The 55,484-nt window shown below is 68.6% G+C and carries 58 protein-coding genes and 2 pseudogenes (2 of these 60 running past the window's edge); 40 read left to right on the top strand and 20 right to left on the bottom strand.

Annotated features, from left to right (window positions below; all coding sequences use genetic code 11):
* Positions 1-275: the 5' end (the start) of an SMI1/KNR4 family protein gene (locus EV644_RS03620; RefSeq protein WP_132186967.1), read on the bottom strand. It extends 898 nt beyond the left edge of the window; only the first 275 of its 1,173 coding nucleotides appear in the window; its start codon is at positions 273-275; its stop codon lies off the left edge, out of view.
* 66 nt (positions 276-341) lie between these two features.
* Here EV644_RS03620 and EV644_RS03615 point away from each other — a divergent pair, with 66 nt between their 5' ends.
* A complete protein-coding gene (locus EV644_RS03615) occupies positions 342-1,052 on the top strand; it encodes a maleylpyruvate isomerase N-terminal domain-containing protein (protein WP_132186968.1) in 711 nt (236 codons plus the stop codon).
* 49 nt (positions 1,053-1,101) lie between these two features.
* Positions 1,102-1,866, top strand: a complete 765-nt coding sequence (locus tag EV644_RS03610; protein ID WP_132186969.1) for an HpcH/HpaI aldolase family protein — start codon at positions 1,102-1,104, stop codon at positions 1,864-1,866.
* Between the two features lie 4 nt (positions 1,867-1,870).
* Here EV644_RS03610 and EV644_RS03605 read toward each other — a convergent pair whose 3' ends face one another.
* Positions 1,871-2,944: a CobW family GTP-binding protein gene (locus tag EV644_RS03605; protein ID WP_132186970.1), complete on the bottom strand. Its 1,074-nt coding sequence runs from the start codon at positions 2,942-2,944 to the stop codon at positions 1,871-1,873.
* A gap of 164 nt (positions 2,945-3,108) precedes the next feature.
* Between EV644_RS03605 and EV644_RS03600 the strand changes: the two genes are divergently transcribed.
* The 7 genes and pseudogenes from EV644_RS03600 to EV644_RS03570 all read left to right on the top strand — a co-directional run bounded on the left by EV644_RS03600 (position 3,109) and on the right by EV644_RS03570 (position 8,825).
* Positions 3,109-3,390: a hypothetical protein gene (locus EV644_RS03600; protein ID WP_241997767.1), complete on the top strand. Its 282-nt coding sequence runs from the start codon at positions 3,109-3,111 to the stop codon at positions 3,388-3,390.
* On the top strand, positions 3,387-4,601 hold the full coding sequence (locus EV644_RS03595; RefSeq protein ID WP_132186971.1) for a GNAT family N-acetyltransferase: 1,215 nt from the start codon (positions 3,387-3,389) through the stop codon (positions 4,599-4,601). Before EV644_RS03600 ends, EV644_RS03595 begins: the two co-directional genes overlap by 4 nt.
* Before the next feature lie 25 nt (positions 4,602-4,626).
* On the top strand, positions 4,627-5,442 hold the full coding sequence (locus EV644_RS03590) for a DUF4129 domain-containing protein (protein WP_132186972.1): 816 nt from the start codon (positions 4,627-4,629) through the stop codon (positions 5,440-5,442).
* Positions 5,439-5,951, top strand: coding sequence for a hypothetical protein (locus tag EV644_RS03585; protein WP_132186973.1), 513 nt, complete (start codon positions 5,439-5,441; stop codon positions 5,949-5,951). Before EV644_RS03590 ends, EV644_RS03585 begins: the two co-directional genes overlap by 4 nt.
* 6 nt (positions 5,952-5,957) lie before the next feature.
* Positions 5,958-6,935 (top strand): annotated as a pseudogene (locus EV644_RS48145) (AAA family ATPase); the annotation flags it as partial.
* Positions 6,936-7,449: 514 nt separating this feature from the next.
* Entirely contained in the window at positions 7,450-8,280 is an 831-nt protein-coding gene (locus tag EV644_RS45985) for a DUF58 domain-containing protein (protein WP_241997770.1), read from the top strand.
* Positions 8,277-8,825, top strand: a complete 549-nt coding sequence (locus EV644_RS03570) for a hypothetical protein (RefSeq protein WP_132186975.1) — start codon at positions 8,277-8,279, stop codon at positions 8,823-8,825. Before EV644_RS45985 ends, EV644_RS03570 begins: the two co-directional genes overlap by 4 nt.
* 29 nt (positions 8,826-8,854) lie before the next feature.
* Here the strand turns inward: EV644_RS03570 and EV644_RS03565 are convergent, their stop codons facing one another.
* The gene (locus EV644_RS03565) at positions 8,855-9,421 is read right to left on the bottom strand and encodes a TetR/AcrR family transcriptional regulator (RefSeq protein WP_132186976.1); all 567 of its coding nucleotides are present in this window, start codon (positions 9,419-9,421) and stop codon (positions 8,855-8,857) included.
* Between the two features lie 95 nt (positions 9,422-9,516).
* Here EV644_RS03565 and EV644_RS03560 point away from each other — a divergent pair, with 95 nt between their 5' ends.
* Positions 9,517-10,944, top strand: coding sequence for an MFS transporter (locus EV644_RS03560; protein ID WP_132186977.1), 1,428 nt, complete (start codon positions 9,517-9,519; stop codon positions 10,942-10,944).
* Between the two features lie 131 nt (positions 10,945-11,075).
* Positions 11,076-11,429: an MmcQ/YjbR family DNA-binding protein gene (locus tag EV644_RS03555; protein WP_241997772.1), complete on the top strand. Its 354-nt coding sequence runs from the start codon at positions 11,076-11,078 to the stop codon at positions 11,427-11,429.
* Here EV644_RS03555 and EV644_RS47660 read toward each other — a convergent pair.
* Together EV644_RS47660 and EV644_RS03545 are read right to left on the bottom strand one after the other, a co-directional pair.
* On the bottom strand, positions 11,404-12,609 hold the full coding sequence (locus tag EV644_RS47660) for a Maf family nucleotide pyrophosphatase (protein WP_132186978.1): 1,206 nt from the start codon (positions 12,607-12,609) through the stop codon (positions 11,404-11,406). The two genes, EV644_RS03555 and EV644_RS47660, sit on opposite strands and share 26 nt — an antisense overlap.
* Positions 12,606-14,297, bottom strand: coding sequence for a DUF885 domain-containing protein (locus EV644_RS03545; protein ID WP_241997774.1), 1,692 nt, complete (start codon positions 14,295-14,297; stop codon positions 12,606-12,608). The genes EV644_RS47660 and EV644_RS03545 overlap by 4 nt, the downstream gene beginning before the upstream one ends.
* Before the next feature lie 112 nt (positions 14,298-14,409).
* Here EV644_RS03545 and EV644_RS03540 point away from each other — a divergent pair, with 112 nt between their 5' ends.
* Positions 14,410-15,720, top strand: coding sequence for a neutral zinc metallopeptidase (locus EV644_RS03540; protein WP_158292734.1), 1,311 nt, complete (start codon positions 14,410-14,412; stop codon positions 15,718-15,720).
* A gap of 3 nt (positions 15,721-15,723) precedes the next feature.
* Here EV644_RS03540 and EV644_RS03535 read toward each other — a convergent pair whose 3' ends face one another.
* The 4 genes from EV644_RS03535 to EV644_RS03520 form a co-directional block, all read right to left on the bottom strand.
* Positions 15,724-16,095 carry a hypothetical protein gene (locus EV644_RS03535; RefSeq protein WP_132186981.1) on the bottom strand — a complete coding sequence of 124 codons (372 nt, stop codon included), beginning with the start codon at positions 16,093-16,095 and terminating at the stop codon, positions 15,724-15,726.
* A 10-nt stretch (positions 16,096-16,105) separates the two neighbouring features.
* Positions 16,106-16,339: an acyl-CoA carboxylase subunit epsilon gene (locus tag EV644_RS03530; protein WP_132186982.1), complete on the bottom strand. Its 234-nt coding sequence runs from the start codon at positions 16,337-16,339 to the stop codon at positions 16,106-16,108.
* 28 nt (positions 16,340-16,367) lie between these two features.
* Positions 16,368-17,957, bottom strand: a complete 1,590-nt coding sequence (locus EV644_RS03525) for an acyl-CoA carboxylase subunit beta (protein WP_132186983.1) — start codon at positions 17,955-17,957, stop codon at positions 16,368-16,370.
* Positions 17,958-18,040: 83 nt separating this feature from the next.
* Positions 18,041-18,358, bottom strand: coding sequence for an SCP2 sterol-binding domain-containing protein (locus tag EV644_RS03520; RefSeq protein ID WP_158292733.1), 318 nt, complete (start codon positions 18,356-18,358; stop codon positions 18,041-18,043).
* Positions 18,359-18,447: 89 nt separating this feature from the next.
* On the opposite strand from EV644_RS03520, the gene EV644_RS03515 reads away from it, so the two are divergent.
* From EV644_RS03515 to EV644_RS03505, 3 genes are all read left to right on the top strand, one after another.
* On the top strand, positions 18,448-19,086 hold the full coding sequence (locus EV644_RS03515) for a TetR/AcrR family transcriptional regulator (protein ID WP_132186985.1): 639 nt from the start codon (positions 18,448-18,450) through the stop codon (positions 19,084-19,086).
* A 127-nt stretch (positions 19,087-19,213) separates the two neighbouring features.
* Complete coding sequence (locus EV644_RS03510) at positions 19,214-21,853, top strand: phosphoenolpyruvate carboxylase (RefSeq protein ID WP_132186986.1); 2,640 nt, start codon at positions 19,214-19,216, stop codon at positions 21,851-21,853.
* Entirely contained in the window at positions 21,853-22,662 is an 810-nt protein-coding gene (locus EV644_RS03505; RefSeq protein WP_132186987.1) for a biotin--[acetyl-CoA-carboxylase] ligase, read from the top strand. Before EV644_RS03510 ends, EV644_RS03505 begins: the two co-directional genes overlap by 1 nt.
* Here EV644_RS03505 and EV644_RS48140 read toward each other — a convergent pair.
* Positions 22,652-22,759, bottom strand: coding sequence for an MFS transporter small subunit (locus EV644_RS48140; protein WP_417498489.1), 108 nt, complete (start codon positions 22,757-22,759; stop codon positions 22,652-22,654). The genes EV644_RS03505 and EV644_RS48140 overlap by 11 nt on opposite strands.
* Entirely contained in the window at positions 22,756-24,153 is a 1,398-nt protein-coding gene (locus EV644_RS03500; RefSeq protein ID WP_132186988.1) for an OFA family MFS transporter, read from the bottom strand. Before EV644_RS03500 ends, EV644_RS48140 begins: the two co-directional genes overlap by 4 nt.
* Positions 24,154-24,346: 193 nt before the next feature.
* Here EV644_RS03500 and EV644_RS03495 point away from each other — a divergent pair, with 193 nt between their 5' ends.
* Complete coding sequence (locus EV644_RS03495; RefSeq protein WP_132186989.1) at positions 24,347-24,967, top strand: PH domain-containing protein; 621 nt, start codon at positions 24,347-24,349, stop codon at positions 24,965-24,967.
* A 40-nt stretch (positions 24,968-25,007) separates the two neighbouring features.
* Positions 25,008-25,463 (top strand): PaaI family thioesterase, encoded by a 456-nt coding sequence (locus tag EV644_RS03490; protein ID WP_132186990.1) that lies wholly within the window; start codon positions 25,008-25,010, stop codon positions 25,461-25,463.
* 8 nt (positions 25,464-25,471) lie between these two features.
* Here EV644_RS03490 and EV644_RS03485 read toward each other — a convergent pair whose 3' ends face one another.
* Positions 25,472-26,032, bottom strand: a complete 561-nt coding sequence (locus EV644_RS03485) for a GtrA family protein (RefSeq protein ID WP_132186991.1) — start codon at positions 26,030-26,032, stop codon at positions 25,472-25,474.
* Positions 26,033-26,176: 144 nt separating this feature from the next.
* On the opposite strand from EV644_RS03485, the gene EV644_RS03480 reads away from it, so the two are divergent.
* From EV644_RS03480 to EV644_RS03470, 3 genes are all read left to right on the top strand, one after another.
* Entirely contained in the window at positions 26,177-27,349 is a 1,173-nt protein-coding gene (locus tag EV644_RS03480; protein WP_132186992.1) for a 5-(carboxyamino)imidazole ribonucleotide synthase, read from the top strand.
* Positions 27,350-27,377: 28 nt separating this feature from the next.
* Positions 27,378-27,881: a 5-(carboxyamino)imidazole ribonucleotide mutase gene (gene purE, locus EV644_RS03475; RefSeq protein WP_132186993.1), complete on the top strand. Its 504-nt coding sequence runs from the start codon at positions 27,378-27,380 to the stop codon at positions 27,879-27,881.
* Between the two features lie 73 nt (positions 27,882-27,954).
* The gene (locus tag EV644_RS03470) at positions 27,955-29,175 is read left to right on the top strand and encodes an MFS transporter (protein ID WP_132186994.1); all 1,221 of its coding nucleotides are present in this window, start codon (positions 27,955-27,957) and stop codon (positions 29,173-29,175) included.
* Positions 29,176-29,227: 52 nt separating this feature from the next.
* On the opposite strand, the gene EV644_RS03465 is transcribed toward EV644_RS03470, so the two are convergent.
* The gene (locus EV644_RS03465) at positions 29,228-30,574 is read right to left on the bottom strand and encodes a UDP-glucose dehydrogenase family protein (RefSeq protein WP_132186995.1); all 1,347 of its coding nucleotides are present in this window, start codon (positions 30,572-30,574) and stop codon (positions 29,228-29,230) included.
* A 135-nt stretch (positions 30,575-30,709) separates the two neighbouring features.
* On the opposite strand from EV644_RS03465, the gene EV644_RS03460 reads away from it, so the two are divergent.
* The 3 genes and pseudogenes from EV644_RS03460 (at position 30,710) to EV644_RS03450 (ending at position 33,805) form a co-directional block, all read left to right on the top strand.
* A complete protein-coding gene (locus EV644_RS03460; protein ID WP_132186996.1) occupies positions 30,710-31,873 on the top strand; it encodes an acyl-CoA dehydrogenase family protein in 1,164 nt (387 codons plus the stop codon).
* A gap of 817 nt (positions 31,874-32,690) precedes the next feature.
* Positions 32,691-32,897 (top strand): annotated as a pseudogene (locus EV644_RS47655) (hypothetical protein); the annotation flags it as partial.
* The gene (locus EV644_RS03450; protein WP_132187611.1) at positions 32,882-33,805 is read left to right on the top strand and encodes a toprim domain-containing protein; all 924 of its coding nucleotides are present in this window, start codon (positions 32,882-32,884) and stop codon (positions 33,803-33,805) included. The pseudogene EV644_RS47655 and the gene EV644_RS03450, both read left to right, overlap by 16 nt.
* On the opposite strand, the gene EV644_RS03445 is transcribed toward EV644_RS03450, so the two are convergent.
* Positions 33,768-34,439, bottom strand: a complete 672-nt coding sequence (locus tag EV644_RS03445) for a TetR/AcrR family transcriptional regulator (RefSeq protein ID WP_132186998.1) — start codon at positions 34,437-34,439, stop codon at positions 33,768-33,770. The two genes, EV644_RS03450 and EV644_RS03445, sit on opposite strands and share 38 nt — an antisense overlap.
* Positions 34,440-34,543: 104 nt before the next feature.
* On the opposite strand from EV644_RS03445, the gene EV644_RS03440 reads away from it, so the two are divergent.
* The 5 genes from EV644_RS03440 (at position 34,544) to EV644_RS03415 (ending at position 38,908) form a co-directional block, all read left to right on the top strand.
* On the top strand, positions 34,544-34,900 hold the full coding sequence (locus EV644_RS03440; protein WP_132186999.1) for a nuclear transport factor 2 family protein: 357 nt from the start codon (positions 34,544-34,546) through the stop codon (positions 34,898-34,900).
* An 873-nt stretch (positions 34,901-35,773) separates the two neighbouring features.
* Positions 35,774-36,637 (top strand): NAD(P)H-binding protein, encoded by an 864-nt coding sequence (locus tag EV644_RS03430; RefSeq protein WP_132187000.1) that lies wholly within the window; start codon positions 35,774-35,776, stop codon positions 36,635-36,637.
* Positions 36,634-37,578, top strand: a complete 945-nt coding sequence (locus EV644_RS03425; protein ID WP_199239617.1) for a haloalkane dehalogenase — start codon at positions 36,634-36,636, stop codon at positions 37,576-37,578. Before EV644_RS03430 ends, EV644_RS03425 begins: the two co-directional genes overlap by 4 nt.
* Before the next feature lie 5 nt (positions 37,579-37,583).
* Positions 37,584-38,111, top strand: coding sequence for an anthrone oxygenase family protein (locus EV644_RS03420; RefSeq protein WP_241997776.1), 528 nt, complete (start codon positions 37,584-37,586; stop codon positions 38,109-38,111).
* A gap of 299 nt (positions 38,112-38,410) precedes the next feature.
* On the top strand, positions 38,411-38,908 hold the full coding sequence (locus tag EV644_RS03415; RefSeq protein WP_132187001.1) for a MarR family transcriptional regulator: 498 nt from the start codon (positions 38,411-38,413) through the stop codon (positions 38,906-38,908).
* Positions 38,909-39,165: 257 nt separating this feature from the next.
* Here EV644_RS03415 and EV644_RS03410 read toward each other — a convergent pair whose 3' ends face one another.
* The 4 genes from EV644_RS03410 to EV644_RS03395 form a co-directional block, all read right to left on the bottom strand.
* The gene (locus EV644_RS03410; protein ID WP_199239616.1) at positions 39,166-39,744 is read right to left on the bottom strand and encodes an NAD(P)-dependent oxidoreductase; all 579 of its coding nucleotides are present in this window, start codon (positions 39,742-39,744) and stop codon (positions 39,166-39,168) included.
* 313 nt (positions 39,745-40,057) lie between these two features.
* The gene (locus EV644_RS03405; protein ID WP_199239615.1) at positions 40,058-40,750 is read right to left on the bottom strand and encodes a hemerythrin domain-containing protein; all 693 of its coding nucleotides are present in this window, start codon (positions 40,748-40,750) and stop codon (positions 40,058-40,060) included.
* Positions 40,714-41,589: an NAD(P)H-binding protein gene (locus tag EV644_RS03400; protein WP_199239614.1), complete on the bottom strand. Its 876-nt coding sequence runs from the start codon at positions 41,587-41,589 to the stop codon at positions 40,714-40,716. Before EV644_RS03400 ends, EV644_RS03405 begins: the two co-directional genes overlap by 37 nt.
* A gap of 260 nt (positions 41,590-41,849) precedes the next feature.
* Entirely contained in the window at positions 41,850-43,391 is a 1,542-nt protein-coding gene (locus EV644_RS03395) for an aldehyde dehydrogenase family protein (RefSeq protein WP_241997778.1), read from the bottom strand.
* 101 nt (positions 43,392-43,492) lie between these two features.
* Here EV644_RS03395 and EV644_RS03390 point away from each other — a divergent pair, with 101 nt between their 5' ends.
* Positions 43,493-44,422 carry a LysR family transcriptional regulator gene (locus EV644_RS03390; protein ID WP_132187002.1) on the top strand — a complete coding sequence of 310 codons (930 nt, stop codon included), beginning with the start codon at positions 43,493-43,495 and terminating at the stop codon, positions 44,420-44,422.
* Here the strand turns inward: EV644_RS03390 and EV644_RS03385 are convergent.
* Positions 44,404-45,393: an Lrp/AsnC family transcriptional regulator gene (locus tag EV644_RS03385; RefSeq protein ID WP_199239613.1), complete on the bottom strand. Its 990-nt coding sequence runs from the start codon at positions 45,391-45,393 to the stop codon at positions 44,404-44,406. The genes EV644_RS03390 and EV644_RS03385 overlap by 19 nt on opposite strands.
* Before the next feature lie 131 nt (positions 45,394-45,524).
* On the opposite strand from EV644_RS03385, the gene EV644_RS03380 reads away from it, so the two are divergent.
* From EV644_RS03380 to EV644_RS03360, 5 genes are all read left to right on the top strand, one after another.
* Positions 45,525-46,601, top strand: a complete 1,077-nt coding sequence (locus EV644_RS03380; RefSeq protein WP_199239612.1) for an alkene reductase — start codon at positions 45,525-45,527, stop codon at positions 46,599-46,601.
* Positions 46,602-46,857: 256 nt separating this feature from the next.
* Positions 46,858-47,313, top strand: a complete 456-nt coding sequence (locus tag EV644_RS03375) for a nuclear transport factor 2 family protein (protein ID WP_132187004.1) — start codon at positions 46,858-46,860, stop codon at positions 47,311-47,313.
* Positions 47,310-48,017 carry a class I SAM-dependent methyltransferase gene (locus tag EV644_RS03370; protein WP_132187005.1) on the top strand — a complete coding sequence of 236 codons (708 nt, stop codon included), beginning with the start codon at positions 47,310-47,312 and terminating at the stop codon, positions 48,015-48,017. Before EV644_RS03375 ends, EV644_RS03370 begins: the two co-directional genes overlap by 4 nt.
* Positions 48,014-48,757 carry a DUF6081 family protein gene (locus EV644_RS03365; protein ID WP_132187006.1) on the top strand — a complete coding sequence of 248 codons (744 nt, stop codon included), beginning with the start codon at positions 48,014-48,016 and terminating at the stop codon, positions 48,755-48,757. Before EV644_RS03370 ends, EV644_RS03365 begins: the two co-directional genes overlap by 4 nt.
* A 37-nt stretch (positions 48,758-48,794) precedes the next feature.
* Positions 48,795-49,556 (top strand): glucose 1-dehydrogenase, encoded by a 762-nt coding sequence (locus EV644_RS03360; RefSeq protein WP_132187007.1) that lies wholly within the window; start codon positions 48,795-48,797, stop codon positions 49,554-49,556.
* 102 nt (positions 49,557-49,658) lie between these two features.
* Here EV644_RS03360 and EV644_RS03355 read toward each other — a convergent pair whose 3' ends face one another.
* Entirely contained in the window at positions 49,659-50,681 is a 1,023-nt protein-coding gene (locus EV644_RS03355) for a cupin domain-containing protein (protein ID WP_132187008.1), read from the bottom strand.
* Between the two features lie 315 nt (positions 50,682-50,996).
* On the opposite strand from EV644_RS03355, the gene EV644_RS03350 reads away from it, so the two are divergent.
* The 6 genes from EV644_RS03350 to dapA form a co-directional block, all read left to right on the top strand.
* The gene (locus EV644_RS03350) at positions 50,997-51,740 is read left to right on the top strand and encodes a hypothetical protein (protein WP_132187009.1); all 744 of its coding nucleotides are present in this window, start codon (positions 50,997-50,999) and stop codon (positions 51,738-51,740) included.
* On the top strand, positions 51,740-52,309 hold the full coding sequence (locus EV644_RS03345; RefSeq protein WP_132187010.1) for a cupin domain-containing protein: 570 nt from the start codon (positions 51,740-51,742) through the stop codon (positions 52,307-52,309). The genes EV644_RS03350 and EV644_RS03345 overlap by 1 nt, the downstream gene beginning before the upstream one ends.
* Before the next feature lie 36 nt (positions 52,310-52,345).
* The gene (locus tag EV644_RS03340) at positions 52,346-52,546 is read left to right on the top strand and encodes a ferredoxin (protein ID WP_158292732.1); all 201 of its coding nucleotides are present in this window, start codon (positions 52,346-52,348) and stop codon (positions 52,544-52,546) included.
* 26 nt (positions 52,547-52,572) lie between these two features.
* Complete coding sequence (locus EV644_RS03335; protein WP_132187012.1) at positions 52,573-53,781, top strand: NAD(P)/FAD-dependent oxidoreductase; 1,209 nt, start codon at positions 52,573-52,575, stop codon at positions 53,779-53,781.
* Positions 53,782-53,870: 89 nt separating this feature from the next.
* The gene (locus tag EV644_RS03330) at positions 53,871-55,013 is read left to right on the top strand and encodes an AraC family ligand binding domain-containing protein (protein WP_132187013.1); all 1,143 of its coding nucleotides are present in this window, start codon (positions 53,871-53,873) and stop codon (positions 55,011-55,013) included.
* On the top strand, positions 55,010-55,484 hold the 5' portion of the coding sequence (gene dapA / locus EV644_RS03325; RefSeq protein WP_132187014.1) for a 4-hydroxy-tetrahydrodipicolinate synthase. It continues 449 nt past the right edge of the window; 475 of the gene's 924 nt are visible here — the first part of the coding sequence; the start codon lies at positions 55,010-55,012; its stop codon lies off the right edge, out of view. The genes EV644_RS03330 and dapA overlap by 4 nt, the downstream gene beginning before the upstream one ends.

Here is a 55,484-nt window from a genome sequence, read left to right as displayed (position 1 = left end):
TCGGGGTGGAAGAGCAGCGGCGCGTACGGCGGGAGCTTCCGCGCCGAACTCCGGCAGCGGCGATGCGTGTCCTTCAGCCAGACCCCGTAGTCGAACCTCCCCGCCTGTACGCAGGGAACGTGCAGCCAGAGGTACTCCCCGACATCGAGCGGCCCGTACTCCGACGCGAAGGCGCGGTAGTCGGTGGGGAGGCGTAGCCCGAGCCAGGACTCGACGGCCTCCCAGTCGGTCGGGATTCCGGCGGCACCCGGCTGCACGGTGAAGGGCGGCTTCATGGGTCCGCATGATGGCACGGATGGGCGTGGCCGGAGTTATGTTCATTCAAGACCGAGGGAGACTCGATGAGGGCACCGGAGCTAGGGGCGTTGCCATTGGGGTTGGCGGCGACGCTCGGGCGGACGTACGGGCGGCTGACCGAGGTCGCGCAGGGCCTGACGGATGCGGACTTCGCGCGGAACACGCGGTGCGCCGGGATGGCGGTCGGACCGCTGCTCGTCCATCTCCTGTACGACGCCGAGCGGGCGCTGATGGGGTTCGCCACGCCCACGGTGGCTGAGACGGACCGGGACTTCGTCAGCTACTGGCGGGACTTCCCGCACGGGGACGAGGGAGTTCCCGAGCCGGACACGAGCTTCGTGCGGACGGTCGCGTCGGCGTACCGGCATCCGTCCGAGAAGCTGGTCGATCACTGGCGCGGCGTGTCCGAGGCGGCGGTGCGGGCGGGCGCGGTCGCGCTGGCCGAGAAGGGCCGCAGGATCGAGACGCAGGGACACGTGCTCCGAGCGACGGATTTCGCCGCCACGCTCGTGGTCGAGGCGATCGTGCATCACCTCGACCTGATCGTGGAGTTGCCCGACGCGCCCGAGCCCGATCCGGAGGGACTGCAGGTGACTGCCCGCACCTTGGACGGGCTGTTCGGCCCGGAGGCCTGGGATGTGATCGGGTGGGACACGACCACCTACGTGCTGAAGGCAACGGGGCGGGTGCCGCTCGACGAGGACGACCTGGACATGCTGGGACCCTCCGCGGTCCGGCTCCCGTTGCTCGGCTGAACCGCCGTCGCCCGGCTCACCTGTCCGTGGCGCGGCTGAAAGAGGATCGATGAGCTCACAGGACTTCGCCGACCGCCTCAGGGCCCGCCGGCCCGCGGTCGGCTACTGGGTCATTCTGGACGCGCCCGCCGCCACGGAGCGGATCGCGGGCGTCGGGTACGACTACGTGGTGCTCGACGCGCAGCACGGCCTGCTCAGCACCCGCGGGATTCTCGACGGGCTGATCGCGATCGACGCGGCGGACGGCGCGACGGTCGGGATGGTGCGGGTCGAGGCGAACAACGCGACGCCGATCGGGAGGGCGCTCGACGCCGGCGCGGCCGGGGTGATCGTCCCGCTGATCGACACCGCGGAGGACGCGGCGCAGGCGGTCCGGGCGGCGCGGTACCCACCGTCGGGGATCCGGTCGTACGGGCCGACGCGGTCCGGGCTGCGGATCGGGCCGACGCCGGCGGAGGCGAACGCCGCCACCGTGGTGCTCGCGATGATCGAGACGCGTGCCGGGCTGGACAACGTCGCCGAGATCTGCGCGACGCCCGGGCTGGACGGGATCTATGTCGGCCCGTCGGATCTGTGCCTGGCGGTGGGTGGCAAGTTCCCCGGGGATCCGGACGTGGCCGAGCGGTTCGACGAGGCGATCGCGCTGATCGCCCGAGTCGCGGCGGACGCCGGAGTTGCCGCGGGCATCCACACGCAGAGCGGTGAGATGGCGCGGCAACGACTGGCCGAGGGGTACACGTACGCGACCGTCTCCTCCGACCTCGACCACCTACGAGGAGTCGCCGCCGCCCACCTCGCCACCGTCCGCGAGTAGGCGTTCAGAAGACGCCGGCGAAGGGGTCTTCGAGGGCTTGCCAGTCGAGGGTGGCTAGCTCGGACTCGGTCAGCAGGCAGGCGTCGAGGATCGCCTGCAGGCGGGCCGGGTCCAGCCCCACGCCGGTGGCGACGACCGAGCACTCGGCGAGGTGTTCGCTGTCGGACCACTCACCGAGTGTGCCGAGGGAGGCGCTGAAGCCGGCCGACTCCCAGCGCACCCGCTGCGTCGGCCGGTTGGCGAGCCACACCACGCCCCGGCTGCGAACCACGCCGTCCACGATGTCCTCGAGCGCGTCGTTCAGCCGCGTGGGGTGCAACGGCCGCGTCGACCGCCACAACACGGTGGTGACCCCGTCGCCGCTGGGCTGCAGGCGATCCTCCGCGGCCAGATCGCCCGCCCACGCCTCAGCCGCCGCGAAGTCGAACAACCCGGTCCGCGCGACAGGCCCGGCCGGTACTCCGGCGGGGTCGGCGTCCACGACCGTAGCACGGGGGTTCAGATGCGTCAGGAGGTTGTGCAGACGCTCGGGAGCCGCGCTGCGATGGGCGTTCGCGAGCACGCAGACATCCGCGTACTCGATCTGCCGTGCGGTGAGTTCGGCGACGTTGCGCCGGTCAGGTGGTCCGAGCGCGAGGCCGCGTTCATCGAGTAGTTCGTCGCCGGACAGTTGCTCGACCAGCAGCACCGCGTCGACCACGCAGGTGACCGTGTCGACCCGTACGTCGGGCAACGTCGCCACCAATGCGTTCACCAAGGGCCGCGCCTCCATCGCCGGCGGAGCAGCCAGTACTACGTGTTGCCAGTGTCCGCGCGCGACCAGTGCCTCAAGCAACGGCAGCAGCGACTCGATCAACTGGCAGGCGCCGCAATCGTCGCCCACGGCAAACTCACCGGCCTCGATCGCGCCGGAGCCGTCGAACACCCGCCAGGACAGCACTCCGCGGCCAGGCAACTCATCCTGCTCCACCACCACCGCCACCGTGGCGGCGTCCAGCATGGCATCGAGCACAGGGTCGCGAAGCGTCGTCGAGAGCCCGACGAGCAGGGTCAGCGGAGTCTTCATCTGGGCGGCCATCCCCCCACTATATGAAAACGGTTTTCAACAGTCCAGGGTCGGGGGTCCACCACATTTCCCGCCCTGCCTCCAGTTTTCCTCAATATGCCGGGAAATTCTCCTGTTCTCCGCACGTCGCACGGCTCGTCACTCACGGCTCTGTGCGGCGACGGATGAGTTAACAGTTGAGGCTGGAGCAGGTTCCGTGCGGGCAGTGGCCTGGCAAGGGCGTCAGCGGGCTCACCGCGGACACCGGCTACTCGTTCACCGTCCAGGCGAAAGATGCTGCAGGCAACAAGTCGGTGGCGAGCCGGGCCGTGACGGCGCGGACCCGGCCGGGTGGTCCCGGTGGTGGCAGGACGTTCGCCAACGGCGCCGACTACCCGATCCGCAACTTCCAGACGGCGGTCAGCCCGACCCGAAAAGGCGAGCGGGGGATCGGGGGGTCTGGTAGGGAGGGGGTATGACGATTGAGATCGGGCGGTTCGAGGGTGAGTGGACCGAGTTGCTGGGGCTGCTGAACCTGTCGTTCGCGGCGCCTTGGAGTGACGTGCAGCTCGAGCTGGAGCGGGACGTCTGGGAGAAGGAGCGGAGCATCGTCGCGACCGACGGGAAGGAGCTCGTCGGGCACACGTCGGCCTTCTCGTTGCGGATGACGGCTCCGGGCGCGGAGGTGCCGGTCGCGGGGGTCACGTTGGTGGGCGTCAGCCCGACGCATCGGCGGCGCGGGATCCTGCGCGACCTGATGCGCAAGCAACTCACCGAGGTGTACGAGAGTGGCGTCGAGCCGGTCGCCGCATTGACGGCCAGTGAGCCGGTGATCTACGGACGGTTCGGCTACGGGCTGGCCTCGGATCATCAGCACGTCACCATCGAGAGGAAGTCCCGGGAGCTCCGCAAGGTCGCCGGTGTCGAGGACGTGCGGGTCCGGTTCGCCGATCCGGCCGAGTCGCTCGAGCGGTGCACCGAGTTCCACAACGCCGAGGCGGTCACCCGGCCGGGGATGATCCAGCACAGCACGGAGGCGTGGCGGCAGTACGTCATCGGCGAGAACGTGGTCACCGACACTCAGGGTGCTTCGCCGCTGCGGTGTGTGCTGGCCGAGCGGGACGGTGAGCTCGCCGGCTACGCGTACTACCGGAGCCGGCGTACCGACAAGGGGTTCATCGACGTCTCCCGGGTGCACTCGAACGACCTGGCGGCGCATGTCGCGCTCTGGCAGTTCCTGCTGGATCCGGACCTGCTGCGCGAGACGACGTACGAGGGGCTGCCGTCGGACGACCCGCTGCTGTCGCTGCTGCTCGACCCCAGGGCGGCCAGGGCGAGGACCAGCGACGGGGTGTGGGTCCGCCCGGCTGATGTCGGTCGGGCGCTCGCTGCGCGGACCTACGCGACCGACATCGACGTCGTCGTGGGCATCGAGGACGACTTCCTCCCGTGGAACACCGGCTCCTGGCAGCTCGCCGGTGGACCCGGTGGTGCGACTTGCGAGAAGACCGACCGCCAGCCGGACCTGGTCCTCGGCGTACGGGAGCTCGGCGCGGTATACCTCGGCAAGCCGTCGCTCGGACTGCTGCACGCGGCCGGTCTGGTCGAGGAGCGCACGCCGGGAGCCGTGGCAGCGATGTCCCGCGCGTTCCTGGGGGATCGCGTTCCGTGGCTGGACACAGGCTTCTGATCTGAGCCCGGTATACGCTTCCCGAATGCAGCCGAGCCGTCGTAGCGCGCTCGTCGCGGCTGTTGTGCTGATGCTCGGGGTGGCCACGGTCGCGCTGGTGGTGCTGGCCTCGGCCGGCGGCTCGGTGCGGCCGGCCAGCGAGAGCACGCTCTCGTCGTCCCCCCGGCCGCTGCCGACCCAGGCGCCGACTGATTCGGTGAGTGCGCCGACACCTATCGCCCCGCCGAGCACGCGGCAGGTCAAGCCGGTCGAGATGCCCGAGTGGCTCAAGGCTCTTTGGCAGACGCTCGTCTATGCGCTCGGCGCCCTCATCGTGCTGTTCCTTCTGCGGGCGCTCTATCGAGTGGTCCGGAAGGTTCAGTTGCCGGAGGTCGAGCCCGACGACGCCGACTGGGAACGGATCAAGGCCGAGCGGCTGGCCGAAGCAGTCGAGTCGGGCCTGGCAGCAGTCGACTCCGGTACTGCGACCGACGCGGTGATCGCGTGCTGGGTGGCTCTCGAGGACGCGGCGGCCTCCGCCGGCGTAGCGCGGGAGCCGTCCGAGACGCCGGCCGAGTTCACCGTCCGAGTGCTCGGCGTCGGTGGGATCTCCGAGCCCGAGCTGCTCCGGCTGGCCCAGCTGTACCGCGAGGCGCGGTACTCCACTCACGGCTCGAGCGAGGATGCTCGTGCCGAGGCACGCGCCGCTCTCCTCCGGCTCCGGGACGACCTCGCCGTGGCAGCCACCGCGAGGAGATCTGCTGCGCAGACGGCCCGCGCAGAGGAAGTGGAGGCGGAGGATGTGGACAAGGCCGGCGCGAGAACCACCACCCGGCCGAAGCCGAACAGGTGGGAAGAATGAACAAGGTCCTACTCCAGCATCTGCTGATCTCCGTGGTCGGTGGTCTGCTGCTGGTCGCCGCGTTCAGCCTGGCCGGCACCCAGCCGCGGCCGGTGTGGTTCGTCGCGATGGCCCTGGCGCTCGGCTTCGGCTCGGTCGCGCTGCGGCTGATCTTCCCGCAGCTCCTGGAGACGTCCTGGCCCTCGCGGCACGATGAGAAATGGGCCGCGCTGCGCAGCCGGAGCAACGACACCCGGACCCAGTTCCTGGCCACCTGGGTGCAGGAGTCGTCCCGGGAGCGCCGGGCTGGCGAGGGGTCGCAGACGTTCGTCCGCAGGATCCGTCCGTTGCTGCTGGAGCTCACCCGGGACCGGCTGGTGCACCGGCACGGCATCGACCCGGAGCTCGAGCCGGAGCGGGCCCGGGAGGTGACCGGCGACCAGCTGTGGAACCTGATCACCGGCACGGAGGAAGGCACCGCGTCGTTCGCGGAGATCGAGTTGGCAGTCCAGACCATCGAGAAGCTGTGAGGAACCGTGACTGATCGGGAACTGGAGCTCGCCGAGGTGTCGACGCTGAGCAAGCAGGTGCTCGAGCGCGTCGGCCAGGCCGTGGTCGGCAAGGGCGAGGCGCTCGAGCTGGTGCTCGCGGGCATCCTGGCCGGCGGCCACGTGCTGCTGGAGGACTACCCGGGGCTGGCGAAGACGCTGGCCGCGCGGTCGTTCGCGCAGGCGCTCGGGCTGGAGTTCCGCCGGGTGCAGTTCACCCCTGACCTGCTGCCGTCGGACGTGACCGGCGCCTTCGTCTACGACCAGCGGGACTCGGAGTTCGTCTTCCGGCCGGGCCCGATCTTCACCGGGCTGCTGCTCGCGGACGAGATCAACCGGACGCCGCCGAAGACCCAGGCCGCGCTGCTGGAGTCGATGCAGGAGCACCAGGTCACGGTCGAGGGCCAGACCTTCCCGCTGCCGGTGCCGTTCCACGTGCTGGCGACGGCGAACCCGGTGGAGTACGAGGGCACCTACCCGTTGCCCGAGGCCCAGCTCGACCGGTTCATGCTGCGGATCGGCTTCGGCTACCCGACCGCCGCCGAGGAGTGGGAGGTGCTCCAGCGCCGGATGATCCGCCGCTCGGAGGACCAGTTCGTCGAGCCTGTCACCGATGCGGCCGGGTTGCTCGCCGCGCAGAAGGCGATCGAGACCGTGACGGTCGACGACACGGTCGGCCGGTACTGCGTCGAGCTCGCCGCGGCGACCCGGCGGGACTCCCAGGTGCTCGTCGGCGCGTCCCCTCGCGGCTCGCTCGCATTGCTCCTGACGGCTCGCTCGTACGCCGTGATCCAGGGCCGGGACTACGTCGTACCGGAGGACGTCAAGGCGGTCGCGATCCCCGCGCTGGCGCACCGGATCACCGTGCGGCCGGAGTTGTGGCTGCACGAAGTGACCGGGGCGACCGTCGTACGGGCGGTGCTCGGTGTGGTCCCCGCCCCGCCGACCGTCGTCGGCGCCCGGCAGCGAGCCGAAAACTGGTCCAGAGGCAGGCAGGGAGGAGGCGGCGGTGAGTTGGCGGCCGACGCATGCGCAGGTCCGAGCGGTCAGCCTGGCCGGTGTGCTGCTGTTGATCGCCGTGCTCGCGCGTCGCCCGGATGCTGCCGTGTTCGGCCTCCCGCTGGCGTTTCTCGCCGCCTGGGGACGGTACTTCCGCCCGACCGAGCAGCCCGAGGTCCACACCGAGCTCGACGCCGATGTCCTCTTCGAAGGACAGGCCACGACGTACCGGGTGGCTGTGTCCGGGACGCTCGACCCGGACATCGACCTGATCGTCATGGCGCTCGCGCGCACGCAGTGGTTCCGGTACGACCCGGCGCAGGCCGCGATCGCCGAGCCGGTCACCGACGGCCACGTCACGCTCGAGGTCGGCCTGCGCTCCGAACGCTGGGGCCTGCGGCAACTGGCCCACCCGCACGTCATCGCGACCTCGGTCCTCGGTGCGTACCGCGTGCCGGTGACGTCCGGAGGTGCCCTTGCCGTGAGCACCTTGCCGCTGCGCGAGGGCTTCGAGGCAGTCGATTCCGTACCGCGTCCGGCCGGGCTGGTGGGGCTCCACCGGTCGAGGCGGCCGGGTGAGGGGACCGAGCTCGCCGGGGTCAGGCCGTTCCGCACCGGCGACCGGTTGCGCCGGATCAACTGGGCCGTGTCCGCGCGGACCCGCGAGCTGCATGTCACCTCGACCTGGTCCGACCGGGACACCGAGGTCGTCATCCTGCTGGACACCGGTGGCGAGGTCGGTATCAGTGAAGGCATCGACGGCCGGTCGAGCAGCCTGGACACCGCCGTCCGGGCGGCCGCGTCGGTCGCCGAGCACTACCTGCGGCACGGCGACCGGGTCCGCCTGATCGACACCGGGACAGCGGTCCGCGGAGTGCGGGCGGGCAGCGGGCGAGCGCACCTGCGGAGGATCCTCGACGTCCTGGTGCACGCCGACCGCAAGGGTCGTCAGCAGGACGAGAGCCAGCTCGCCCGGCGACACCGGATCCGGGCCGACAGTCTGGTGATCGTGCTCAGCCCGCTGCTGCGCCGGACGATGCTCGGCTACATCGTCACGCTGGTGCACTCGGGCTGCACGGTGATCGCGGTCGACACCCTGCCGCCCGACGTGGGAGACATGATCGACCTGGAACACCACGACGCGAAGGCCTGGCCGCTGGCCTGGCGGATCCGCCTGCTGGAGCGCCGCGGCGAACTCGACCGGCTCGGCGACCTCGGCGTACCGACCGTCCGCTGGCGTGGCGCGGGCACCCTCGACGAAGTACTGCGGGACGCGTCCAGGTTGTCCGCGGCCCCGAGGATCCGCTCATGACGGCCGCGGAGAGGATCACCCGGTTGCTGGCCGAACTCCGCGGCGCCAGTCAGGCGTCGTGGATCGCCCGGGTGGCGATCGCGGTGGCCGGAGCGGTCGCGCTGGTCGTGCCGGCCCTGCAGTCGTGGGACCAGATGCCGCTGGTCCCCATCGTCGGTACTGCGATGCTGCTGGTGGCCGTGGTGTTGCCGGACTCGGCGGCCGCGTTGGTGTTCCTGGCCGTGGTCGCCGGCGGCTGGGTGGTCAGGGCACCCGCTGACCTCACCTGGGCGCTGGTGGTGACCGCGATCGCGTTGCTGGTGGTGCATCTGGCGACCGCCTTCGCCGGGCAGCTCCCGTCGTACGGTCGGGCCGGCCGGCGTGCGCTCCGGCGTTGGGTGCTGCCGGCAACTATCGCGGCGCTGCTCGCGCCGGTGGTCGCGATCGCCGCCGCGCTGGTGCGTGGCGCCGACGTACCGGGGTCGTTGCTGGTGACGGTCGGCGCGCTGATCGGTGCGACGGCGGCGGTCTGGTTCGCGTCGGGGCAGTCGCTCACCGAGCGCTGAGCAGGCCCGGCCTACTACGCGCCGGCTGGTCAGCCGGCGTCGGCATCGGGCCCGTATTCGTCGCCCAGGGTGGCGAGCAGGTCGGCCGCCCAGGCGCAGCGGACCGGGTCGGGGCCGGTGACCTGCATCGCGGCCATCACGGTGAGCAGCATGCCGGTGGCCATGAACTCGCGGACCTCCTCGGGCGAGGCGCCGGTCACGTCGCGGACCAGTCGCACGATGTTGCCGAACCTCTTCCGGACGGTCTCGCCGATCGCCGGGTCGGCACTGGCGGCGAACCCGTGCAGGAGGACGACCAGCAGGTCCCGCTCGTCGAGGAGTTCGTGGTAGGCCTCGCCGAGGCTGGCCAGGTCCGCCTGCTGCTTGGCAGCCTTGCGGAACGCCTCCTCGATCCGGTCGCAGGCCCGGTTGGTGGTGGCCAGGAACAGCTGCTGCTTGGTGCCGAACAGCCTGATCACGTAAGGCTGGGACACGCCGGCCAGGCGGGCGATCTCGTCGGTCTTGGTACCGGCGTAGCCGGAGGCGCCGAAGGCCTGCACGGCCGCCTGCAGGACCTCCTCGCTGCGCTCGGCGGCGGTCAGACGGATCCTCGTCATGGTTGTCCTCTCGTGAAGTCCCTTGACATGTTATCAGTCGATGCATACTTTGTGAGGAGACGTAGTTATCAGTCGATAACAACAAGGAGATTCCGATGACATCGACCGCCCTCGAGCCCGACGACCTGGTGCCGGTGGACCCGGCCGCCGGCGAGCCCGCCGTCCGCCGCTCACTGGGGACCGTGCTGGCCGTCGTGGGCATTCCGACGTTCATGGTCACGCTGGACAACCTGGTGGTGACCAACGCGCTGCCGGTGATCAAGACCGAGATCGGCGCCTCGCTGACGGACCTGCAGTGGTTCATCAACGCGTACACACTGTCCTTCGCGGCGCTGCTGCTGACCGCCTCCGCGATCGGCGACCGGCTGGGCCGGCGGCGGATCTTCCTGCTCGGGATCACGCTGTTCACGCTCGCCTCGGCCGCCTGTGCACTGGCCACCGAGCCGTGGATGCTGATCGGGGCCCGCGCGATCCAGGGCGTCGGCGCCGCCGCCGTGATGCCCTTGTCGCTGACCCTGCTGGCGGCCGCCGTACCGGCTCATCAGCGGAGCGCGGCGATCGGCATCTGGGGCGGGATCTCCGGCCTCGGTGTCGCGGTCGGCCCGGTGGTCGGTGGAGCGGTGGTCGACGGCATCAACTGGCAGTGGATCTTCTGGCTGAACGTGCCGGTCGGGCTGATCGCCGTACCGCTGGCCGCTCGGGTGCTGAAGGAGTCCCGCGGTGGCAGCAAGCGGCTCGATCCGATCGGCCTGGTGCTGTCCGCGGCGAGCGTGCTGTCCATCGTGTGGGGTGTCGTGCACGGCGCCGATGACGGCTGGTCCTCCGGGCGGATCCTGACCGCGCTGATCGGTGGCGGAGTACTGCTGATCGCGTTCCTGGTCTGGGAGCACCGCACGCCCTCGCCGATGCTGCCGCTGCGGCTGTTCTCGGTGCGCGCCTTCAGCGCCGCCAACGCGATCGCCTTCACCTTCTCGCTCGGCGTCTTCGGTTCGGTGTTCCTGCTGGCGCAGTTCTTCCAGGTGGTGCAGGGCTACACGCCGCTGCAGTCGGGGATCCGGACGCTGCCGTGGACGATGGCGCCGATGGTGATCGCGCCGCTGGCCGGGCTGGTCGTGGACCGGGTCGGCGCGCGGACCCTGATCGGTACTGGTCAGGTGTTCCTCGCCGGCGCACTCGCCTGGATCGCGGCCGTCACCACGGTCGACGTCAGCTACAGCTCGTACGTCGCTCCGTTCGTGCTCGCCGGAGTCGGCATGGGGCTCACCTTCGCGCCGTCCGCCAGCGTCGTGATGGCGAGCTTCTCCGACGCGGACCGCGGGGTCGCCTCGGGCACGAACAACACGATCCGCGAGGTCGGGGTCGCGATGGGCGTCGCCGTACTGGCCTCGGTCTTCGCCTCCGCCGGTTCGTACGCCAGCCCCGACCAGTACGTCGACGGCCTGGTCCCGGCGGTCTGGGTCGGAGCGGCCGCCGTCGCCGTCGGCGCGGTCCTCGCGCTACTACTGCCGGGGCGGCGTCGCTGATCCGGGGATCCCCAGGCCATCAATGCAGCGAAGAACGGCTCCCGTCGAGCGTGCTTGGCGGGAGCCGGTCGCCGTTGTGATGGGGTGGCCGTCCGGTGTAGGAGCATGGGGTACCCGCTCTCCGAAAGGCAGTGACCTTGCTCGACGCCGACGATGTCCGCCGCATCGCGTTGTCCTTCCCGCAGACCGAGGAGAAGCAGCGCTGGAACCACCCGACCTTCGACGTCGCCGGGCGGATGTTCGTCACCGTGCCCGACGACCAGACCTCGTTCGCGGTCCGCTGCCCGCGCCTCGAACGCGACGAGCTGATCGCCGCCGAACCCCAGAAGTTCTGGGTCCCACCCCACGAGGCCGCCTCCAGCTGGGTCCGCGCCCGCCTGTCCGCCCTGGAGGACGCCGACGAACTCCGCGACATCCTCCTCGACTCCTGGCACCAGGCCGCCCCGGAGTCGATCCAGCTCAGCGGCCCGAGCGGCGGAATCTGATCAAGGGGTAGACGGGGGTGGTGCCGCCGCCGCGGGCCTGGTTGTGGCCGGCGAAGGTGGTGGCGCCGTCGAGGACGAGGCCGTGGGCGGCGGCGCGGGCGACCAGCAGGGTCAGGGCGTCCTGGGCGCGTTGGTCGTTCGGGCCGCGGCCGCCGGCGTAGCGGGTGGCTTCGGACTTCTCCGTGGTGGTGATGAAGACGCCGTCGGGGCGCAGGATGCGGGCGACCTCGGCGAGCACCGGGTCGCTGTCGTCGAGCAGGTGCAGGAGCCAGATGGCGACCACCGCGTCGCACCGGCGATCGGCGAGCGGCAGCCGGTTGGCATCACCCACGGCGAGATGGCCGGGAAGCCGGATCCGCGCGTGCCGGAGCATCGCCGGGGACAGGTCGACGCCGTGTACGAGATTGCCGAGGGCAACTAGTTCGGCGCCGACGATGCCGGTGCCGACCGCGAGCTCGAGCACCCGGCCGCCCTTGGGGAGCAGCTCGTGGACCGCCTCAGCCGCGGCGCGGGCCCGCTCCGGGCCACCCCGCGACTCATCGTACCGCGCGGCTTCGGCTTCGTCGTACTCGAACTTCGAGGGGGTCTTCCACAACGCGGGCCAGGGAATGCCGACCTCGGCGAGCATCCGGCGGACCAGTGGCAGGGAGATGCCGACGACATTGTGGTAGTCGCCCTCGATCCCTGTCACGAACGGGCCGCCGAGGCCGTCGACGGTGAACGAGCCGGCCACCACGAGAGGTTCGCCGGTCTCCACGTACGCGTCGATCTCGTCGTCGGTGAGGTCGGCGAAGTAGACCGTGGTGGAGGCGAGCTCGCGGATCTCGTGCCGGCTCGTGGTGTCGAACAGGCAGTGCCCGGTGTGCAGGATCCCCGAGCGGCCACGCATGGTCCGGAGCCGCTCGCGCGCGACCTCCGGCGTACCGGGTTTGCCGTAGGAGACACCGTCGATCTCCAGCACGGAGTCGCAGCCGAGCACGGTCGCGTGGTCGTTCAGCGTCGAGACGACCGCGCGAGCCTTGAGCGTCGCCAGTGCGCGAGCGAGCTCACCCGGGCTCTCGGCGGTGACGTTGTCCTCGTCGACGCCCGAGACGATCACCTCGGGCTCGACCCCGGCGTCGCGCAGCGTCTTCAGCCGCGCCGGGGAGGCGGAGGCGAGGACGAACCTGGGCCGGTTCACAGCTTGGCGAGGGCGCGGCGGAGCGGGTCCAGACCGATCGAGCCCAGGTTGAGCGCGTCCCGGTGGAAGGCCCGCAGGTCGAACGCGGAGCCCTTGCGCTGCCTGGCCTCCTCGCGTGCCTGCAGCCAGATCCGCTCGCCCACCTTGTACGACGGCGCCTGCCCGGGCCAGCCGAGGTACCGGTTCAGCTCCGCCCTGAGGAACTCCGTCTCCATCCGGCAGTGCGCGCGGAGGAACTCGAAGCCCAGCTCCGCGTTCCACGTCTCGCCCGGGTGGAAGCCGAACGGGTTGTCGCGCGGGATCTCCAGCTCCAGGTGCATGCCGATGTCGACGATCACCCGGGCCGAGCGGAACGCCTGCGCGTCGAGCATGCCGAGGCGGGCGCCGGGCTCCTCGAGGTACCCGAGGTCCTCCATCAGCCGTTCGGCGTACAGGGCCCAGCCCTCGCCGTGGCCGGAGACCCAGCAGCCCATCCGCTGCCAGCGGTTCAGCAGGTCGGTGCGGAGCATCGTCTGGGCGACCTGGAGGTGATGCCCGGGCACGCCCTCGTGGTACACGGTGGTGACCTCGCGCCAGGTGGCGAAGTCCTCGACGCCGGTCGGCACGGCCCACCACATCCGGCCCGGCCGGGTGGTCAGGTCCTCACTCGGGCCGGTGTAGTAGATCGAGCCGTCGGAGGTCGGCGCGATCATGCACTCGATCCGCTTGATCTCGTCCGGGATGTCGAAATGGGTGCCGGCCAGCTCCTCGACCGCGGCGTCGGCGAGCCGCTGCATCCAGTCGCGGAACGCCTCCTTGCCGTGGATCTTGCGGGCCGGGTCGTTGTCCAGCAGCTCGGCGACCGCCGCGATGCTGCGGTCACCGCCGTTCAGCGACGCGGCGATGTTCTCCATCTCGCCCTCGATCCGGGCGAGCTCCTCCCAGCCCCAGGCGTAGGTCTCGTCGAGGTCGACGGCCGCGCCGAGGAAGTCCCGCGAGGCCAGCTCGTACACCTCGCGGCCGCAGGCGTCCCGGCTCGGCGCCTGCGGGGCGAGGTCGGTGGTCAGCCACTGGCCGAACTGGTCGTACGCCTTGCGCGCGGCGGCCGCCGCGGCCTCGACCTCGGACTTCACCGCGCTGTCAGGAGCCTGGGCAGCGAGCCCGGCGAAGAAGTCGTCGCCGTCGGCGCCGGTCCAGCTCGCGATGCGCGACGCCAGATCGTTCACCTGCCGTACGGCGGAGACGCGTCCCGCCGCGGCCTGCTTGACCAGGGACTCGCGGAAGCCGTCCAGCGTCGTACCGACCTGGTTCAGGCGGATCGCGATGGTCTCCCAGTCGTCGTCGCTCGCGGTCGGCATCAGGTCGAACACCTGACGGACCTCGGCCGGGACGGAGGTGAGCGCGTTCAGCTGGTGCTGCGGCACGCTCGCCTCGTAGCTCTCGAGCTCCAGCCCGAGCCGCTCCAGCAGGGCGTCCTTGGCGACCTCCTCGCGCGGGCTGCCCGGCTGGATCGCGGTCGCCTCGGCGATGGTCCGGCGGTTCAGCTCGATCCGCGCGTCGAAACCGGCGGGCGAGTAGTCCGGCAGCTGGTGGTCGTGGCCCTCGATGCCCATGAACGTGGCCGAGGTCGGCACGAGTTCGATGTAGTCCTCGAGGAACCGGTCGGAGACCTGGTCGATCGGGCTGTTCGGTGTGGTCGCGTCCGTCACCTGGCCGACACTACCGCGCGACTGATCCACGAGGCCGGTACTGTGTCGCTCTTGCCAGTAGGTCAGTTCGTCCCTGGAGGCCGCTCGCCAGGGTCAGTGAAAGGTCACCGGGTTGTCGCAGCCGCCACACGGTCAGCAGCCGAGCGGACCGTATCCGCCGAATCAGCCGCCCTACCCGGGTCCGTCGCAGTACCAGTCCCCGCAGTACCAGTCCCCCCAGTACCAGTCCCCGCAGCAGCCGTCCCCGCAGCAGCCGGCGCCGCCGTACCAGTCGCAGCAGCCGCCGCAGCCGCAGTACCAGCCGTCGTCGTACCAGCGGCCGCAGTACCGCTACGGGCCGCCGTCGGTCGCGCCGCACCAGGGGCAGGGGTTCGGCTGGGGGCCGCGGTTCGCGCCGCCGTCCGGGCCTGGAGGTCCGGGAGGGTTCCAGCCGGGCTGGCAGCCGCAGTTGCCGCGGAAGAAGCGCTCCAAGGGGCCGCTGATCGCGATCCTGAGCTGCTGCGTGCTGGCCGTCGTCGGCCTGTGGATGTTCGGCGTGATCCGGAACAACGCGAACGACACCCCCTACACGCAGCCCACCTACAACGTGCCGACGAACGGGCCGACGTCTTCTGAGCCGACGTCGCAGCCCACCGACGAGCCGAGCGAGCCGCAGCCGACGACGACCACGACGAAGCCGGCCACGCCGCCGCCGTCGCCCCTGTCGATCGTCGCGAACAACAAGCTGTACAGGACCGGCGTCCAGCGCACGGTCAACTGCAAGGAAGCCGGCGTTCGGCCGAACAACGCCAGGAACGCGGCGGCCTACTGGGCGCGGATCAAGCCCTGCCTCGACCGGGCCTGGGCAGCGCCTGTGGCCAAGGCGGGGTACCGGTTCAAGGCGCCGGCGATGTCGTACTGGGCGGGCACCAGCGTGAGCACGCCGTGCGGCGGTGGAGCGGTCTCCGTGCCGTTCTACTGCCCGACGAACCAGATGATGTACATGAAGGTCGACGTGTTCGTGAAGTCGTACAACCAGTACCCCGACGCGGACTCCAAGGCCTACGCGCGAATGTGGTACGCCCGCTCGATCGCCCACGAGTACGGGCATCACGTGCAGAACCTGACCGGCATCCTGCAGGCGGAGACGCGGCTGTCGTACGAGTCGAACGGCTACGCCGCCGAACTGCTGCTGTCACGGCGTACCGAACTGCAGGCGAACTGTTTCGCCGGGGTCTTCCTGGCCGCGAACAAGCGCAGCTACCCGATCAACGGGGCGTTGCTCAAGGCATGGAACAAGTGGGTCGTCACGGCCGGAGACGAGCCGGGCAAGGGCACCCACGGCAGCCCGGCGAGCCAGAAGCGCTTCATGGGCCGCTCGTTCGTCACCGGCAATCCCGCCAGCTGCAACACCTACAAGGCCTCGCCGGCCAGCGTGAGTTAGTCCTCAGCTACCGGAGGACGGCTCCAGGCCGGATTTGGCGTCGAGCTGCTGCAGCAGGTCATGTGCGGCCAGCTCGACATCCTTGTGCCGCCACTCGGCGGCGCGGTACACGCAGGCGATCAGCCCGCTCCGGTGCACCCGCCGGAAGTCCCCGTACACAAAGGCATGCCGCGCCTTCGTCTCGTCGTTGGGCCCGACGGTCAACCCCAGATGCCACAGCGCGTACTGCTCCCACCCGTGCTTGTCCAGGAACGCGTTCTGCGCCTCGGCGTCGGGCTGCACCTCGCCCCAGTCGCTGTCCAGCACGTACTGCCGGGCCTCGATCAAGCCCCGCGCAGCCTCCACCGCCGCCTTGTTGACCTCGTACTTGGCCATAGCGCCAGTGTCACGGATGAGCGCTGGCTCGCCAACGACCTGGGCCGTGTTGGAGGGGACGGCGTACGTTGCGCCAGTACGACGCCCAGTCGCTCGCGTGGTCCGGCAACCGAGTAGGCGCGGGCGCAGCGGCGGCTCGGGCGGAGATGACGGCCACCAGGGCGGCCAGTTCCTCAGGGGTCGGGTTGCCCTTGACGACCTGGATCAGTGGCTGGCCGGCTGGGGTCTCGGTCGAGTCGGTCATCGAGTTCCTCCCGTCGGGTGCGGGGTGATCACAGCGGGATGTTCCCGTGCTTCTTGGGCGGGAGGGTGTCGCGCTTGGTGCGGAGCAGGCGCAGTGCGCGGATGATCTCCGCGCGGGTCTCGCTGGGCATGATCACGGCGTCGATGTAGCCGCGTTCGGCCGCGATGTAGGGGTTGGCCAGGGTGTCTTCGTACTCGGTGATCAACTGCTGGCGGGTGGCCTCGGTGTCGTCGCCGGCTTCCGTTGCGGCGGCGAGTTCGCGGCGGTGCAGGATGTTGACCGCACCCTGGGCGCCCATGACGGCGATCTGCGCGGTCGGCCAGGCGATGTTCATGTCGGCGCCGAGGTGCTTGGACCCCATCACGTCGTAGGCGCCGCCGTAGGCCTTGCGGGTGATCACGGTGATCATCGGGACGGTGGCTTCGGCGTACGCGTAGATCAGTTTGGCGCCGCGGCGGATGATGCCGTTCCACTCCTGGTCGGTGCCGGGCAGGAAGCCCGGCACGTCCACGAAGGTCAGGATCGGCACGTTGAACGCGTCGCAGGTCCGGACGAACCGGGCCGCTTTCTCGGAGGCGTCGATGTCGAGGGTGCCGGCGAGCTGCATCGGCTGGTTCGCGACCACACCGACCGGGCGGCCCTCGACCCGGCCGAACCCGACGATCAGGTTCGGCGCGAACAGCGCCTGCACCTCGAGGAACTCGGCGTCGTCGACGACCGCCTCGATCACGGTGTGCATGTCATAGGGCTGGTTCGGCGAGTCCGGGATCAGCGCATCCAACGCCAGGTCGGTCTCGCTCGGCTTCAGGTCGGCCGGCTCGTCGAAGGCCGGCGGGTCTTCGAGGTTGTTCTGCGGCAGGTGCGACACCAGCGACTTCACCCAGTCGATCGCGTCTTCCTCGTCGCTTCCCAGGTAGTGCGCGTTGCCGGACTTGGTGTTGTGCGTCCGGGCGCCGCCGAGTTCTTCCTGGGTGACGTCCTCGCCGGTGACGGTCTTGATCACGTCAGGGCCGGTGATGAACATGTACGACGATTCGTCCACCATCACGGTGAAGTCGGTGACCGCTGGGGAGTACACGGCGCCGCCCGCGCAGGGGCCCATGATCAGGGAGATCTGCGGGATCACGCCGGAGGCGCGGACGTTGCGGCGGAAGATCTCGCCGTACAGGCCGAGGCTGACGACGCCTTCCTGGATGCGGGCGCCGCCGGAGTCGTTGATGCCGATCAGCGGGCAGCCGATCTTCATCGCCAGGTCCATCACCTTGACGATCTTCTCCCCGAACACCTCGCCCAGGCTGCCCCCGAAGACGGTGAAGTCCTGCGCGAACACGCACACCTGGCGGCCGTCGATGGTGCCGAACCCGGTCACCACGCCATCGCCGTACGGGCGGTTGGCGTCCAGGCCGAACGCGGTCGAGCGGTGCCGGGCGAACTCGTCGAGCTCGGAGAAGGAGCCCTCGTCCAGCAGCATCGCGATCCGCTCCCGGGCGGTTTTCTTGCCCCGGGCATGCTGCTTCTCCACCGCGCGCTCGGACCCGGCGTGCACGGCCTCGTCCAGCCGGTGCTCCAGGTCCGCGATCTTCCCGGCGGTGGTGTGGATATTCACGGTCTCTCCCATAAGCGGGCACTCTAACTTCCCCGGCACCGACTTGGCGGGCACAGCCGGATGACGATGGCCACACCGGGCGTAGTGCGGGCCGGTCAGCAGGAGGCGGTCGGGCCGACGACGACCAGCTTGGTGAGGCGGGCGGCCGGGGCCAGGTCGCCCCGGACCGAGAGACGCTGTTTCAGTACTGCGAGCACGGGGTCCTCGTTGCCGGTGACAATCTTGAGCAGCGTGGCCGGGTCGGTCCGGACCGAGATCGCGGGTACTCCGGCATCCGGCGAAAGATCTCGTCCAACGCGACCTCTCGCACACCCCCGATGAGCCGATGCCGGAGTTCTCGCTCCGAGGTCCGGTCGACCAGCCGGGTGACTTCGGCCCTGCCGAGGGCGGTGAAGTCGTCCGACTCCAGCCACCGCGCGCTGCCACGTTCGGCCATCCAGGACCTCCCACGGCAGTTCCTACCAGACCGTAGGAATTTCCTACGGCCTGATAGCTTTGTCAAGTGGTCAGCCCTGAAGACCCGGTTGCGGAACCTCGCCGCCGCGCCGCGCACCTGGGTCCGGAGCGCAGGCGCCCGCTGATCCTGGACGCCGCCCTCGAGGTCTTCTCCGAGCGCGGCTTCGCCGGTACGACGATGCAGTCCGTGGCCGACGCCGCCGGTGTCACCAAGCCGGTCGTCTACGACTCCTTCGCCAACCGCGACGAACTGCTGCTCGCGCTGCTGGCCCGCGAGGAGCAGCACCTGGTCCTCTCGATCATGGCCGCGCTGCCGGCCGACCCGACCGTCGGTACGCCGGAGGAGCATGTGCTCGAGGGCCTGACCGCGTTCCTGGAGACGGCGGCCAAGTCGCCACAGTCCTGGCGGATCGTCTTCGGCGCCCAGTACGGCGCGGCGCCCGCCGTGGCCGACCGGGTCCGGGCCGCTCGCGCCTTCCTGGTGGAGGGTTTGCGGCTGACCCTTGTGCAATCGTTGCCGGGGGTCACCGAGCCGGACGCGAACCTGCCGGTGCTCGCCGAGATGCTCGCCTCGATGACCGAGGCCTGCGCCCGGATGCTCGTTGTCGACGGCACCGACCGGACCCCGGCCCAGCTCGCCAAGGTGGTCTCCCAGGTCGTCGGCGGCGGCTTCGGCAACGTCTAGCCCCGGCCGCCCGGTCCAGGTCGTTACTGTCGCGTCACCCCCACTCTTGGTCACGCTAGGTCACGGTTGTCGCTCACTGGTCGGACTGGGAGGCGAGAGTGTGCGGCCACGGATATCGTGGGCGAACGTGACCGAGACCGGCAGTCAGGCGAACGCCCGCACCCGTACCCGCGCACGTTTCGAAGTCCCCGAGGAACTGCGTGCCGACGTGCGCCTGCTCGGCGAGCTGCTCGGCCGCGTCCTGGTCGAGTACGCCGGCCAGCCGCTGCTGGACGACGTCGAGAGGCTCCGCGAGCTGACCATCGCCGGCGACGGCGAGGGAGCCGAGCGGCTGGTCGCCACCTGGCCGCACGAGCGCGCCGAGGACGTCGCCCGCGCCTTCACCTGCTACTTCCACCTGACCAACCTGAGCGAGGAGCTGCACCGCGCCCGCGTACTGCGCGAGCGCGACCGCGCGGGTGACGCGCCGTCGGTGTCGGAGCTTGCCCAGGCGGTCGAGAAGATCTCGCTGGAGTCCGGGGAGCAGCAGGCCCGGGCTCTGCTCAACGGGCTCGAGTTCCGCCCGGTGCTGACCGCCCATCCCACCGAGGCCCGGCGGCGCGCGGTACTGGCGACCATCCGGCGGATCTCGACGCTGCTGGAGGAGCGGAGCGACCCGCGGACCGGCGACAGCGAGCTGGCCGAGAACCGGCGCCGCCTGGTCGAGCAGATCGACATCCTCTGGCGCACCTCGCAGCTGCGGACCAGCCGGCCGACCCCGCTGGACGAGGTCCGCTCGGCGATGGCGGTCTTCGAGGAGACCCTGTTCGATGTCGTGGGCAACGTCTACCGGCGGCTCGACGACGCGCTCGCGGGGGAGACCGCCGGCACCAAGCAGCCCGTGGTAGCGCCGTTCGTCCGGCTCGGCTCGTGGATCGGCGGCGACCGGGACGGCAACCCGAACGTCACCGCCGCGGTCACCCGCGAGGCCATGCAGATCCAGGCCGACCACGTACTGCGCGCCCTCGAGGGCGCCACGGACCAGCTCGGCCGCGCCCTCACCCTGGACTCGGCGACCACTCCGCCGTCCGCGCCGGTCCGGCGGATCCTGGAGGACGCCCGCGCGGTCAACCCCGACCTGATCGCCGACATCGAGACCCGGTCGCCGTCCGAGCCGCACCGCCAGCTGTTGCTGCTCGCGGCACGCCGACTGGCCGCCACTCGGGCCCGGGACGCCGACTTCGGCTACCCCCGCGCCACTGATTTCCTGCACGAGCTCAAGGTGCTGCAGGACTCTCTGGTGTCCGCCGGAGCTCCGCGCCAGGCGTACGGCGAGCTGCAGCAGCTGATCTGGCAGGTGAGCTCGTTCGGGTTCCACCTGGCCGAGCTCGAGGTCCGGCAGCACTCGTCGGTGCACACGAAGGCGCTCGAGGATGTGCTCGGCGGTGGCGAGCTCTCCGACCAGACAGAGGAAGTACTGGCCACCCTTCGGGTGATCGGCCAGATCCAGCAGCGCTTCGGCCCCGAGGCCTGCCGCCGGTACGTCGTGTCGTTCACCCGCAACGCCGGGGACCTCGCGGCCGTCTACGAGCTGGCCGACGCCGCGATGGACGGCCGCCCGATCGAGCTGGACGTAGTACCGCTGTTCGAGACCGGTGAGGACCTGCAGAACTCGGTGGAGGTGCTGGACAACGCGATCCAGCTCACCCGGGTCCGGCACCGCCTCACGGCCAACGACCGGCGCTTCGAGGTCATGCTGGGCTACTCCGACTCCGCCAAGGACGTCGGTCCGGTCTCGGCCACGCTGGCCCTGTACGACGCGCAGGCGCGGATCACCGCGTGGGCGCAGCGCAACGCGATCCGGCTGACCCTGTTCCACGGCCGGGGTGGCGCCCTGGGCCGTGGCGGCGGTCCCGCGAACCGCGCGGTGCTCGCCCAGGCTCCTGGCTCGGTCGCGGGCCGGTTCAAGCTCACGGAGCAGGGCGAGGCGATCCCCGCCCGCTACGGCAACGCCGCGATCGCCCAGCGCCACATCGAGCAGGTGACGGCCGCGACCCTGCTGGCCTCCACCCCTGCCATCGAGGAGCGTGCCGCCGCTGCGGCCGACCGGTTCGCCGTCGTCGAGAAGACCATGGACGAGGCCTCCCGTACGACGTACCACCGGCTCGTGAAGGCCCCGGGATTCGCAGAGTGGTTCGGCCGGGTGACCCCGCTGGAGGAGCTCGGGCAATTGCCGCTGGGGTCCCGGCCGGCGCGACGCGGGGTGGCCGTGTCGAGCCTGGAGGATCTGCGGGCGATCCCGTGGGTCTTCGCCTGGTCGCAGGCCCGGGTGAACGCCCCGGGCTGGTACGGACTCGGTTCCGCCCTGGCCGCCGTCGGCGACGTCGCAGTACTGCAGGACGCGAACAAGAACTGGCCGTTGTTCCAGGTGATGCTGGAGAACGCCGAGATGTCGCTGGCCAAGACGGACCGGCGCATCCTCGGGCGCTACCTCGAGCTGGGCGACCGCCAGGACCTCACCCAGCAGATGCTGGACGAGCACGAGCTGACCACCCAGTGGGTGCTGAAGGTGCTCGGCGGGGATCGGCTGCTCAGTGGCCGCCGGGTGCTCGGCCGCGCGGTCGAGCTGCGCAACCCGTATGTGGACGCGCTCAGCTACCTCCAGCTGCGAGCCCTGCGGACGCTGCGGACGGATGACTCGCTGGACGAGGAGCAGATCGTCCGGACCAGGCGGTTGCTGCTGCTGACCGTGTCAGGCGTTGCTGCCGGCCTGCAGAACACCGGCTGATGTTCGAGGACCTGGACAGGCCGCCGCTCGACGCGCGGTTCTTGCAGGCGCGGCTGGTCCGTCCCGGCTCCCTGTGGAGCCAGATCGACGTACTGGCCGAAACGGAGTCGACCAACGCGGTCGTGGCGGCGGCAGCACGCGCTGGAGTGGCCGAGGGGCTGGTGGTCGCGGCGGAGTACCAGTCGTCGGGCCGTGGGCGGCTGGGCCGCACCTGGACGACTCCGGCTCGCTCTGCCCTGCTCATGTCGGCTCTGTTGCGCCCGACGGCTGTCGCGGCTGTCCGCTGGCCGTGGCTGGGCCTGCTGGTCCCGCTGGCCGTCGCTGCAGCCGTACGCCGTGTCGGGGAGATCCCGGCGCAGGTGAAGTGGCCCAACGACGTTCTGGTGGAGGACCGCAAGCTGGCGGGAATCCTGCTGGAACGGGTGGACGGCCCGGCCGCGATCGTGGGCATCGGCCTGAACGTCACCCTGCGCGAGGACGAGCGCCCCCACCCGGCGGCGACCTCGCTCGCCCTGGAAGGCGCCGCGACCACGGATCGCGCGACGGTGATGGCCGCCGTACTGCGCGAGCTGGCGACGCGGTACCAGACCTGGGTGGATGCCGCCGGGGATCCCGCGGTGATCCTGCCGGAGTACACCGAACTGTCAGCCACCTTCGGGCGCTCCGTCCGGGTGGAACTACCCGACGGCACTTTCCTGGAGGGCACGGCCAAGGAGATGGACGCGGACGGCCGCCTGGTGGTCGACACCGCCGACGGCCCTCGTCCGCTGGCCGCCGGCGATGTGACTCACTTGCGTACTAGTGGGTGAAGAGCTTGGCCGCGGTGACGAGCGTCTGGATCACGCCGTAGCCGAGTAGTACCGCGACCAGCGCCCAGGAGACGACGAGACGGGGAGTCTGGTTCATTTCGCTGCCTCCGATGCTGTTTCCTTGCTCTGCTCGTGGAACCGGGCCGCGACCGGGCGGATCAGCAGGTTCGCGATGAAGCCGATCGCGAGCACGCCGATCATGGTGAACAACGCCGGCCGGTAGGCCTCGGCCGTCAGCGTTCCCGGCTTGCCCTCCCGGTCCAGGAAGCCGTTGATGATGAGCGGTCCGGCGATGCCCGCCACGGACCAGGCGGTCAGCAGCCGGCCGTGGATGGCGCCGACCTGGTAGGTGCCGAACAGGTCGCGCAGGTAGGCGGGAACGGTCGCGAATCCGCCGCCGTAGAAGGAGATGATCACCGCCGCCAGCAGGACGAAGATCGCCGTGCTGTTGTGGCCGACCGTCGCCAGCAGGAAGTAGGCGATCATGCCCACGCCCAGGTACATCAGGTAGATCGGCTTGCGGCCGATGACGTCGGAGGTCGTCGACCAGGCGAACCGCCCGCCCATGTTGAAGATCGACAGCAGCCCGACGAAGCCCGCGGCGGCGGCCACCGCGACCGACGACTTGCCGTCGTCACCGCGGAAGAAGTCCTGGATCATCGGGCTGGCCTGCTCGAGGATGCCGATGCCGGCGGTGACGTTGCAGGCCAGGACCACCCACAGGAGCCAGAACTGCGGGGTCTTGATCGCGTTCGCGGCCGACACGTTCGCGGTGGTGACGAGGGCCTTCGTCTCCACCTTGGCCGGGTCGAACCCGTCCGGCTTCCAGCCCTCGGCGGGAACGCGGATGTTGAACACGCCGAACATCATCACGACGAAGTAGCCGATGCCGAGGGTGAGGAACAGCGCGACCAGCGCACCACCTCCGGCCACCGACGCGGAGTTGTCCGGGTCGTAGCCGTCGTCGTACAGGCTGAGCAGTTGGCGCGACAGGGGGCTGGCCACCAGAGCGCCGCCGCCGAACCCCATGATCGCCAGGCCGGTCGCCAGGCCCGGCCGGTCGGGGAACCACTTGATCAGCGTGGACACCGGGGAGATGTAGCCGATCCCCAGCCCGATGCCGCCGATCACGCCGTAGCCCAGGTAGACCAGCCAGAGCTGTCCGGTCCCGATGCCCAGGGCGCCGACCAGGAAGCCGCTGGCCCAGAAGCAGGCGGACACGAACATCGCCTTGCGCGGCCCGTTGCGCTCGACCCAGGTGCCGCCGACCGCGGCGGACAGGCCGAGCATCACGATCGCGATGCTGAAGATGATCCCGATCTGAGTCTGGCCGGCATCGAAGTGCTTGACCATCGAGGTCTTGTAGACGCTGGTCGCGTATGCCTGACCGATGCACAGGTGGACCGCCAGGGCGGCCGGCGGGATCAGCCAGCGGCTGTAGCCCGGCGGCGCGACGGTGTGCTCCCGATCGAGGATCGACAAGTTGCCCATCACTGCTCTCCTAGTTGTCCAGCCCCCCGACGGTCACGCCACGTACCCGCGTGGTAACCCCCTCGCGCATCTTTGCGGACTGTATCCATTTTGTGAAGCATCAAATTAGTTAAGGTTCAACCATCAGTGGGGCCGTCCCCGCCTGATCGTGTCGGGCGGCGACAGCGGCCCCGGGAACTGTGAGACTGGAGCCATGGCGATCTCGGCGAAGTTGTTGGGTGAGGACGAGTACGTCGTCGTCAGCACCCGGACGCACTGGAAGGCGCTGATCTTCCCGGTCTTCCTGCTGCTCGTGGTGGCGGCCGGCGGCGGCTTCCTGGCCGCGATCGTGCCTCAGGGCGGCCTGCAGACCCCGGGCCGGATCGCGATCGGCGTGGTCGGCCTGGTGGTGCTGCTCGTGTTCGGCGCCAAACCGTTCCTGAACTGGTTCTTCTCGACCTACACGCTGACCAACCGGCGGCTGATCACCCGGCACGGCATCCTCACCCGGACCGGGCGCGACATCCCGCTGATGCGGATCAACGACGTGTCCTACGAGCACGGCCTGATCGACCGGATCCTCGGCTGCGGGACGCTGCAGATCGAGTCCGCCGGTGAGCGCGGCCAGGTGATCCTGCCGGACGTGCCGCACGTGGAGCACATGCACCTGCAGATGTCCGACCTGCTCTTCGGCGGCCCCGAGGGCAAGCCCGGCGACGGCATCCTCGACGACGAGGCCCCGCCGGAGCACCTGCAACGCCGTCCCCGTCAGCAGCAGCCCGCCGAGCCGGACGCCGAAACCCTCTTCAGCTCCGACGACAACGATCGCCGCTAACTGAGGCTGGGAAGCCGGCAGGCGTCTCTCGAGGAGATTCGTGGAAGACCAGGGACGGGAGCAGGCGACCCCAGAGGTGCAGGACCGCATCAGAGCCAGTTTCGAACGCCAGGGGCTGATGGCTCATCTCGGAGCCCGCCTGAGCCACATCGGATCAGGACAGGTGCACATTGTGCTGCCTGCACGGCCGGAGGTGACCCAGCAGCACGGCTACTTCCACGCCGGTGCCACCAGCGCGATCGCGGACAGTGCGGGCGGCTACGCGGCCTTCACGCTGTTCCCCGAGAACACCTCGGTCCTCACCGTCGAGTACAAGGTCAACCTGCTCGCACCGGCCGAAGGTGAACACCTCGAGGCAGTCGGGAAGGTGCTCAGGTCCGGACGGACGCTGACCGTGTGCCAACTGGAGGTGTTCGGCGTCCAGGGCACGCAGCGGTCGCTCGTGGCAGCGGGCCAGCAGACCTTGATCTGCATCGAGGCTCGAGCCGAACAGTGACGTGAGAGTCAGCGGATGACCGGGAGGTCGCCGGTGCTCTCGGCGTCCAGGGCGGCCGGGCTGTCCGGGGCCTTGGGGTGCTCCGCCTCGTCCAGTTCGATCTCCTCGCGGAAGACGAACTTGCGGTACGACCAGAAGCGGAACAATGTGCCCAGCCCCAGGCCGATGACGTTCGCGGCGATGTTGTCGGCCAGCGCGTTGTGCAGGTCGAGGACGTAGCGGGAGAAGCCGAGGCAGGCGGCCGCGATCAGCAGGCCGATGCCGTTCAGCACGAAGAAGAGCACGTACTCGCGGTGCAGCCCGGTGCGCTCCCGGTGCCTCCAGGTCCAGTGCCGGTTGCCCAGGTACGTCGCGACGGTGGCCACCGTGACCGAGATCACCTTCGCGGTCAGCGGCTTGTGGTGCAGCATGCCGTCGCCCGGCGTACCGAACACGAGGGGGTTGTCGAAGACGAGCCAGTTGTAGATCGGCAGGTCCACGACCATGCCGAGCAGTCCGACCAGACCGAACTTGGCTACTTCGTGCACCAGGTGCTCGACCTGGCGGTACAGCCTTGTGACGATCTTCAACGGTCCAGGAAACTCTCTGTGAACACGGACTACTGGTCAGGGCGGTTTCCCACGGTACCCGGCAACCGGTCCGACCCCGAAATCCGCCGCGCGCCGAACCAGCCCCCGGCGTACCGCCTGTTGTCAGCACATTAGGCTCCACCCGTGAAGTTCGAGCGGAAAGATCTACCCGTCGGGACTCCCGTGGTCGCCATGGTCGGGGGTGGTCAGCTGGCGCGGATGACGCAGGAGGCGGCGGTGGCGCTGGGGATCCAGTTGCGGGTGCTCGCGGAGGGGCCGGCGGTGTCCGCCGCGCAGGCCGTCGCCGACGCGCCCGTGGGCGACTACCGCGACCCCGAGACCGTACGCCGGTTCGCCGCCGAGGCGGACGTGGTCACGTTCGACCACGAGCACGTTCCGACCGACCTGCTCCGGCAGCTCGAGGCGGACGGGGTCAAGGTGCGGCCGGGTCCGGACGCACTGGTGCACGCCCAGGACAAGGCGGTGATGCGGCAGCGGCTGGACGTGTTCGACGCCCCCGCGCCGGCGCACCAGGTGGTCGCGTCCAAGGCGGATGTCGAGGACTTCGCCAAGCGCATCGGCGGCTTCCCGATCATCTTGAAGACCACCCGCGGCGGATACGACGGCAAGGGCGTCTGGGTGGCTGAGAGTGCCGACGACCCGACCGCCGAGGAGGCGTTCCGGGCGACGGTGCCGATCCTCGCCGAGGAGAAGGTCGACTTCGTCCGCGAGCTGTCCGCGGTGGTCGCGCGGTCGCCGCACGGCCAGGCGGTCGCCTACCCGGTGGTGGAATCCGTGCAGAAGGACGGGATCTGCGTCGAGGTCACCGCGCCCGCGCCGGGTCTCGCGCCGGACCGGGCAGCGCAGGCCCAGCAGACCGCGCTGCGGATCGCCAAGGAGCTCGGCGTGGTCGGGATCCTCGCGGTCGAGATGTTCGAGGCCCGCGACGGCCGGCTGCTGGTGAACGAGCTCGCGATGCGCCCGCACAACACCGGCCACTGGTCGATCGAGGGCGCCGTCACCAGCCAGTTCGAGAACCACCTGCGCGCAGTGCTGGACCTGCCGCTCGGGTCACCCGCGGCGCGTGCGCCGTACACGGTGATGGTGAACGTGCTCGGTGGTGATGTGGAGGACATGCACCTCGGGCTCCTGCACTGCATGGCGCGTGATCCCGGGCTGAAGGTCCACTTCTACGGGAAGTCCGTGAAGCCGGGGCGCAAGATCGGCCACGTCACGGCGTACGGGGACGACCTGGAGGAGACCCGCGAGCGCGCGCGGCACGCGGCGGCGTACCTGACCGGCACGATCGACGAATGACCGGCACCACCGACGGAGGACTGGCAGCATGAGCGTGGGAATCGTGATGGGGTCCGACTCGGACTGGCCGACGATGAAGGCGGCGGCGGAGGTGTGTGTCGAGTTCGACGTGCCCTTCGAGGCCGACGTGATCTCCGCGCACCGGATGCCGGTGGAGATGATCGAATACGGCCGCGCGGCGCACGGGCGCGGGCTGAAGGTGCTGATCGCCGGGGCCGGTGGCGCCGCGCATCTACCCGGCATGCTCGCCGCGGTGACCCCGCTGCCGGTGATCGGCGTCCCGGTGCCGCTGAAGTACCTGGACGGGATGGACTCGCTGCTGTCCATCGTGCAGATGCCCGCCGGGGTCCCGGTGGCCACCGTGTCGATCGGGAACGCCCGCAACGCGGGGCTGCTCGCGGTACGGATCCTGGCCACGCATGACGAGAAGTTGCTGGACCGGATGAGCGCCTTCCAGGAGAGCCTGGCCGAGCTGGCCCGGGCGAAGGGAAGCACCGTCCGTGATGGCGCGGAAGAGTTGCGTAGATCCTGACCGTTCCCAGTTTCCACAGCCTCGGGCAGGGTAGCCGTGTGATCCCGTCCATTGTCGTCTAAGGTCGTCGATCGTGACTCCGCCCGCAGAACCGGACACACAGCGCATCCCGGTCCGCTACTGGATCTGGCTGTTCGGCGCCGCTGTGTCCCTCCTCGGCGACCTGACGATGACGTTCGCCATCGGATGGTCCGCCAGCCAGCACGGTGGCCGGACCGCCGGGCTGGTGCTCCTCGTGGCCGCCGCGCCCCGCGCCGCCCTGTTGCTGATCGGTGGTGCCGTCGGCGACCGGTACGGCGCGCCCAAGGTGCTGCTCGCCAGTTGTACGGCGATGTTCCTGCTCACGCTGGCGTTGGTGCCGGCCACACTGGCTGTCGGTGAGCCCGTCTGGCTGCTGCTCGCGACCGCGCTCGTCGTCGGCGTGATCGACGCGTTCTTCCTGCCGTCGGCCCGGTCGATGCCACGGCTGCTGGTGCCGCCGGAGCAGGTGCCGCGGGCGCTGGCGAGCTTCCAGGTGACCGGCGTCGTCTTCGCCGTCACCGGTACGGCGGTCGGCGGCGTGCTGGTGAGCTGGTCGGGCCTGACGGCGGCGTCCGGGTTCGACGCGCTGACCTTCGGCGTGATGATCGTCGTCCTGCTCGTACTGCGGGAGCCCGCGCCGGAGCAGACGGGTCCCCGCACGGGCATGTTCCGCTCGATCGCGGACGGCATCAGGATGGCCTTCGGCCGCCCGCTGACCCGCGCGCTGCTGATCACGATGACGGTGGCGGCAGGTCTGCTGATGCCGTTGGACGCCCTGCTGCTGCCCTTGCTGGCAAGGGCTCACGGCTGGGACGCATCGACCGCTGGTCTGCTGGTGGCCAGCCGCAGCCTGGGCGTCGGCGTGATTGCGCTACGCATCCTCACCCGCGGCGCCTTCCCGCGGCCCGGTATGTTCGCCGCCTTCGGACTGCTGTTGGCCGGCGTCGGGCTGCTGGGGCTGTCGGTGCTGGATCCGCTGCCGCTGACGATCGCGGCCGGTGTGGTCAGCGGCATCGGTGTCGGGACGTTCACGGGCCACGTGCTGCCGCTGCTGATGAACTCGGTGGAGCGCGAGTACCAGTCGCGCCTGCAGTCCGTCGTGGTGCTGTGCCAGAGCCTCGCGCTGGTGGTGATGAACCCGGTGCTCGGCACGTTCGCGGACGTGCCGAGCGTTGGCATCACGGGCGTCTGCCTCGGCATCGGCGTCGCCTCGGTCCTGCTCGGCCTGATCGCCCTGACCCGCCCCGTCCTCCGCAACGCCGCCGTCGCCTAGCTCAACGCAAGAGCTGGGGCTCACAGGATCGTGAGCCCCAGCTCTTGCGGTACTACGGCTTGCCGGGGGCCTTGTAGGTCCAGCCGGCGTCGCGCCACTTCTTCGAGTCGAGGGACAGCCTCGCGTCGACCACTACCGGATTCTCGACGGCACCCCGCAGCGCGGCCGGGTCGAGCTCGCGGAACTCGGGCCACTCGGTGAGGTGCAGGACCAGGTGTGCGCCCTCGCAGGCCTCGGCCGCGGAGGCGGCGTACCGCAGCGTCGGGCGGACCTGGCGCGCGTTCTCCATCGCCTCCGGGTCGTAGACGGTGACGGTCGCGCCGTGCAGCTGGATCCGGCCGGCCACGTCGAGTGCGGGCGAGTCCCGGACGTCGTCGGTGCCGGCCTTGAACGCGGCGCCGAGCACGGTGACCTTCCTGCCGACCCATTCGGCGCCGAGCAGTTCGTGCACCACGTCGACGATCCGGCCGCGGCGGCGCTGGTTGATGTCGTCGACCTCGCGGAGCAACGTGATCACCTCCTCGACGCCGAGCTCACCCGCCCGGGCCATGAACGCACGCAGGTCCTTGGGCAGGCAGCCCCCGCCGTACCCGGGGCCCGCGTTCAGCATGCCGCGCCCGATCCGCTTGTCGTGGCCGAGCGCGTCGGCCAGCTGGGTGACGTCCGCGCCGGCCGCGTCGGCCATCTCCGCGAGCGCGTTGATGAAGGAGATCTTCGTGGCCAGGAAGGCGTTCGCGCCGCCCTTCACCAGCTCTGCGGTGGGCCGGTTGCAGACCACCACCGGGGTGCCCTCGGCGATCGGCCGGGCGAACACCTCGCGCATCCTGGCTTCCGCCGCCGGAGTCTGGACGCCGAAGACGAGGCGGTCCGGGTGCAGGGTGTCCTCGACGCCGTGCGCCTCACGGAGGAACTCCGGCTGCCAGGCGATCTCGATGCCCTCGCCGGCGGGAGCCTCCGTGTGGAACCGCCGCTCCACCACCTTCGACGTACCGACCGGGACGGTGGAGCGACCGACCACCAGGCACGGCCGGGTCAGGCCCGGCGCGAGCATGTCGACCACCGAGTTCACCTGGGACAGGTCGGCGGCGTCGCTGCCCTCGGTCTGCGGCGTGCCCACGCAGATGAAGTGCACGTCGGCCCAGTCGGCGATCTCGGCGTAGTCCTTGGTGAAGCGTAGCCGGCCGGAGTCCACGTGTTTCTTCAGCAGCGGATCCAGCCCTGGTTCGTACAGCGGAGCCTTGCCGTCGTTGAGCAGCTTCAGCCGATGCTCGTCGATCTCGACGCCGATCACGTCGAAGCCGAACTCGGCCATTCCGGCGGCGGTGTTGGCGCCGAGGTAGTTCGTGCCGATCACCGCGATCCGCAGCGGTCGGTCGCTGGTGGGCGTGCCTTCAGTCATGCCCGCGACTCTACCGATGCCGGTGAGCAGCTGATGACAGGCTCATGGCCACGGGGCGCCGCGAGGGTGCGCTGTTGGTCACTTTCCGGGTACGCCGGGTCCCGGCGGCGGGCGATTCGTCGTACATTGCAACTCGTGAGTAACTCATTCGACCTGTACGCGCTGTCCGAGGAGCACCAGGCGATCCGCGAGGCCGTTCGCGACGTCTGCGACGCGAAGGTGGCCCCGCACGCGGGCGACGTCGACGAGCTCGCCGAGTTCCCCAATGCGTCGTACGACGCGCTCAAGGCGTCGGACTTCCACGCCCCGCACATCCCCGAGCAGTACGGCGGCGCCGGGGCGGACGCACTCGCCACCGTGATCGTGATCGAGGAGGTGGCCCGCGCCTGCGCGTCCACCTCGCTGATCCCGGCGGTGAACAAGCTCGGCTCGCTGCCGTTGCTGCTGACCGGGTCGGACGAGGTCAAGGAGAAGTACCTGCCGCCGGTGGCCGCGGGTGACTCGATGTTCTCGTACTGCCTGTCGGAGCCCGAGGCAGGCTCGGACGCCGTCTCGATGAAGACCCGCGCGGTGGCCGACGGTTCGGAGTACGTGCTGAACGGTGTGAAGCGCTGGATCACGAACGCCGGCGTGAGTGACTTCTACACGGTCTTCGCGGTGACGGACCCGGACGCCCGGTCGAAGGGGATCAGCGCCTTCGTGGTCGAGAAGTCCGACGACGGCGTCTCCTTCGGCGCGCCGGAGAAGAAGCTCGGCATCAAGGGCTCGCCGACCCGCGAGGTGTACTTCGACGCCGTCCGGATCCCCGCGTCCCGGATGATCGGCGCCCCCGGCACCGGCTTCAGCACCGCGATGGCGACGCTGGACCACACCCGCGTGACGATCGCGGCCCAGGCGCTCGGCATCGCGCAGGGCGCGCTCGACTACGCCCTCGGGTACGTCAAGGAGCGCAAGCAGTTCGGCAAGCCGATCGCCGAGTTCCAGGGCCTGCAGTTCATGCTCGCGGACATGGGCATGAAGATCGAGGCGGCCCGCCAGCTCACCTACGCCGCCGCGGCCCGCTCCGAGCGCGGCGACTCCGACCTCACCTACTTCGGCGCCGCCGCCAAGTGCTTCGCCTCCGACGTCGCGATGGCGGTCACCACCGACGCAGTACAACTCCTCGGCGGCTACGGCTACACCCACGACTACCCAGTCGAACGCATGATGCGCGACGCCAAAATCACCCAGATCTACGAAGGCACCAACCAGGTCCAGCGCATCGTGATGGCCCGCCAGTTGCTCAAAGGGCTTGGGTGACCGCATCTGTGCAGGTCAGAGCTCGATGAGACGGGGAAATGAGCCGAGATGCGCGCAGGCGCGGTCTGGGCTGGTGGCAGTGGTACACCGACGTGCCAACCCGGCCGACAGATCCCTGAGAGCTCCATCAGCGACTTGCGCGGAACGAGGTATCCGCCGAGGTGGAAGCGGGCGCTGACTCGACGCGCCATGGGAGCTCTCCAGCCACGGCAACGGACCAGCTAGAGCGGGCGTCCGAGATGTCCCGCCGAGATAGTTCCTCGTTTAGGCGCTTCCCTCGAGCGCCGTCTTCGCGGCTCCATTCTGTAGGCGTTCGGGCCGTGGCGGGTCAGGCTGTTTGGCGGCGGCGAGGGCATGTCCCTCAGCCCTGAGCTAAGTCCGGCCGCGCCCCTTCTGCGAGCGCTGACTCAGCACACCGGTGTCGAGAATCGAATTCCTTCCGCGAACCGTGGCCGGTACCGCGGGCCAGCGACCTTACGCAGATTTCCGCGGCTCTGTGCGACTGCCGCCTGATCCAGGACTCCTTGAATTGAGATCCCGGTTCTGTCGCGCGGGTTCGATCGGCACGGTTGGTGGTTGATACCCGACGGTCGAAGGGCAGGAGGACTGATGCGCGTTGGCGAGGGTGGACGCGACAAGCAGCGTAGGTGGCTGGGCAGTGAGTGAGCGCGCAAGGCTGATCGAGGCCCACCGCGAAGCTGCGGCGTTCTATCGTCGGGCGTTGCTGCAGAGACCTAGTTGGCCCGTTGAGTATCTCCGGGCGCGGCGACTCGATCATGTGCTGGCGTGGAATTCGAGCTGACCGGTCGGGTACGCGCCCGATGCGTGGTCGGGGTTGATCGATCACCTTCGCCGGAAAGGCTTCGACGACAAGGTTCTGCTTGATGCCGGCTTGGCGAAGGTTACGCACAACGGCTACATGATCGATCAGTTCAAGGATCGGCTGATGTTCGTTGCCCACGACAGAGCGTCCGATGTGTCGGCTTTGTCGGCAGGGGACGTGGGCAGTTGGTCAAGTACTTGAACACGTCCACGACACCGATCTACGAGAAGTCGAAGACGCTCGTCGGCCTGGGGGAGCAGAGGAAACTCCTTGCGAGAGGCGGCATTCCCGTCCTGGTCGAGGGGCCGACCGATGCGTTGGCCGTTGACCGGTTGAGTCGGCTTACCCGGTGCGGATGGGCGGGCGTCGCCGGTGCCGGAACGCGACTGTCGGTTGAGCAGAGCAACTTACTGAGCCACAGAGCGACCTCGGACATTGTGATCGTGGCGACCGATGGGGATGCAGCCGGGAGGTCGGCTGCGATCCGCTGGCTGGGTCCATTGTCGGCGGTGTTTCGCGACGTTTTGTGCGCCGAGCTCCCGGCTGGCCACGACCCGTCATCGCTGTTCGCCTCGGAGTATGGCGCCGATCGCCTGAGCCGCGCGTTGAGTTTCGCGCGACCCTTGGTCGATGTTGCGATCGACACCGAGCTGTCGCGGTGGTCTCGGGTGCTGGATCACATCAGTGGCCGGGTGAATGCACTTCGTGCCGTCCTGCCGTTGGTCACCAAGATGCCCAAGGATCGTGTTGCGGCAGAGGTGATCCGGCTGTCGCGGCTGCTGCAGCAACCCCGGCGATGCCGTCGAGCAGTTTGCCGAGGCCGAGCGCGCCTGGCCGCGAGCGCGAGCTGGGGCGCGCGGCGGAGGCCGGCCTTCTCGGCGTCCGCTAGAGGGTTCAATACGAAGTCCAGCCGTTGCACCAGGGCGGCCTCGGCTCTCTCCTTGCCGAAGGCAACGACCTTCATCTCGTCGACCGATACCACTCCACCCACCGATCGAAGGCGGCATGGTGAGAAGGACCGGCGGTCCCAACGGCATCAGAGGTTCGCGCGCCTGTGGCTGATTTCCAGTGCTACCGCCCGCGCACCTGCGCTCGGCTACGACGCGTAGGCGTCCGGGTCGGCCTGGCGCCTGTCTCTTCGGAGTCGGGGATGATCTTGTGGATGGCGCGGCGGGCGCGCTCGCCGGCTGCCCGGTCGCGGTGCAACTGGATTGCCTGGTTGGCGCTGAGGGCCACGCCGTTGAGCTCGAAGACGAGCTGAGTCAGGTCGGTGTCTGCCGGGAGCTCCCCGGTCTCGATGGCGGCCTGGATCTCGCCGGTGAGCAGGGCGTGCCAACCACTCGACGCGGACAGCACCGCCGTACGCACGGCGCCCGGTCGTCCCTCGAACTCAGCGGCAGCCGCGATCAACAGACAACCACCCGCCGCCGCTTGTTGCGCTTCGAGGTACGAGATCCAGGCGTCACACAACCGCAACAGCCGATCCCGACCAGCGGGAAGAGCCCCGACTTTGTCCGGCACCTGATGACGCATCGACTCCACCGCCGCGTCGAACGTGGCCAGCTGCAACGACTCCTTCGTGCCGAAATGACCCAGGATGCCGGCCTTGCTCATCTTCAACTCGAGAGCCAGACGGCCGATGGTGACGCCCTCCAACCCCTCCTTCGACGCCATCGCAACAGCCGCCTCGATGATCCTCGAGCGGGTCGCCTGCGCATCCATGGCTGATCGTCGAGGACTCATGGCCACAGCTTAGCAACCGATCGATCGCCTTTACAGACCGATCGATCGGTTGCTAAATTGCCGAGAAGCGCCTCCCCGAGTGGCGCGACAACCAAGGAGATCCGATGCCCGACTTCGTGAACCGCTGGGCGACCTTCTGGTCGCAACCGACCCCTGAAGCAGTCCGCGAGCTGACCCACCCCGACATCGTGCTCCGGTGGCCCGGGCAGGCAGCGCCGATCACCGGTGCGGACGCCTGGGCCGCACGGGTCGCCGGAACAATCGCACGATTCCCCGACCTCCGCCTCGAAGTGACCGGTCACGCCCAAGAAGGCGAGACCCTCTTCATCAGCTGGCGCGGATTCGCCACCGTCAACGACGAGCCGGCCGAGTGGGAAGGCATCGACCGGATGACGATCCGCGACGGAGTTGTCGTGGACTCCCTGGTCGCATTCGACACCACCGCACTCAGAGCCCCCTGACCGAACCGAGCAGTGGCGCTGTCCCGAAGGCGGTTCCTGTGAACCCCTCCCGAGCATGAGTTGACCTGGCCCGCCTACGACCGGCCGAGCGACCTGACGGCGATCGAAGCCGTCGCCTTGGCCGACCGCGCATTGCCCGATTCCACGGACGGCGTACTCGATCGCACCGCCACTCGGTGGCCCGATCGTCCCGGACCCCGGTACGCTCCCGCCCGCTGGTGATCGACCACTCCGCTGCCGCAGCGCCCCGTACTACGGTATGCCGCCGACCACCCAGACCGGATAGCGGGTGTTGTCCTCGTCTCGCCCTATTTCCTGCAACAACGACCCACCTGGTCCCTGCGCACCGTCCCCATCGGCGCCACAATGCTCCGACGCGCAACGGTCGCTCAACTCGCGCAATCCCTGCTCGGACCCGCCAGCCTCGACCCGGACGGCATCGGCTCACCGGAAACCCAAGCTGCCCGCCACGCAATCGAGTCCGCGGCAACGCACCTGCGCCGGCCAGGGGCAGCCCGCCGCACCGCCCAATGGCTACACGACGCCCAACAGAGAGCCGAAAGATCCAACCCCCGCGAACTGCTGCGCTCGTGCCGCGTGCCCGCACATCTCATCGTGGGCGACCAGGATCCATTCGCCGCGCCTGACGGCACGACCAACCTCACCACCATTCCCACCGCCGGCCACAACCCCCAACTCAGCCACCCCGCACTGGTCGCAGCCGCGATCAAGACATTCGCAGATCAAACCCGCTGCCTGGAAAGCCCTTAGGCTCTGCCTTGACTCCATATAGTACGATCAACGTGTAATATGACTTACAGAATACCAAAGTGAGATCGGTGCTGCAGTCGGCAGCTGAGAGAGGGACCGAGGATGATTCTGATCACTGGAGCGACCGGCCTGGTTGGCCGAACGCTCGTCGCAACACTCAAGAGCCGGGGCGCCGGCATCCGTGCCGTCACACGGACCGCTGGAACGGCGCCGCTGCCGGCGGGCGTCGAGACCGTCGTTGCCGATCTGACCCGGCCGGAGAGTCTCGCAGCCGCGCTGGAAGGTGTCGATGCGCTCTTCGTGCACCCACGCGCCGTCGGTGAGAACGCGGGGAAGTTGCTGGCGCTGGCCGCAGAGAAAGGCGTACGGCGGGTCGTCACGCTGTCGGCGATCAACGTCGACGATGACCCGGCGTACCAGCCGTCGCGCATGAACGGCGACCTCAACAAGGAGGTCGAGGACGAGGTCGTGGGCAGCGGACTCCCGTGGGTCGCCGTGCGGGCCAGTTCGTTCGCCATCAACGCAATCGGTGTGTTCGGCGCCCAGGTCCGCGCCGGCGACGTCGTTCGAGCGCCGTACGCGAACTTCGCCGAGGCACCGATCCATGAACTGGACCTAGCCGCCGTCATCAGTCATGCACTGCTCGGCGACGACCTGGACGGTCGTCGGGTCTCAGTCACGGGCCCGCAGTCGCTGACCCACGAGGAGATGGTCGCCGTGATCGGCGCGGTGGTCGACCGTCCGCTCAGCTTCCAGGAGGTGCCGCCCGAGGCGGCCGCCCGCGGAATGGTCGCCAACGGACTGCCGGAGGCTTTCGTCACCGCACTCATGGCCAGGTACGCGCGCGGCGCCGGACAGCCCGCAACCGTCACGCACGAGGTGGAGCAGATCCTCGGCCGCCCCGGCCGGACATTCGCCCAGTGGGTCGCCGACCACGCGGACGCATTTCAGCCGGAGGCGTCATGACGATCGACATCCGCCGCACGCCGGACGCCCGCTTCGAAGGGCTGCTCGACTACCCGTTCGAACCGCATTACGTCGCGATCGACGCCGGCGATGGTTCCGGGGCCAGGCTGCGTGTCCACTACGTCGACGAACAGCCGGCTCAGGACGAAGCGTCGGGGGAGACGGTGCTGCTCCTACATGGCGAGCCGACGTGGAGCTACCTCTACCGGCAGATCATCCCGCCGCTGGTCGCCGCCGGGCATCGCTGCATCGCCCCGGACCTGGTCGGATTTGGCAAGTCCGACAAGCCCACCGACCGATTCGCCTACACCTATCAAGCTCATCTCGACTGGCTCCGCGAGATAGTCTTCGACCGGCTGGACCTCAACGACATCACCTTGGTCTGCCACGACTGGGGCGGCCTCCTGGGCCTGCGCCTGCTGGCCGAGCACCCGGACAGGTTCCGGCGCGTCGTGGCCACGAACACCTCGCTACCCACCGGCGATCAGGACCCCGAAGGCCCGCTTGCTGTCTGGCTGCAGCTCAGCCAGCGAGCGAACCCGTTCGAGCCGAGCAAGGTTGTGGACCGCGGAACGGTGACCGAGCTCGATCCGGCAGTCCGGGCCGCGTACGACGCGCCCTTCCCCGACGAGACCTATCTGCAGGGCGCCCGTCAGTTCCCGCTCCTGGTCCCGATCACGCCGTTCGACCCCGCAGCCCCGGCGAACCGGGCGGCATGGTCGGCCCTGAAGAAGTCGTCCGTCCCGTTCCTGTATGCACACGCCGAGCGGGACTACGGGGTCGGAGGTGGGAGGACGATGCTGCGAGAAGGGATCCCGGGCGCCCGAGAGGTCGTGATCATGAACGCCGGTCACTTCATCCAGGAGGACAGCGCGCCGGAACTCGTGACTGCGATCGACCAACTCATCCGCTCCACGCCGGCCACCGAGACGGTCGGGTGACCGTCATGTCTGAGAGCATGACCGTCAGGCTGGTGCGTGGGTCAAGTGTGCTTTTCGCCGGACTCTTCTCTGGCTTCGTGCTGGGGGTTCTCGTCCTCGAGCACTCCTTGCGGGCTTACAACGCTTCGGTTTACACGCAGGTGCGGCTGGTCGAGCTCGATTCGCTGGACAATCTCGCGTCTGCCACATTGATCCCGGCGCTGGTCTGCACCGTGATCGTCGCGTTCCTCAGCATCAAAGCCAGAGGCAACGATCGATGGCTGGTGCTGGCGGCGTTCGTGCTGCTGGTGGTGGTGTTTGTCACGTCGCTGGCGATCAATGTGCCGATCAACGGCGATCAGGCGGACTGGTCGGTGCAGACTCCGCCGGCGGACTGGGCGGACATCCGCGATCGCTGGCAACTTGCGCATGTCGTCCGGACTGTCTGCGCTGTGCTGGCGTTCACTTTGCTGACCGTTGCCGCGCTCACTCGTCGTGGTCAGCGTGGCGCCGCGTCCGAGCCCGACAAGAAGCCGTTGACAATCAAAGCATGACGGCGATCAGGTACTGCGTACCGGCCGAGGCAACACGACGACCTCGGCAACAGCACGGACGGCGCCGTACACGACGCGAATGACACGGCTTGACGCAAGGGCGGTCACGACGGCCATCTTCCCGCGACGCCCGAACCGTGTCCGCTCCGGCGGACACGGTTCGACAAACGCTCGGCAAGGCGCACTCGGCCAGACGGCGACGCTGCTCTAGCACTCTGTGCGGTCTCTGATCAGACATGATGTACTTCGACATGTATAATGCGAAACCGATATTATACGGAAATCAGGAAGGTTGTCGAATGGAGCCGATGACATCCGGAGGCGCCGACGCCGTGCGGCTCCGTCGACGGACGACCGCCGGGATCAAGGAATCTCTGCGGGAGTTGAGTGTCCAGCTGGCCCTCCTCAACCATCAGGTGGGTGCGCAGGTGTCAATGCGCGATGTCGACTTCTCCTGCCTCGATCTCATCAACCGTCACGGCCCGCTCAGCCCGACGGAACTCGCGCGGCGGGCAGGTCTGCATCCCGCCACGCTCACGGGCGTCGTCGATCGGCTTCAACGCGCCGGCTGGATTACGCGTGACCGCGACCCTGAGGCGGCCGACCGACGCGCCGTCACGCTCCGCGCTCAGCGCGGTCGAGCCGGCGAGCTGTTTGAGCTGTACTCAGTGATGAATAGTTCCATGGATATGGTCTGCTCCACATATGCCGACTCCGAACTGGAGTTGCTCGCCGATTTCTTGCGACGTACGACTGACGCAGGGCAATCGGCAACCAACCTGCTGGCACGCAACTGACCGGCCCTCGGCCGCCCGGCTGTTCACCGCGGCAGCCCAGTCACAGCACTTCAACGGTGGCCCGACACAAGCGTCTTCGCCAGTGCGCTGCTACTCGGCGGGTGCTGGTGCGAGGCAGATAGCTGGCGGCCGTACACCGGGCGCAGCAGCGAATCGATGTCCACATACGCCCGGGCCTGCTCGACAGGATTCAGGACGCCGATACTCCCGATTCTCCTTGCCCAGAAGGTACTTCCACTGTCAGGCCCGCCGATGGATCAGCTAGCCATCCACGGATCCAGGCTTGGTCTTAGTCTCGAATGACGGCGTCGCCGCGCATCATCTGCGCATGGAGTGCCTTCGGTGGTGGTCACCGCGATCGCCTTGCGGATGAACCGGATATCGGTGACCTGCTCGAGCATGCTGGCGGCGAGGTCGGCGAGGTCGGCGAGGTCGGCGAGGTCGGCGAGGTCGGCGCGGCTGGTGAGGATGCCGGGCGCCCGATCTTCGTAGACCTGGTAATGGCTGACAGTGGGAGCGTCGAACAGGCTTGAGGGACGAATGACCGTCCATTGCAGGTCGCTGCCGCGCAGGTGCTGCTCCATGAGGCGCATGTCCGCGTACGGCGTCTTCCCGACGGTCGCGACGACGATCGGCTGCAGGATGCGGTTCACCCGGAAGCCGCCGTCGTCGTGGTGGTGCGGATAAGTGGCGCTCGAGCTCACCGCGACGACCCGCTTGACGCCGTGCTGGGACATGGCGGCGCTGATGTTGAGGGTCCCGTCGCTGTAGACAGTGATGGGCTTGCGGGTGAACGGTACGCCGAGGGTGCAGGGCACGGCATCGACGCCGGCCACCGCGCGCGGTCGACCGCCTCGCGGTCGTGTACGTCGACCCCGATGACGCGGAGCTGATCATGGCTGAGCGGGAACTCGCCGGGTCGTCTGGTCACCGCGATGGCCGACAGAGCGGGAGTCGTGAACCCGAGCGGAATGGGAGAGGCCATGAAACAGGGCTCAGGTCGCTCGCGATGCACGAAGGCAGGATGTCCGGCCCTGCCAGGTTGGCCACTGGGCCGACATTGATGGCTAGTCGCACGGTGGCCGGGTAACCATATCTGCCGACCACCGCTGAGATCCTTGGTTGTACCTGCGAAACTCTGGAGTCGGATCAGGCCGCCCAGAGCTTTCGCCGCTGGTAGCGGGACTGCCAGAACAGGCGATTGATGATCCGGATGGGCGAGGGCATCGCGCCGAGGAAGCGTTCGCGCTCGCTTGACGATGCTCCGTCGAGGATCCACGGGACGTACATCGCGGCGCCCTTGGGGCCTTGCTGGCGAGCCATCGCGCCACGGAAGGCGCTCCAGTCGTTGGGTGTAAGTACTTCCTGGATGAGCGGAAGCGCGCTCTCTTCCTCGTGTTTCATGTGGTTGCCGAGCCCGTCGGCCAGCTGCCGAGTCAGATCGGCAAGATCGTCGGACCCCCGTGCCATGGCTTGATCGACTGCCTTGAGGAGCGGGTCGAGTAGAGCGTGTTCGTCCTCCATCTCCTTCATCAGGGCAAGGTCCTGAGGCCGGTCGACCACCGCGCGCTCGACGCGTGGCCACAGCTCGGCATCCTCGACCGTGTGATGAACAACGAGTTGGTTCTTGAAGTTCTCCCAGCCGGCCTGAGCCGCTGGAGTGAGGGCCGTGCCCGCCAGCGAGGCGGCCACGAGGCGCTCGAGATCGCGCCGGAAGGCATCGTGGGTGGAGTACATGATGGTGAAGTCGATCGCGTCTTCAACTGGGTGTTGCGACGAAGCGGACATCTGTGTGATACGACCTTTCAGTTCCGGAAGGCTGCGGCGTTCTCGGACGCCCACTCGGCAAACGAGAGCGCCGGCCGACCCAGGAGACGTTGAACAGTGTCGGTGGTTGGTCCCGGCTTCAGTGCGTAATCGGCCAGTGAGCCGAGCAAGCGATCCGGGACCTCCTCGGGAAGCCCCTGGGCGAGCATGCCCTGGCGAACCTGCTCGGGAGGCATCTCGGCGAAGCTGAGCTCTCGGCCGAGAGCCTGACCGATGAGGCGCACCTTGTCGTACTGATTCAGCGATTGCGGTCCGGTCAGAACGTAGGAACGTCCTTCGTGGCCGGCGTTCAGTAGCGCGTCCGCGGCGACGGTCGCGATATCCCGCTGGTGAATCGGCGATGTTGCCGCGTCACCGTAGGCGCCGCGAACTACGCCGGTGGCGCGGATCTGGGGCGCCCAGGCCAAGGCGTTGGCCGCGAAGTCGGCGGACCGCAGGAAGGTCCATGCCAGCCCGGAAGCCTTGGCGGCCTCCTCCGCCAACTCGAACTGCTCGACGAAGCGGCGTTGACCAACCGGATATTCCACGGTCGCCGCGGACAGTACAACCACCCGCTTGCCGCCCCGATCGGCTGCCATCGACAGCAACTCGGCTGTAGCGCCCGAAACAGCGCGCGGACTCAGCAAGACGGCCTCGACGCCATCCAGAGCGGAGCTGAGCGTTTGCGGCTTGGACGGGTCCGCCCCGACGACGTGAACGCCGTCAGGCAGTGCTGCGGTGGACGGATCGCGAGTGACCGCAGCCACCTCGGCGCCTCTGCCTCGTAGCACGCCAATGGCCTCGCGCCCGACAGCGCCGGTCGCGCCGGTAACCAAGATCATGACCTGTCCCTTCTCTGCGATGATGCGTTCCAAACCTCTTCGTGCGGAGCCCATATTATACGAACATCACATTATCGGAGGTGACTGTGTCTCGCGTCTCACGAACGGGGCCAAGAGGGCTTCCAGTCGCGCCTCGCGCAAGGCGTGTGAGTCATGAGGTTCTCGACAGCCATCAGGGCGTGCCGAGCTGCCGGCACAACGCTCCCACACCGAGTAGCCCTCGGAAGGTGCGTCGCAGCGGGTCGATCGCTCCGGCGTACTGGGTCTCATCGCCAGGCGACAGACAGTACCGATCAGAGGTCGAGGCCGGTGAGCACGAGCACGCGGTCCTCGGTCAGGTCGAGCATCGCGGCCTTCACGCCCTCGCGCCCGATGCCGGAGTCCTTCGAGCCGCCGTATGGCATCTGTTCGGCTCTGTAGCTCGGCACATCGCCGATCACAACGCCACCGACCTCCAGCTCGCGATGTGCCCGGAAAGCCAGCTGAAGGTCGCGGGTGAACACCCCTGTCTGCAGGCCGTACCGGGAGTCGTTCACCGAGGCCAAGGCCTGGTCGATCGTGTCGAACCGCTCGAGAGTGAGCACCGGACCGAACACCTCTTCGGTCGCCAGTGTCGCCTCACGCGGTACGCCGGTGAGCACGGTGGGCGCAACGCTGTTCCCCTCGCGTGTGCCGCCAGTGAGCATTGTGGCGCCGGCCAGAACGGCCTCGTCGATCCAGGCCATGATCCGCTGGGCGGCGGCCTCGTTGATCACTGGGCCGACCTGAACACCCTCCCCGGTCGGGTCACCCGTCCGCAACTCGGATACGGCCACGACGAGCTTGTCGACGAACTCCTCATAAACGGCGCTGTGCACGAGCACCCGTTGCACCGAGATACAGGATTGTCCCGCCTGGTAGTTGCCGAACAACGCGATCCGCTCGGCTGCTGCCCTGATGTCCGGCCAGTCGTCGTTCACCACGACAGCGGCGTTTCCGCCCAGTTCAAGCGTGACGTGCTTTCGCGGGACCTGCGTCCGCAGAGACCACCCGACCGGACCGGAGCCGGTGAACGACACCACCGGGAGCCGGGGGTCCTCGACGAGTGCGGGCATCCGGTCGTTGGCGACCGGCAGCACGCTGACCATTGCTGGCGGCAACGAAGTCTCCGCCAGCAGCTCCCCGAGCAGCAACGCCGACAGCGGAGTGGCCGGAGCAGGCTTGACCAGGACCGGGGCGCCGACCGCGATCGCCGGCGCCAGCTTGTGCGCCACCAAGTTCAGCGGGAAGTTGAACGGGGTGATCGCAAGCACCGGTCCGCGCGGAAATCGCCGTACCACCGCCATCCGGCCGGTCGCCCCCGCGTCGGTGTCCAGCCGCTGAAGCTCTCCGGAGAACCTGCGTGCCTCTTCGGCAGCCCACCGAAATGTCGACGCCGCCCGGGCCACCTCACCGCGAGACCAGATCAGCGGCTTGCCGCTCTCGGCGGTGATCAGCCGGGCGACCTCTTCGGCTCGTTCGGCGAGCCGCCCGCTGACGTGGTCGAGCGCGGCGGCCCGGACGTGGGCGGGAGTCGCTCGCGCCTCGGCCTGGACTGTGTGGAGGTCGCTGACTGCCTGCTCGATCTGCACGTCGGTCGGGGTGCAGACCGCATCGACCACGGATCCGTCCCACGGCGACTCAACCGTGAGTTCTGTGTCGGCGAAGGTCTGCTTGCCGGACAACCAGAACGGCCTCATGCGGCGACGAGTGTCGAGGTCCCGATCATGGTCATCGCGAGTCCCGAACCCCGGGTCGACGAGATGGTTGCCGTCGGCATCGACAGGGATGCGGTGCTGCTCCACCGGCTGGCGCATGGCTGACTCCTCGAGAAGACGATGCACCGCCATCCTCGGCTCGCCATGCCATGCTGTCCAAGACTCGAATCGCATTGCGCCGATGCCTGGGAGGCATGCAAGTGGAACTGCGCACACTGCGCTACTTCGTCGCCGTGGCCGATACCGGGTCTGTCACCGCCGCGGCCCGGACCCAGCACGTCGCCCAGCCCTCGCTGTCGCGGCAACTGCGCCAGCTGGAACGCGAGCTCGGTATCGCCTTGTTCGACCGGCGGGAGGGCCGGCTGAGGATCACTGCGGCCGGGCGCCTGTTCCTCCCCGTCGCGCGGGAGGTGCTGAGCCGCGCGGCGGCCGCACGGGATGCGGCGGCCAGCCTCGCCGCCGGCCGGCTCGAGCGCGTCACCATCGCCGCACCAGGCACCACCCTGACCGACGTCATCGCACCATTCGTCGCCACGATCGGACCTGACGACCCACTGCCTGCCGTCCGCGAATCGTTGCCCCGCACGATCTATGCCGAGCTGGGCCGCGGCGCCGACCTCGTGGTTGGGACCGAACCACCGCCCGCCGCGATCCGCAGTATGCCGCTGGCGCAACTGCCGGTCTGGGCCTATGTTCCGGCCGGCCACCCGTGGGTCGGCCGCGACGAAGTCGACCTCGCCAACCTGCTCCGAGAAAACTTGCTGATGCTGACCGACGACTTCCACCCTCGCCAGGCTCTCGATCGCGCGGTCAGCGCCGAGGGCCGCGGATACGGCCCCTTGCTGGAGTTCAACGCCCCCCAGGTCGCGCAGGCCTTGGCCGCCGCCGGCCGCGGAGTGGCCGTGGTCTCCGACGATCCGCGCTTCGATCTGCACCCGGTCAGGATCGTGGGCACCCGTGGGCCGGTGCACATCAGCCTGTACGCCGCCTGGGAACCTGGCCACCATGCCGTGCACGCAATTGCCGGCCTGGCCCAACGGCTCAGCGACTTCTGTGTCGCGCGATACGGCCCACAGGTCCGACCGCTACGTCCGACCCCGTTCGTTGGAGGTCAGTGGGCGGCGCTGTGATATGGCAAGCCCAAGGTGACGGCGGTCTTGATGGTGCGGAGGACCGGCGCGGTCTCGAGGTGGGTCACAGCTGGGAGGACCGCGATGCGCCGCGTGATGTATGCGTACAGCTCGGTGACGTTGGAGCACACCACGCTGGCAACCAGGTTGGTCGGGCCGGTGGTCGCCGCGACGTAGGCGACTTCCGGGTGCTCGGCGAGCTGCCCGCCGACCTGATGGAGCTGAGCCGGTGGCACCGACAGCCACAGCAGTGCCTGGTAGCGCAGCCCGAGCAGTGCGCGATCAAAGTCGACGTCGAAGTACAGCACACCCGCGTCCTGCAGAGCGGCCATCCGCCGGCGAACGGTGGTCTGCGACCATTGGGTGACCTTCGCGAGATCCGCCAGCGGAGCCCGGCCGTCCTGATGCAGCGCCGCCATCAGTCGATGGTCGCCGTCGGTTAGGTCGAGCGGGCTACCAGTCGGCGGCGGCGGCTGCAGCTGCCGCACCTGCTCTGCGCTGAGGATGTCGGTGTTGTCGAGGACGCCGTGAGCGCCGCTGGTAAAGACATGCAGCACGCAGTGCGCGGTAACGTCAAGGACCCGCGGGGTCCGGGGGAGCTGCTGCAGCAGTAGGGAATCTCCATCGCTTGGCTCCCGGGTGCGAACGACGCACATGACGTCGGTACCGCCGGAGGTGAGCTGCACCCACGAGGTGTCGTGACGCCGCGCGAGCGCGTCGGCGACGGCCTTTGCTGCGTCCGGTGTGCAGCGCACGCGCGTCAGCCACACAAGCTCGCCGAGCAGGAGCGGGTTGGTCAGGCCGATGACGCGCAGTGCGCCATGTGAGCGCAATCGTGCGTACCGGCGGGCGACGGTCTGGCCGGAGACACCCAGCACCTCCGCCACGCGGCTGAGCGACATGCGGCCGTTGATCTGGAGCGCGTGAGTCAATTGGCGATCCAGATCGCGATATTCGTGCATATTCGCCATCCAAGCCAGCTTAGTGGATGTTTTAGCCGTCGTCGGTGATCTTGCTGACCCTGCTCGCCAAGGCTGCCTGATACTCGGGCAGCGGCGAGCCCGCGGAGTCAGTTCCCACACATGCCACCCAGGAGATCACCATGCCTTCCGCCTTTGACTCGGCTACCGTCGGCGGACTGACTCTGCCGAACCGGATCGTCATGGCACCGATGACCCGCAGCCGGGCCTACGGCCCGGGGCACTCGCCGACCTCGCTCATGGCCGAGTACTACGCACAGCGCGCCTCAGCCGGTCTCATCGTCACCGAGGGGACGCAGCCGTCCAGGATCGGTCAGGGCTACCCCAACACTCCCGGGTTGCACAGCGACGAGCAGAGTGCCGCCTGGCGCGAGGTCACTGACGCCGTGCATGCGGCCGGCGGACGAATCTTCGCCCAGCTGTTGCACACCGGCCGCATTGGTCACCCGGTGCTGATCGACGGCCTGGATCCGGTGGCTCCGTCGGCCGTCGCGGCCAAGGTGTCGATCTTCACGCCCGAGGGTCTCAAGGAATGTGTGACGCCACGGACCCTGACCGGTGGGGAGGTCGAGCAGACCCTGGCAGACTTCGTCGCCGCGGCCAAGAACGCTATCGCGGCTGGATTCGACGGCGTCGAGGTCCATGGAGCCAACGGCTATCTCGTGCACCAGTTCCTCGACCCCACGACCAACCTCCGAACAGATGGCTGGGGTGGTTCGGTCGACGGTCGTCTCCGATTCGCCGTCGAGCTGATCCGGGGGATCGCTGACGCGATCGGGCCGCAGCGGACCGCGTTACGGATTTCGCCGGGAAACCCCTACAACGACATGTCCGAACCGGACCCGCACGCCACCTACCTCGCGCTCGCGGAGGCTCTGCGACCGCTCGGCCTGGCCTACCTGCACATGGTCGAGACCGGCGACCGTGATCTCACCCGGAAGCTGCGCGCGGAGTTCGGCGGTCTGTTCATGCTCAATCCGCGCACGGCTCCGGGGCATACCGGCCCTGAGCATCTGGTGCTGGTCGAGGACGGTACGACCGATCTGCTGTCCTATGGCGCGTTGTTTCTCGCCAATCCAGATCTCCCGCAGAGGCTCGCCGCCGGCGGCCCGTTCAACGCCCCGGACCGGGCGCGCTTCTACGGCGGCGACGAGCGAGGCTTCACCGACTATCCGACGCTGCCAGAACTGCCGGCCTGATGGCGCGCAGCGAGGAGCAGCAGATCGCAAAGTTTGGTAGACAGAATTAGAGTCTGTCTGACAGACTCCGAAGATCCGAGCGGGAACCGCGACCGCCGTCGCGCCGGACAGGCTCTTGGGCCGGCAATCGCCCAGCTGTGCGCCGATGAGGGAGCGTCCGTGTGCATCACGGACATCCAGGACGGCGACGTCCTGACGTCGCAGCCACCCGATCCGTACCGACGTCCGGCCCTCGGCCGGGCGCTGAGGAGGAGACATGGAAGATCGCATCCGTCGGCTGTCGGACGAGTCCGACATCCGGGAACTGCTGCTCGAGTTCGCCAGAGCGCTCGACGCGGCGGACTGGACGGCGTACGCCGGGACCTTCGCCGAGGACGGCGTCTTCGAGATCTACGACCAGCACCGGACCGGGCGCGATGAGATCGCCGCTGGTCCGCGCCAGGATCTGACGCGCTGGGATCGTACCCAGCACTACGTGACCAACCTGGCCGTGACCGTGGATGGCGACATCGCGACGGCGCGGGGCGACATGCTCGGGGTACACATCCCCGACAAATCCGAACCCACCAAGCACGCTGACGTGGGGGGCATCTATCACTGCCGTCTCCGCCGCACCGATGAGGGCTGGAAATTCAGCAACGTACGGGTGGAGATCCTCTGGTTCGCGGGCCTGCCGATGCCGCGCGACCTGCCGCTGGAGCCTTCCGCGTGAGCGGCGGCGAGCCGGGGCCGTGGGAGGCATTGCCGCACTCTGAGGCCGAACGCTGGGGCGAGGACATCTTCGACCCGCAGACGCGACGACGCTGGTGCGCGGCCATCATGTTCGGTGGCCTGCCGTATCTCTGGCGGTATCCCGCCAAGGTCCCGCGCGACATGTTGCTCGACAGCCTCGAGCTTCGTGACGGTGACCGGGTGCTGCTCGTCGGCGAGGCCGTCGAGGACGTCGGCTTCGACGCCGACATCTCCGCGGCGATCGGGGAGAAGGGCGAACTCGTCTCGCTTGACCTGCGCTCCCGTGTTCTCGACAAGTTCCTGTCGGGCGAGGTGCCGAAGTGGGAGTGGACCGAGACTCACGAGTTTCCGGACGAGCACTTCGACTGCGTACTGGTCGGCCAGGCGGTGGCCCATGCGGGGGACTGGCACCGAGAAGGTGCGGAACTCCTGCGGGTGATGAAACCCGGTCGCCGGATCGTGCTCGGCGAGATCTCCTTCTCAGAGACGTTCTACTCGCGGGTGCAGACCGACGTGCACATCGAGTACTGGGTCCGGAAGCTGATGGCGGGCATGGGTGAGCCCTTCGATGGACTCCCGTACTGGAACCTCACTGAAGTCGCCGGCGCCTTCAACGGGCTCGTCGACGAACTCGAGACGTTCGAGTGGCGTGGCGTCGACCTTCTCTGGGGGCGCAAGCCATGACCACTCCATCCCAACAGACCCAGCCAGGCTGGGTTGTCTACGACGAGCTTGCCGGTCCTGAACTGGTCCCGGCACGCTGGGCACCGGAGCAGCTTCCGCTCCCAGAGGGCGGCGTTCGGATCCCCTGCGATCCGAACGCCGACGTACGGGTCGGCGACGGCCAGGTACGGGTGAAGATCCCGCGGTTCTCGCTGTCGCACGACAAGTCCCAGGCCGCCGACAACGTCAAGTATCTGATGTTCTCCACGGAGCGGATCGAGCTACCCGCCGAGGGGCCCGCGGTCTTCGGAGTGGATCTTGCCGTAAGCAACATCGGCGGCGACCCCGCGGACGTTCGGGCCGGACTGGCCAGCCTCAATGTGGTCGACCTGGACGACAGCGGGTGCGTCTTCGACATCTGCGCCACCGAGGAACGCGTCTTCGCACTCCACGAGCGGATGGTGTTCGGCGCGAAGCCCGGCTACGAGTTCTCGCATCTGGTCGAGTCCCCGTTCCAGCCGTTCGGCGGGCGATCCGGCCGAGCTCTGGACTGCGAGATCATGCTCGACCGCGGTCGCTCACTGGCCGTTTGGCAGGTGGATGGGCGGCCGATCTACCGGGCGACGGGGGTGCGGATCCCCGAGCGTGTGCGAGTCGGGTTCGGCGTGTTCACCCTGGTCCCCATCGCCGACGGTCGCAGCGACAGTCTGCGCGGCCAGGGGCTGGATGCGACCTGGCGTGCCTTCAGGTACCGCATCTGAGCATGCGCGAGATCCGATCTGACGCAAGGGAGATGTCATGGGACGTTTTGACAACAAGACGGTGATCGTCACCGGGGGTGCGCTCGGGATGGGCGCCAGCCATGCGCGTGGCTTCGTCGAGGAGGGCGCGAGGGTGGTGATCGGCGATGTGCTTGAAGAGGAGGGCAAAGCAGCCGCGGACGAGCTTGGCGACCGGGCGATCTTCGTTCGGCTCGACGTCGCCAGTGAGGAGGATTGGGCGGCGGCGGTGGCCGCTGCCGAGGACGCGTTCGGTCCGGTGTCGGTGCTGATCAACAACGCCGGCATCCCTACTGGTTCGGGTCATGCGGAGCTGATCGAAGACACCGACGTCGCGTCGTGGCGCCGGGTGATCGACGTCAACCTGACCGGCCCGTTCTTGGGCATCCGCGCGGTCGTGCCGTCGATGCGGAAGGCCGGCGGTGGCGTGATCGTCAACGTCGGCTCGGCCCTGGCGATGAAGTGCGCGCCTGGGCTCGGGTCGTACGTGGCCAGTAAGTGGGGCTTGCGGGGGCTGAGCAAGGCCGCGGCGGTGGAGCTCGGCCGCTACAACATTCGCGTCAACTCCATCCACCCCGCTGCCGTCCGTACCAGGCTGTCGGCCGGGCCGGAGGCGAAGGCGCTGGTGGAGGCCAGCAAGACCTGGGCGATTCCGCGTATTGCCGAGCCGGAGGAGATTACACGGCTGGCGCTGTTCGTGGCCTCCGACGAGGCCAGCTACTCAACCGGTGGCGAGTTCGTTGCCGACGGCGGCGAACTGCTCGGCCCGGCAGTGCAGTAGTACAGCTGACCGGGACGGATGCCGACAACGCTTGCGGCATCCGTCCTGGTCTCTTACCTCGGGCGCTCACGTTCAGGATCTACCAACCGTCTAGGGCATCTGTCAGCCCGGCTGAGGATCGGTGCTTACATGAGAGCGGTCGCGCAGTGCGGCAAGTTCCGCCGGCTCCGCAAGGCGGGCCTTCTTAGTGGGCTCTTGAAGGCAGTCGAACGGAGCGGTGGCGACGACCACGACGTAGCGGTTGGCGTCGTCGGCGATGCTGGTGAAGGCCGTGCCCGCGGGGACGGACACGAAGTCGCCCGGCTCGATGTCGATCACGCCGCGCTGGCTGACCAGCGTCCGCCGCCCCGAGATCTGGTAGTGGACCTCTTCACAGTCGCGATGACGCCGGTAGTCCAGTCCGGCGGTAGGCGGCTGATCCACTATCCCGATCCACAGTCCTGTGGTCTTCCAGATCCAGGTCGTCCCCGGGGCCGCCTCATCCACACGCATGACTGCGAGCCTGGCCGAGTCTTCGACTGCTGTGCGGAGAATCAGATTCTCGTCGGACGGGTGGGCGACGGCGGGTGGTTCGCCCCCGGTCACGTCGGCCATGTGCACCGTGTTCACCTCGTTGACGATGGCCGGCTCCCAACCGTCGTACGGGGGGATCCGCGCCTCGCCGTACTTGACCGCCGTGAGGACGTCGGCCGATGGGGCCGGGACGTAGAACAGCAGGTGGCTCTCCTGCCTGCCGAAATTGTCGTGGCAGACCCCCACCGGGATCCGGCACAGGTCGCCGGCCGTCAGTTCCACCGAACCGATCTCGGTCATCAACGTCCGGTCGCCGCGGATCTGGTAGCTGAGTTCGTCCACGTCGAGGTTGCGGTGGTACATGGGCTGGCGGAAATCCATCTGCTGCCACTCGACCTTGCCGAGGCGCCCTCGGTACACAGTGCGGGGGAGAGCGAACTCCAGGGGTACATATTCCTGCCCTATGTGGATCGCCTCAAGGGGAGGCAGTTCGGGGAAGCGCGGCCCGGGCCGCTGGATCGGCTGCGACAGCAGCAGATCCTCCTCCCGGTCGAGCACCCTCGGCGGCTCGTCGAAGGGGAAGACGTCGAGAAACTCGCGGACCCGAGTCATGAGTACAGCCTCCTGTCACCTGATGGGCACTTCATGCAGGCTACGACAACACCTGCCGTTGTCTTGTTTTACAGGAAAGCAGGCCTGAATAATAGGACACGTCTCATGTTCCGTGGGTTAGAAGAAATATCTGTCCACCAGATGAAGACGTGGTCGCCCGAAGTGGTCAACATCTCGCTCACGCTGCCGGGTCATCGACAGCCCAGTGCAGATTCTTGCTCGACCCGGGACCGCGCGAGGGCCGTCAAGCCTTGCCGTCTGGATGTCCGCGTGTTAGAAACTAAGTCTGTCAGCCAGACAAAGGAGGATCGAGCAGTGACTATCACCGAGCACGCCGCGCCCGAGAGCGTGGGTTCAATCCCAGCCCCGGCGGGGGACAAAGAGGTCCTCAAGGTCAACGCGTATGAGCGGGCGATGACGTTGAACAGCCAGCTCGTTCCCCTGTTCCCCTACACCGGGCCGGGCGACATGGTCGCCTGCGCAGTCACATTGCGAGGCCGGCCCGGGGCCGAGTACGGGCAGTTCTTCCATGAGAACTCCCAAGAGGAGGTCGCCTACACGCTCGGGTCCAACCTCTCGATGGTGCCGACGGGGATGTTGATCGTCGCTCCCAAGTTCCACGGGGTGAACTCGTTCCTCGCGGAGCCGCAGAACCCCGAAGCGTTCCTGCACCAGATCATCATTCAGCGGCAGGTCGAGGAGGACGCGAGTCCCGAGGAGCAGTACGAGGGGATCCACATCCGCTGCCCGGAGTGCCAGGAATTCCTGCTGAAGCACACGTTCAGCGCCGATCCCGCCAGGTGGGAAGCACACGGTGGCCGGAAGGACGACCGGTACCCGGTCTTCCCGACGGTGTACGAAGCTGTGCAGGCCACCGAGAGGTTCAACAACGACGAAAACCTCCGCACCTGCGGCAAATGCGGTCACGTCAGCCCGCCCTTCCCGTCCGCCACCTGGGGCTGGCATGAGTACGTCGACCAGCACCGCGCGTTCAACTCGGCCCGCACGGCGATGCTCGCCGCGGTTGAGGAGCAGCTCGCTTCCATCGAGGTGGCGTGATGATCAAGCGGGCCCGGTACCAGAGTGTTTTCGACCTTGCCCGTGAGGTCGGACCGTGGGACGAACGGCCGGTGGCGCCGTCGTTCGCCGATCCCCAGGTGCACATGTCGCGTAGCTCGGGAACTCAGCCGTTCTTTCTGATCTGCGCGAAGGACACGGTCGTCCTGCAGATCGTCGGCACCGCCGGCGCGGATCTGCGCTACACGGGCGTGCGCCACACCCGGCTGGAGATGGGGGACATCCTCTATGTCCCGGCCGGAACGCCGTGCCGACTCGAGCCGTACGAGGAATCCATTTTTCTGCGCTTCAAGGCGACCAACCCTGGTCTCGAGGGCGTTGCCTGGTTCTGCCCGTCGTGCGACACAGAGGTCTGGCGGTATGAGTTCGATGCCGGGAGCCAGCCCGTTCAGCAGGGCTATCTGGACGGCTGCCAGGCCTTCAACTCCGAGACCGAGCGCCGTACCTGCGGCGGATGCGAGACGGTCCACCCGACGGTCGACATCACCGGATACGACTGGGCGCAGGTCGCCGAACATGCCCGCGCGGAAGCCACGCCGCAGCCCGCCTGAGGCACCTATGTCGTCGCTACAAGGATGAGGAACGAGATGAAGAAGATCGAACTGGACCGCGAGACCTGCATGGGCTCCGCCACCTGCGTGGGGTTCGTGCCCTCGGCGATCAAGATCGACAAGGACGGCCGTGCAGCACTCCTTGTCGACGACACCGGAGGCGTCGACATTGCTGCCTTGGCCGAGGCTGTCGCGAACTGTCCGGTCGAGGCCATCCGGCTGATCGACGCGGACTAGCCGGCGACGAACGGGACCGCCGCAGAATGAAGCGGATAGTCGTCGTCGGCGCGGGCCTGGCCGGTCTGCGCGCCACTGAGGCTCTGCGCAAGCTCGGCTTCGACGGTGCGATCACCATGGTCGGCGCAGAGGAGGCGGGCCCGTACGACCGCCCGCCTCTGTCGAAGCAAGTGCTGACCGGTGAAAAGGATCCGGCCAAGACGGCGTACCGAAGCGCCGCTCACTATGCCGAGCTGGCGGTGGAACTGCGGCTGGGCCGGTCGGTGACCGAGTTGGACCTTCGATCGCGCACAGTCCGGACCGGTGACGACGACCTGCCGTTCGACGGGTTGATCGTGGCGACAGGATCGGCCGCCCGTCGGTTGACCTTGCGTGGCGAGCCGTCCGACGTCCCTGTGCTGCGGACGCTTGGCGACGCGCGGGTACTGCGTGACGCGCTGGCAGGCAGCCGGCACCTCGTCGTCATCGGGGCCGGCTTCATCGGATCTGAGGTGGCCTCCAGTGCCCGTGCGCTCGGCCTGGAGGTCACCGTGGTGGAGGCCGCGGCGGTGCCGCTCACCAGGGTCGTCGGGGAACAGATCGGCGAGATCTGTGCAGCGCTGCATCGGGAGAACGGGACCAGGCTGATCTGTGGCGCGCAGGTGTGCGCCATTGACCGCGAACCCGGGTCCCGACGGGTCCGCCTGGCTGACGGACGGGTCATCGAAGGTGATCTCGTGGTCGCGGGGATCGGTTCGGTGCCGGAGACGGGTTGGCTCGCAGCTGCCGGACTGAGCGCCACGGATGGCATCGCCTGCGACGAGTTCCTCAACGTGGGGCATCCGGCGGTGTACGCCGCCGGCGATGTCGCGCGGTGGTGGAACCCGCTGTTCGGCATCGCCATGCGAACCGAGCAGTGGACCAACGCGGTCGAGCAAGGGCGCCGTGCGGCGGCGAATCTGCTGGCCGGCCCGGGCAACGGGCAGCCGTACGCGGGCTCCAACTACTTCTGGTCGGACCAGTACGGCGTACGCATCCAGTTCGCCGGCGTCACCGAGGCCGACGAGGTCCGGATCGTGCACGGCGCTGCAGCCGACTTCCGGTTCCTCGCGTACTACCGCCGAGGCGATCGTCTGGTCGGGGCGTTCGCCATGGACCTCCCCCTGCCGCTGGTCCGCAGCAAGCTGTTGATCGAGCGGGCAGCGGGATGGGACGAGGCCCTCGCGCTGGTCAAGGAAGGAGAGATCGTCGCCTGACCGCCCCGGCCGGAACGCTGGCCAATTTGATTCGCACCCGCGCACCCGCGCATTCAGCCGGGTGGGTGGCCCTTGAGGAGGAAGATCGAATGAGCTCGGAACTGCGAATTTCGCCCCGCGAACACTCAGGTGCCGCGGAGTCCGGCAAGGCCCGCTTCGTCGATCGGACCGGAGTGGAACCCGCCGGTCTGGATGATCTGTGGGAGCCCGTGGTGGTAACCCGGGAAGAGATCGAAGCCGAGGTGGATCGCCTTTCGGCCCTGCCGCGGCCCGGCGACGGTCGCCGGCGCTCGCTGATCGTGCATCCGCGGGAGAGCGCCGGCCTCGGCTTGGCCCCGGGGATCGAGGTGGCCCTCGAGGTGCTTCTCCCTGGTGAGCGCACCGATCCGATCCGGCACAACTCGGCGCAGGTAGTTTTCTGCATCGAGGGCGGCGGTGCGGTCGTCTTTGCCGGCGGCCCCCGCGTCGTCCGTTCGTTCGAGCGGTACGACGTTTGGAACACCCCCTCGATGTCGACGTACGTGCACGTCAACGACACCGCAGAACGGCAGGTCCGGCTGAACTACAGCAACGCAGCACTGCTGGAGCGGCTCAACGTGCACTACGTGGACACCGATCCAGGGAAGAACCTCGGGGCCTCATCGGGGTCGGTCGATGAGGACGCTGCGGAGTTCCCGTTCGAGGAACTGTTCGAGCTCGGCGACGAGGGGGCCTGGCTGATGGCCTACGAACGTGTGATCAGGCCGCCGGTGCAGGAGTCGCCGGCCCTGATGTGGCCTTGGAAGCAGGTCAAGGCCGAGCTCGACAAGCTCCACGTGCTAGGTGCCAAGTACCGGGGTCGCAGGCTGTATCTGCTCTACAACCCCGCCACCGGCCGCACCAACGGCACGACCCATGGCTTCTTCGCCACGATGACGATCCGCCCGGCTGGTGTCGTGGACCGTCCGCACCGCCATACGGCGGCGGCGATCAACTACTACTTCAAGGGCAGCGGGCACAGCACGGTGGCTGGTCGCCGATACGACTGGAAGGCCGGTGACCTGATGCTGTCGGCCCCAGGCTGGGCAATCCACAACCATGCCAGCCACGATTCCGACGTCTACGAACTGACCATCCAGGACAGCCCGTTCCATCTGACCAACGACTCGCTGCTGTGGCAGGAGAGCCTCCGGCAGCAGCCGATCCTGATCGGTTCCCATTCGGGTTGGGCGACCAACAGGGCCTCAGTGTGACCACTCTCGTGGATCTGGCGCCCGGCGCCCTCCGCGGTTCGTATGTTCCGCTGGTCACGCCTTTTCGGCATGGCGAGGTCGACCTCGCCACGTACGCATCCCTGGTGCGCAGGCAGGCGAGCGCGGGATCAGCCGGCATCGTGCTCACCGGGACCTCGGGCGAGCCCAGCGTCCTCACCGTCGAGGAGCGGGTTCGGCTCTACGAGACCGCCGTTGCGGCGGCCGGTGCCCGGCTCCCGGTGGTGGCGGCCACCGGGAGCCAGGCTCTCCCGGAGACGGAAGAGCTCACCAGGGCGGCCGAGAAGGCCGGGGCCGCCGCCGTGCTGATCGTGACGCCCTACTACATCAAGCCGCCGCAGCGCGGACTGGTCGAGTACTTCGTCCAGATTGCTGCCGTCACCAGCCTGCCGGTGTTGATTTACCACATCCCGGGGCGGAGCGCCGTCACCCTTTCGGTGGCCGCGCTGGCGG

The sequence above is a fragment of the Kribbella orskensis genome (assembly GCF_004342085.1).
GTDB lineage: Bacteria > Actinomycetota > Actinomycetes > Propionibacteriales > Kribbellaceae > Kribbella > Kribbella orskensis.
The sequence above is the reverse complement of the archived record's forward strand: the minus strand, read 5'-3'. Positions and strand labels throughout refer to the sequence as shown.

Coding starts and splice junctions, on each gene's coding strand:
- EV644_RS03615 (WP_132186968.1), top strand. CDS start 342: ATGAGGGCACCGGAGCTAGGGGCGTTGCCATTGGGGTTGGCGGCGACG.
- EV644_RS03610 (WP_132186969.1), top strand. CDS start 1,102: ATGAGCTCACAGGACTTCGCCGACCGCCTCAGGGCCCGCCGGCCCGCG.
- EV644_RS03605 (WP_132186970.1), bottom strand. CDS start 2,944: ATGGCCGCCCAGATGAAGACTCCGCTGACCCTGCTCGTCGGGCTCTCG.
- EV644_RS03595 (WP_132186971.1), top strand. CDS start 3,387: ATGACGATTGAGATCGGGCGGTTCGAGGGTGAGTGGACCGAGTTGCTG.
- EV644_RS03590 (WP_132186972.1), top strand. CDS start 4,627: ATGCAGCCGAGCCGTCGTAGCGCGCTCGTCGCGGCTGTTGTGCTGATG.
- EV644_RS03585 (WP_132186973.1), top strand. CDS start 5,439: ATGAACAAGGTCCTACTCCAGCATCTGCTGATCTCCGTGGTCGGTGGT.
- EV644_RS03570 (WP_132186975.1), top strand. CDS start 8,277: ATGACGGCCGCGGAGAGGATCACCCGGTTGCTGGCCGAACTCCGCGGC.
- EV644_RS03565 (WP_132186976.1), bottom strand. CDS start 9,421: ATGACGAGGATCCGTCTGACCGCCGCCGAGCGCAGCGAGGAGGTCCTG.
- EV644_RS03560 (WP_132186977.1), top strand. CDS start 9,517: ATGACATCGACCGCCCTCGAGCCCGACGACCTGGTGCCGGTGGACCCG.
- EV644_RS03535 (WP_132186981.1), bottom strand. CDS start 16,095: ATGGCCAAGTACGAGGTCAACAAGGCGGCGGTGGAGGCTGCGCGGGGC.
- EV644_RS03530 (WP_132186982.1), bottom strand. CDS start 16,339: ATGACCGACTCGACCGAGACCCCAGCCGGCCAGCCACTGATCCAGGTC.
- EV644_RS03525 (WP_132186983.1), bottom strand. CDS start 17,957: ATGGGAGAGACCGTGAATATCCACACCACCGCCGGGAAGATCGCGGAC.
- EV644_RS03505 (WP_132186987.1), top strand. CDS start 21,853: ATGTTCGAGGACCTGGACAGGCCGCCGCTCGACGCGCGGTTCTTGCAG.
- EV644_RS48140 (WP_417498489.1), bottom strand. CDS start 22,759: ATGAACCAGACTCCCCGTCTCGTCGTCTCCTGGGCGCTGGTCGCGGTA.
- EV644_RS03500 (WP_132186988.1), bottom strand. CDS start 24,153: ATGGGCAACTTGTCGATCCTCGATCGGGAGCACACCGTCGCGCCGCCG.
- EV644_RS03495 (WP_132186989.1), top strand. CDS start 24,347: ATGGCGATCTCGGCGAAGTTGTTGGGTGAGGACGAGTACGTCGTCGTC.
- purE (WP_132186993.1), top strand. CDS start 27,378: ATGAGCGTGGGAATCGTGATGGGGTCCGACTCGGACTGGCCGACGATG.
- EV644_RS03465 (WP_132186995.1), bottom strand. CDS start 30,574: ATGACTGAAGGCACGCCCACCAGCGACCGACCGCTGCGGATCGCGGTG.
- EV644_RS03445 (WP_132186998.1), bottom strand. CDS start 34,439: ATGAGTCCTCGACGATCAGCCATGGATGCGCAGGCGACCCGCTCGAGG.
- EV644_RS03440 (WP_132186999.1), top strand. CDS start 34,544: ATGCCCGACTTCGTGAACCGCTGGGCGACCTTCTGGTCGCAACCGACC.
- EV644_RS03430 (WP_132187000.1), top strand. CDS start 35,774: ATGATTCTGATCACTGGAGCGACCGGCCTGGTTGGCCGAACGCTCGTC.
- EV644_RS03425 (WP_199239617.1), top strand. CDS start 36,634: ATGACGATCGACATCCGCCGCACGCCGGACGCCCGCTTCGAAGGGCTG.
- EV644_RS03420 (WP_241997776.1), top strand. CDS start 37,584: ATGTCTGAGAGCATGACCGTCAGGCTGGTGCGTGGGTCAAGTGTGCTT.
- EV644_RS03415 (WP_132187001.1), top strand. CDS start 38,411: ATGGAGCCGATGACATCCGGAGGCGCCGACGCCGTGCGGCTCCGTCGA.
- EV644_RS03395 (WP_241997778.1), bottom strand. CDS start 43,391: ATGCGCCAGCCGGTGGAGCAGCACCGCATCCCTGTCGATGCCGACGGC.
- EV644_RS03385 (WP_199239613.1), bottom strand. CDS start 45,393: ATGGCGAATATGCACGAATATCGCGATCTGGATCGCCAATTGACTCAC.
- EV644_RS03380 (WP_199239612.1), top strand. CDS start 45,525: ATGCCTTCCGCCTTTGACTCGGCTACCGTCGGCGGACTGACTCTGCCG.
- EV644_RS03375 (WP_132187004.1), top strand. CDS start 46,858: ATGGAAGATCGCATCCGTCGGCTGTCGGACGAGTCCGACATCCGGGAA.
- EV644_RS03365 (WP_132187006.1), top strand. CDS start 48,014: ATGACCACTCCATCCCAACAGACCCAGCCAGGCTGGGTTGTCTACGAC.
- EV644_RS03360 (WP_132187007.1), top strand. CDS start 48,795: ATGGGACGTTTTGACAACAAGACGGTGATCGTCACCGGGGGTGCGCTC.
- EV644_RS03355 (WP_132187008.1), bottom strand. CDS start 50,681: ATGACTCGGGTCCGCGAGTTTCTCGACGTCTTCCCCTTCGACGAGCCG.
- EV644_RS03345 (WP_132187010.1), top strand. CDS start 51,740: ATGATCAAGCGGGCCCGGTACCAGAGTGTTTTCGACCTTGCCCGTGAG.
- EV644_RS03340 (WP_158292732.1), top strand. CDS start 52,346: ATGAAGAAGATCGAACTGGACCGCGAGACCTGCATGGGCTCCGCCACC.
- EV644_RS03335 (WP_132187012.1), top strand. CDS start 52,573: ATGAAGCGGATAGTCGTCGTCGGCGCGGGCCTGGCCGGTCTGCGCGCC.
- EV644_RS03330 (WP_132187013.1), top strand. CDS start 53,871: ATGAGCTCGGAACTGCGAATTTCGCCCCGCGAACACTCAGGTGCCGCG.